Source organism: Filomicrobium sp., assembly GCF_025698805.1.
In the GTDB taxonomy this organism is placed as follows: Bacteria; Pseudomonadota; Alphaproteobacteria; order Rhizobiales; family Hyphomicrobiaceae; genus Filomicrobium; species Filomicrobium insigne.
The window spans coordinates 112,549-170,219 of record NZ_JAILWT010000008.1; the positions used below are offsets into that span (position 1 = coordinate 112,549).

A 57,671-nucleotide genomic window follows, 5' to 3' on the forward strand; every position below is an offset into this window, starting at 1 on the left:
TGCTCACCGGCATGCGTGCCAGCGACGGCAATGGAATTAATCTTGGGTCTGAGTTACGCTCATGCGGTCCAACTAAGGAGCTTTTGCTAATGTCTCGAAAGGGTCAGCACGTCATACCCTCCGCGGGAAAATGGAGTGTGAAAAAAGCGGGATCTTCGAGAGCCACCAGCATTCACGCGACCCAGGCTGAAGCGATCAGAGCAGCTACGGAAATTGCTCGAAACCAGAAAACCGAAGTCTATATCCACGGTGCAGACGGACGAATTCGCGAACGCAATTCTTATGCTGAAGCCCCTTATCCCAAGGGCTGACATTGACTTCACCATTCGACCGATCGGTATTCATCAACTGCCCTTTTGACGACGACTTCGCACCCTTGCTTCAAGCAATGGCGTTTTGCGTCGGTTACCTAGGCTTCTTCCCGCGCCTCGCTCCGGAGAATGCTGACAACTCAGCCGCGCGCCTCGATAGAATTATCGAACTGATCCGAGGGTCCAAGTACGGCATTCACGACCTGAGTCGCTGTAAGTTTTCTGACACTGATCAGTACGCTCGAATGAACATGCCCTTCGAGCTCGGTTTGGATCATGCATGCCGAAAGTTTGGCACCGGCGGCCTGGCCGACAAGGTAATCTTGGTCCTTGAGCACGCGAAGTATGATTACCAAAAGACTTTGTCCGACATCTCTGGCTGGGATATCAAAGTTCACAACGGAAGCTTTGAGAAATCCATGCTCCACGTGAGGACATGGCTCGTCGCACACGGGGCAGAGAAGATCGGACAGTCACGGATACAGGGAAAGTACGCCGACTTTCAGGGGTGGTATTGGAAGCGGGAACTCGCTGCCGGTTCCTCAGAAAATGACATAAGGGAATACCCAACCACCGAATTCATCGTTGCGATGCACGAATGGATGGACGCAGGCCAACCTTTGTAGATGTTCTGCCCTCAATCCCCGTCCAACGCATTGAAGCCGGAACTCAAGCCCGCTTCCGCTTTCAAGGTTTCGTCAGCGATCTCGCGAGCGTTCTCAACCGGCAGACGAACCGATTTCCACATCGCCACAGGTATGGTCTTGAAGTCACCCCGCGCTTCTGATTGAGCGATAAGCCCCAACGCTCGTCGGGCAAAACGTAGCTCGGTCAGCACGACGTTGAGACGTTGCTGCACGTCCTCTGTATCTTCCGCGCTGCCGCTTGCGGATTGATCGAGAAAGCCGCCTTCCTTGAGTAACGCTTCCAAGCCATCCAGGCTCGCGCTCAGAAAATCGATCGCAACACCACTGGGGCCAAAGATCGGCATCGTCCCATTGCCATTGCTCGCTTCACCATCCGCGGATGGAATATCAAACGCAAGCATGCGATTAAGCCGATCTGCGAAGCTTTGGACCAGCGCCTGCGTTGTCTCGGAGGGTTTCAGGTAACGCGAATTGTCCGCACCTGGATGAAGCCACAGCTGCTGAAACCTATCGCTCGAGGTCCAGTCCTCGAAGATAACCGCAGCGGTATGATGAAGGTCTTCTGATAGCGCAAGCGCCAACCCGCACCGATAGTGTGTCTTGTCCTTATCCGCGCTCGCGAAATCGTCTGACCCTGGCCCGAAGAAAACGATCTCCAATGCGCGCAGGCCAACAGTGGCCACGCTGGCCGTCGCAACATTCTCCGGCTTTAGCGCGGCTTCAGGCTTCGTCCGCAACAGCCGCCCAACTTGCTTCATCGTCACATGCCGAGGATCCGGCCAGAACAGGATCCGGTCGTAACGGTTGTCCGTCACCGCAGGCCCAAAGCGGATATGGCCGATCCGCCCCCACGCAATGACTGCGCCCTTGAACGCCGAACGGGCCTTCGCTAATCCAGCCTCTGATCGCGCGTCGCAGAAAGAGCGCGTGGCATCCGCCAAGGACTGAGTCCGGCTCGCAAAGTCTTGGTACGAAGGAATGATGTGCTCTTCGAGCAACCGTCGGGCCACATCAGCATGGTCAAAGGCGGCCGCCGGACCGGCGGCCCATAAAACCGCCGCCGCGGCCAGCGCCACGTGCCATGCCGACCGAACAAACCGTACCGCTGCCATCGTGCGCTCCGCCTGAAATTTCAATCCGGCAGTCCTATCCGAATTGCGTCGCAAGCTAAGCAGATAAGTTGAGTGTTACAATCAATAATACGAGAGGGCGACGATGCGCCCGACCCAATCTTTCTTAGCCCTTTTTCAAGACAAGTGTCAGTCCGCGCAGCGTATTTCCGCTAAACTTGATCTCGATGACCTGCATTCCATCCTTCACGATGATCTCCATCTCAGCCCCGACATCGCCGCCGGTGACCGACACGCGGTACCCGCGTTCTGTTATGGCGCCGCTGAGATCACCGACAAGGTTGTAAATGCGTTCGGTCCACGTGCCAGAGAGCTCGCCGTCGTCGTTCGTGACATGACTTACGATTTCGACCTTCCCGCTCGACGTCGCACAGCGAATGTTCTGCTCGAGCTTGGTGGGGACGTCCCCCAACACGTACGTTGCCCGGCATGTGACATTTTCGGTCTGTCCTTCTTGGAAGCCAAGGCGCCCCTGCCCCTTCCACCACCCCAGCAATGGCGCAAAAGCAGAGTCATCTTGACTATGCGCGCTATGAGAATCCAAACCGCTCAGCCCGACCATCAGCGCAGCGACGAGCGCCACGGCAGCACCTTGAAATTTCATCGCATCCACCCTCACCTACGATGCCGCCAAAAGGCGCAACCTCGCTAGCCAAAGCGCTTATCCGTTTCCCCCCACCCCCGAAGGCAAGCTTCTGAGCGCGAACGCATCAGCGAGGAAAGTCGAACGCCGGCAATCGCCACAACCTCAATCTTGAGCAAGATAATAGAGTTTGCAGACCAGGGGCGTTTCCGTCCCGCAACACTGAGACGCAGAAGCGTGGCTACTCTGCACAGGAGCATCACCTCTTACAGCGACGTCCGACTCTCAGATTGCCCCAAACACAAAAAAGGCCCGGAAAGCCGTTGGCTCCGGGCCCTTCCAAAAAAGCTGCGATCTTCGATCAATCGACGCTAAGCTTCGGCGCGTCCTCACCCTCTTTCGGCGTCACATCCAAAATCCGCGCGCGTCCAGTGATGTCGACGTTGGACTTGCAGTTGGTCATGCACGGCTCTTTCGCCGAGACCAATGGCGTATCCGGCCGCGGATCCTCGGTAAAATGCTCGGCGTTCGGCATCTGGATGGAGAGAAAGTTCTCTTTCGACAGCTCAAAATCTTCATCCGTCACGATGTCGTTCAGATAAAGGATGTAGGCAGTCAGCGCATAGACTTCGTTGTTCGACAACGATTGCGCATAACCAAACGGCATCGCGCGATGAACATAGTCGAAAACCGTCGAGAGATAGGGCCAATAGGACCCGACTGTTTTGACCGGGTTATCGCTCTTCAAAGTGTCCCGACCACCGGACAGCACCGGCCAACGTCCGGCACCTTCTCCGAAAACGCCATGACACATCGCGCATTGTTCCGCGAACTTCTCTTCACCCTGCGCGACCGTTCCGCGGCCCGCAGGCAACCCCACGCCGTCCGGGCGTACATCGATGTCCCAAGCCGCAACCTCTTCGGGTAGCGCTTCACGTCCAAGTCCCAGCTTTGCCGCCAATACCGGAGAGACGCTCAACAGCAGCACGCCGGCAACCGCAAACGCCTTAAGAGATTTCGACATTCTCAACCTCACCGTTCGCCTTCACGTGCCACGTCTGGATCGCGTTGTTGTGGTAGATGGAGTTATAGCCACGCACCTGGCGCAGTTCGTCCTTGGTCGGCTGCACGTAGCTGGTTGAATCGATAGCCCGCGACTGCAAGAGCAGCGGCTCACCGTTCCAATCGAACTCGTAGTAGAAGCGGTGCATGGACTTATCGAAGCTCGGCCCGTCAAGCCGCGCCGTGTGCCAGTTCTTGCCGCCATCAATCGTGACATCCACGCGTGAAACCTTGCCCCGCCCGGACCAAGCAACACCCGACAGCACCGTAAATCCCTTCTTGTGCTTTATCGGTGCCTGAGGCGAAGGATTGGTGATGACCGACTTCGCGTCCATCTCCCAGGTGAAACGTCGGGCATTGCCGTTCTCCATAAGGTCCGTGTACTTCGAGGTTTCTTCACGTGCGTGCCAGGGCGTGTCACCGACTTCGATACGCCGGATCCACTTGACCCACATATTGCCTTCCCAGCCGGGAACAACGAGCCGCAGCGGATAGCCCTGCTCGGGGCGCAGCGCCTCACCGTTCATGGCGTATGCCAACATGCAATCGTCCAGCGCCTTGAACAGCGGGATGGAACGGTTCATCGCGGCGGAATCGCCACCCTCAGGCATGACCCATTTGGCGTTTGTCTTGAGACCGGCTTCCTCCAGCACGCGCTTCAGTGACACGCCCGTATACATGACGTTGTGAATCATGCCGTGCGTGAACTGGCAGCCATTGAGCTGAGCGCCGCGCCACTCCATGCCCGAATTCGCTGCGCATTCGAGGAAGAAGATCCGGTTCTCTCTGGGAAAACGCTTCAGGTCGTCGATGGTGAACACCATCGGCTTTTCAACGAGACCGTTGATCATGAAGCGGAACTTCGCCGGATTGATTTCCGCAACCCCGCCATGGTGCCGCTCGAAACAAAGACCGTTCGGGGTGATGATACCCTCCAGATCGTGCAGTGGCGTGAAATTGACGGAGGACTGCGGCGACGCCGTCAGCCACTCGACGTTGCGCCGCACGACACCGGCCTCGTATTTCGACGGAACGCCATAAGGCTTGGCATCGACGCCATCGCCAAGAGCCTGCGACCAATCCTGCAATTCCGTAATGGCCTTATCGGGAGTAGTCGGCGCATCACCCGCGGGATTGGCGTAGACGCGCGTCGCGGCGAAGGCCATTCCAGCAGCACTCGCCCCCAAGACGTGACGGCGCGAAACGCCGCCGCTATGGCCACGTATGTTGTCCGGCTTGCTCATCTCTCTTCTCCCGATGCCCCATCCAAACTGGACAAGCCTTTTTGTGTAAGAAGCCGGACCGGCTCCCTACGCCTTCACAAGAACGGACTGGTTGGGCTTACCCTGAACCGTTCCGACACGTTTGATGTATGAAGTCACGACATCCCAGATCGGAGGCCCTTCGGTAGCCTCCGCCACGGAAGCCCAGCCAGCCACGATGTAAGTCTTCTGCGGATCGATAGGCTCGCCGCTCTTCAGGAGCGTCATGTCAGAAATGCGATTGCCAATCGTTTGCGAAACGTCGATCGCGTAACCCATTCCTCCGACACGAACCATGTCGCCCCCTTGCTGATAGTAGGGGTCTGGGTTGAACAGATTGTCTGCGACGTCTTCCAGGATCTCCTTCAGCCGCGCCCCAGTCATTTCCGAGCGATATGCAGCTGGGTACGTCATACCGGTCGCGTTGTAGATATCCTCGACGGTGATGTCCTGGCCGGGCAGCACACTCGTTCCCCAACGGAACCCAGGAGATAGGGCAATGTCCGCCTCGCGCTCCGACAGCAGCGCATCACAGATCAGATCATCAAACGTGCCGTTGAAGTTGCCGCGCCGATAAAGCAGCGTATCCGCCTTTCCGACTACGGTCTTGAGCTCGGCTTCATAGGGCGCACGAACTTTGTCGACAAGCTCAGTCATCGATTTGTCGGGGGTGATGACGTCCGAGAAAATCGGAATGAGCTTGTATTTGTAGCCCTTGACCTGACCGTCACGCACATCGAGATCCAGCCGCGACAGGAACTTTCCGTGCGAGCCGCTTGCGACCAGCAAGGTTTTATCGACGATGACAGGCTCGGGAATGGCATCATGCGTATGGCCGGTCAGGATGACGTCGATACCCGTCACACGGCTTGCCAACTTGCGATCGACATCGAAGCCGTTGTGAGACAGCAGGACAACGACGTCAGCACCTGCTGCACGCGCCGCATCGACGTTCTGCTGTACGTTCTGCTCGCGGATGCCAAATGACAGCTTGGGGAACATCCAACGTGGATTTGCGATCGGCAAATAAGGGAAGGCCTGACCGATGACGGCGATCTTAGAGCCCCCACGTTCGAACATTTTGTAGGCTTCGAAGGCAGGCTCGTCCCACTCATTGTCAAAAATGTTTTGGCCCAGGAAGGCAAACGGCAGATTGTCGACGATCTCCCGAACTCGGTCGATACCAAAAGTAAATTCCCAGTGCGCCGTCATGGCATCCGGTTCGAGGTGATTCATCACCTCCACCATGTCGGCACCTTGAGTTTTCAGCGATGTGTAGCTGCCCTGCCAGGTATCACCGCCGTCGAGAAATAACACCCGGCCTTCACGATCTGCGCGGATCGACTTCAAGACCGTCGCGATGCGGTCGATCCCGCCCATGCGTCCGTAGGTTTTCGCGAGCGCCGCGAAATCCTCGTAGGTCAGGGCAAAGGCTTCCGGACTACCGGGCTCGATTTTGTAAAGCTCGAGAAACTCCTTGCCGGTCACATGAGGTGGTTTCCCCGCAGCTTCGCCAACGCCAATATTTATTGACGGCTCACGGAAAAAGATCGGCTTGAGTTGCGCATGAATATCGGTGAGATGCACCAACGTCACGTTTCCGAATTCCGGAAACGCCAACAGTTCCGCCTCGCTCATCAAGCCTTGCCGTGCGGCAAGGGCCGTCCACGCACCGCTGCCGGCCGTCCCGAGCAAAGCGCCTGTGGCTACGGAAACTTGAAGAAATTCGCGTCGTGATATCATTAGCTTTCGCCCAGTTCGTTTGCTCTTGGATCAAACCGCTGCTTCTCGGAAATGAGGGCGAGCAGCAGCGCGCGCAGACTAGGCATATTTTGCAAGCCTGAGCCAAGTCGCAAGTCGTGCGAGAGCAACCGTGGTGCGGAATAAACCGCACCGTCACCGGTTACCCGGTGACTTCGATACCTTTTTCAGTCTTGTAGGTCGTTCCGGCATCGTCGACCCAAACGAACTCAAATTTGCCGCTCTCCTCCACCTTCATCGTGAATTCGAGATACGGGTTGGCCGAAACGGCAGGTTCGATATTGGCGCCGAACACCTGTTGGCCGTTGAACGTCGCAGTGAACTTATTGATGATCATCCGCGGGATTTTCTCACCCGTCTTCCGATCCTTGCGCTGACCCGACTCCATAGGGTGGCTCACCAGAGTTTTGATAGTAATCACTTCACCCTTCGTCGCTTTGTCAGGCAGTTTCACGCGGGGCTTCGCAGTCGCCATCTCTCAATCCTCTTCAGAGAAATTTCGTTTGAACGCAAAGGGTTGCAGACATCAGCCGCCGCAACCGCCAATCGTAACTTTCACGTTCTTCTTTTCCATGAAGACCGAACCATTGCTCATCTTCGCAACGGCAATGACATTTTGCGTCGTCGCAAGCCTAATGCGTGTTGTTGCGGTCGCCTCGCCACTCATCGGCGAAAAGAGGAACGTAATGACGCCAGGCATGGGGTTGCCGTCCGCCAGCACCATAACCTCGGAAACGTAATCGTCCTTCGTCATAGGGCTTTCGACCTTGACCTCAATCGGAACGGTATTTCCGTTTTCAGCGATCTCGGGAGCCGTAAGGGAAATCCGCCCTTCCCGAAGCTCTGCATCTCCGGCGAAGGCCTTAATGCGCTCATCGGTAGCACTCGCCAAAGCCGGAGTCGAAACGGCTGATACGCCAAGAGCGAAGCAGGCTATCGACCCACCGCTCAGAGCCAGAATTTCGCGTCTATTCAGCTCCATAGACATCCCCTCCGCTGCGCTTCGCTACTCTCGGAAGCGAGAATTGATTTTTCAGACTCTTACGGTGACAGCAATTTTGTCCTCTCAACTGCCACGCACGCAGACTAAACAGCTACTCAAAACCAAATCAAGAGATAAATTCAAATATGCGCATATATTGCAACGCACCATCCCTGCTTGAAAATGTGCGCGGCCCAACTCAACTTACGAACTATCTTCGAACTCCCGAACTATGCGAGGTTGAATTGAAGCTTTTGGCTGCCGCCTTGGCGCTGATGCTATCGTTTGCTGCCCTTGGACCGGCTAAAGCCGCTGAACTCGTGATGTTCGAGGAAGACGGTTGCGGCTGGTGCGCGCGCTGGAATAACGAAATCGGCGTCATATATCCGAATACGGAGGAGGGTCGCATCGCGCCTTTGCGCCGCGTGGACATCCATGATCAACGCCCTGACGATCTCGCCAAAATTACCGCGGTAACGTTTTCTCCCACGTTCATCGTGTTTCAAGACGGCAAGGAATATGGAAGGATTGTTGGGTATCCAGGTCAGGATTTCTTCTGGCCGATGCTTCAGGATATCCTGTCGTCCCTTCCCTCCACTGAGGACGCCGCCGCTGCGAACTTGAGGATGAAAGAATAATGTCGTCTCCTGATCCAGACGTTCTTCCAGACAAGCAGCTTGACGAGATGGCGGAAAGCGCCAAACAGGCAACCGCTCTGCTGAAGGCGCTTGCCCATGAAGGCAGGCTCATGATCCTCTGCCACATCTCCAGTGGCGAAAAGACCGTTACGGAACTGGAAGAGTTATTAGGGCAGAACCAGCCGGCTGTGTCCCAGCAGTTGGCACGCCTGCGTGAGGAAGGGATCATTGAAGCCCGCCGCGTTGGCCGCACGATCTACTATTCGCTCGCCGATGGCCGCGCGCGCGCTGTTCTCGAACTGGTCTATGATCTCTTCTGCGCGAAGGCAGATCGATCATCCTGAAAACTGATCTGGTATCGGCTCACTGAACACCGATCAGCCGGTCAACGGGCGCGAAATCATCCCGCAGCACAATGGGCGAAAGCATCCTAGACATCTGCGATGTCTCAAGCCGTTCAAAATTCACACCTTCCGAATGCCGGGCTGGCAAATCACCGGCCGGAGTTGCCTTCGCTAGCCCCGCGACCACAAACGTGGCGCGCTCACCAGCCTCATCGGAGCGCCAAAGCTCGACGATCGGAAAGTGCTCCGCAAGGCTAGCGACAACGGACAGCGCCATACGGGGATGTTCCCGATGATCGACGACGTTCATCAGATAGATGCCTCCATCGCGCAAACGCGACCGAACTTGTCCGAAGAATTCCGATGTCACCAGATGCTGCGGGACGGTGATGTCATGAAAAGCATCGCCAACCACAACGTCGAACTGATCAGCCGGCATACTTACGAGCACGCTCCGCGCATCACCGTGCCGAATTGTCAATCTCGGATCAGGCTTGAGCCAAAGATGCGTTATCGCAACTTCGGTAACGGCAGGATCGACTTCCGCTACTGTTATCGCCACGTCCCTCCGGGCAGCCAGCCACGCCCGCGGTATTGTGTAGGCGCCCCCGCCGATAAAGAACGCGCGAAACGGTGACCTCTCACCGACATGAATACGCATGAGCGTATCCTGCAGATCCGCATAGGGCGAAACGAGTCCGCCCGGAAAATCCCTCAGGTTTATACCGTGCGCCAAATGGTCGAGAACAAGCACCTTTGCTGGCACACCAATTTCGCCAGAAACATTCTCAACGCGGATGCAGTAATAATCGCTTTCGACGATGCACACGCGCGCAAACACTCCCGTCCATTGACCAGCAAACGCAACGGCACCCCAACCCAAAAGTATGACGAACGAAACTAGACGTTCCTTGGCCGATCCCCCTCGCCTACTGATGAAGAGAGACGCCGCCATAACGCAGTACAGGGCCGAAACGAGAAGTAGCGTCCAAACTGTCCCAAGCCACGAAATGAAAATGAACCCTGCGGCCAGTGTTCCGAGAATGCTGCCCGCCGCACCCACGGCGTAAAAACCTCCCAGGATCGCGCCGGCCTTGGTCGGCTCATCGTCGATCGCGAGCTTCGTCAGAACCGGAGATGCGATCCCGACAAAAAGGCTTGGAAGGAAAAAAAGCGCGAACGTAATAATCAGAATTGTCGCGACAGGCGGGAGGCTCAGGTTGATCACCGGGCCTGTAATAATCCGGATCAAAAAAATGCTTACAAGCGCACTGCCACCCGCGAGCAAGAGACTCCAGGCGACATCGGATTGCGCCCGTCCCCCCGCGCGCTGAGCAATCTGCCCTCCAATCCAGTGGCCGATTGAAAAGCCTGCCAGCACGACCGCGATAATCGCCGTCCAGGTGTAAAGAGACATTCCAAGATAAGGAGCGATCATGCGCCCCGCGACGATCTCCACAACGAGACCGCATGCTGCACTTAACCCCACAAGAATGAGGTAGAAGAACCTCCGCGCGCGTATACTCAAGGCAGCTCGCCCATATAAGCGACGAAGACTGACAAAGCATTGAGCATCACGCGAATCCACCCCAACTCTGCTGCAAACATACGATTGGCATTCGCCCTCGTGACCCATTAAATGGCAAACGCGGTTCAGGTGAACATTGCGTCAACCGTAAGTGTCACCGAATATCCAGCAGCATGTCGCCGTTTGCAATATGAGGGAGCCCAACGATGTCCCGAGATCGTAATAAGCCTGAAAATGCCGGGGAAACGCTTGCATGCAACCGTCGGAAGTTTGTCATCGGAGCCGGCGCCGTCACCACACTCGCAGCCACAGGGTTTCCCTTCCCAACCGCAGCCGCGGAAACAATCAAGTTCGGCGAGTTCGAGATCCTGCCACTGAGCGACGGCCACCTGATGCTACCCGCACGCCTTTTCGCCCCGAATGCTGAGGAAAGCGCACGCGCCGCAGCCTTCGCCGCTGCGGGCCACAAAGGGGATCAAATCCGCCGCCCACTAAACGTAACTCTTATTCGCAACGGCGATGAGCAGATCCTGGTCGACGTTGGCTCGGGACCACGCTTCATGGCCACAGCCGGCAAGCTTATCGACGATGTCGATGCGAACGGCATCGACCGCGAAGCCATAACAACCGTTGTCTTCACGCACGCGCATCCCGACCACATTTGGGGAACCACGGATGACTTTGACGAACTCGTCTTTCCAAACGCGCGCTATCTGATTTCCGAGGAAGAGTACAATTACTGGATGGCCGACGACATCCTGTCCAAATTGCCCGAAGATCGTCAAGGGTTTGCAACCGGCGCGCAACGCAACATCGATGCGGTCAAGGACAAGCTGGAAACCTTTAAACCGGGGGCAGATGTCGTCACCGGTGTAACCACTCTGGAAACCGGCGGCCACACGCCCGGCCACATCTCACTTGAAATCAGCCAAGGCAACGAGTCCTTCATCGTGCTCGGCGATGCGCTCACCCACCATATCGTCTCGTTCCAACATCCAGACTGGATTTCAGGAAACGATCACGAGCCGGAACGGGCAATCAAAACTCGTCAGAAGCTATTGGACAAAATGGCCAACGAAAAAACGCGTCTTATCGGATACCACTTGCCCGATCCCGGCGTCGGTCGCGTGGAACGCGACGGAACCGCGTACAAATATGTAAGCGAAAGCTGAGCAACAACCGTGCGGTGCAAAGAGGTTGTGCTGCTAGAACACACAACCTCGCGCCGTAACTGGCCAGATCTCTTGAACTGTGCCATCGCCCTCGGCCATCCCACGCACACCGATAAAAAAGTCGTGCTGGTTGGCCGTTGGATCGACATGACTGGGCACGATCAGAATTTTCTCACCTAGGTCAGGAAGGGCCGAGTCCAGTTCCGCAACCAGGCAACCGTGCTCGTCTGAAGGCCGCTCATAGCGAACACCCGGACGATCAAACGGGACCGGCATACCCGAGTCGATAGGCAGCACTTTATGCCCGGCATCCACCACAGCCTGACCAACGCTGGTACGGCTCATGACGATCGCCCAAACAAACATGGCGTGCTCAAATTTGGGAACATCGCCACCCGCCGGGGTATTGCGAGCATAGTCGGCATCCATAAAAGCGTAGGACCCCGGTTGCAGCTCATTCCACACGCCGCTCATACCGTCGAATGCGAAGGAACCCGTTCCGGCGCCCCCGACAGTTTCGCACTCAAGCCCAATATCGCGAAGCGCCGCAATGGTCTGCGCGGTAACATCACCCGCACGCGCCGCACGCGCCTTGCGTTCATCCGGATCGCGGACATGCTGCGTAATTCCGTCATAAGACTGTAAGCCCGCAAAACGCAGGCCATCCGCCTGCGCAACAGCTGCACCCAGCCGAACTGCAGGGTCGCCCGGCTCAACACCGCAACGGTTCCCGCCGATATTGATTTCAACAAGCACATCTATTGTTGCGCCAGCAGCATGCATCGCCTCAGACAAATCTCTGATTTGCCGGATATCGTCGACACACACACCCATACGCGCTCGTAGCGCCAATTGCGCCAGCGCCTCTAGTTTCGTGCGCCCGACGACCTCGTTGCTGATCAGCACATTAGTTATGCCAGCATCCACCATCACCTCGGCTTCCGAGACCTTCTGGCAGCAGACACCGACGGCTCCGAGCGCCATTTGTCGATGCGCGATCGCGGGGCATTTGTGAGATTTTGCATGTGGGCGCAATCGCACGTTCTTGCTTTTGGCCCAATCCGCCATCGTCTGGAGATTGCGCTCAAACGCATCGAGATCGAGGATCAAAGCAGGGGTATCGACGTCTGCAAGCGGAATACCAAGCCGTGCTGGTGCGCGCATTTTCCAACGCTCTCTCTATGCTCGGCAATAGACAGCGGGCCGAGTCAACGTGTGACAGGACTAACTTTTCGAAAATCAGTAAATGCGTGCGACGAAACCTGCCGCTTCTATGCCGGCCACAGCACAGGTCTCATCATTGTCGGATGTATCACCTGTAATGCCGACTGCACCAATGATTTCACCGTCACTTGTCGTGATAAGCACACCACCAGGCACAGGAACCAGAGAGCCCCCAGCAAGTGCATTGACCGACTGAACGAAGAAAGGTTGTTTCTCCGCGCGCTCGAAGATCGCCCGCGAACCGATACCCAGATGAATAGCACCACGGGCTTTTCCTTGCGCCATCTCGGGTCGGAGCGTGCTCGTTCCATCTTGACGCGCCAGCGCCTTTAGGTGACCTCCTGCATCGAGCACCGCAACGGTGAGCGGCTTGAGCCCCAACTCCGCCGCCTTCTCCAATGCAACCGTGATGATACGATTGGACCTTTCAAGCGTCAGCGCCAAACTCATGCGAGACTTTCCTCCTGGCGTGCCGCTCCGGCTCTAATCATGTCTTCGACTTCCGCTTGTGAATAGCCCGCTTCTAGCAAAACTTCACGCGTGTGCTGACCAAGGACGGGGGCAGCACGCTGCACACCGCCCGGCGTCTCCGAAAACTTTACCGGCAATCCGAGTGTGCGCACGGCACCAACTACCGGATGCGCAACCTCCGGCACCATATCTCGCGCCAGGGTTTGCGGATCGTTGTGCATTTCATCGATGCTCAGAACGGGCCCAGCAGGAATACCGGATGTTTCGAGAGCCTCGAGCCACTCAGCTGTCGAACGCGTCCTGAGAATGACGCTCAAGACGTCTTCTAGAGCCTCCCGGTTGACGATGCGCTCAGCATTGGAAGCAAAACGCGGATCATCATTAAGCTCCGGCGCACCAAGAACATGCACCAGCCGTTCCCAGTTCGTCTGATTGGCTGCCCCAATATTGATCCAACCATCCGCGGTTTCGAAAGCCTGATAGGGCGCATTCATCGGGTGAGCTGAGCCCATCGGCCCCGGTGAGGAGCCCGTCGCGAACGTTATGGCCGACTGCCAGTAGGTCTGCGTAATGGCCGCCTCGAACAGCGATGTATCAACCTTCTGCCCTTCTCCCGTCTTAAGTTTGTGCGAATAAGCAGCAGCGATGCCCATCGCGAGCAGAATGCCCGCCGTGATGTCCGACACGGGCGCTCCGACCTTCACCGGCGGCCGCCCCGCGCCCTCGCCGGTAATCGACATCAAGCCACTCATGCCTTGGGCAATGAGATCAAAGCCTCCGCGATGGGCGTAGGGGCCGGTGCGTCCAAAGCCCGAGATTTCAGCGTAGATGAGACCCGGATTGAGCTTACGCAGCTCCTCGTATCCCAGCCCAAGTTTCTCCATCGTTCCCAATCGATAGTTTTCGATGACAACGTCGGCATCACGCAAAAGTCGCCGCAGGACCTCAAGACCCTGTGCAGATTTGAGATCGAGAACGATGCCCCGCTTGTTGCGATTCATCATCATGAAAGCGGCGCTCTCGCCATTGATTGTCGGAGGCACAAAGCGACGGGTATCGTCACCCTGAGCCTTCTCGACCTTGACGACGTCCGCTCCCATGTCGGCCAGCATCAATCCGGCAACAGGCCCCGCCATAATGTGAGCCAACTCGATAACTCGACACCCCTGCAGCGGTCCTGACATGTCTCACTCGCCTCCTGTGGTTATTGTCTTTGCGAGCACGTTGCAGTGTTAGCGGTAGAGATATTCAACCAAGAACATCGGAACAGCTGGCACATAGGTGCATAGAAGAAGAACCGCCAACAGCACGGCCACGAACGGGAGGTTGACCTTCGAGACTTCCCATATATTAGCCCGAGCCACGGCACACGCAGTTATGAGCACGCTTGCTACCGGTGGCGTTTGCTGTCCGATTGCCAAATTGAGCGTCACAACCAGCCCAAAGTGCACAGGATCGATACCTGCTGCGTGTATGAGCGGAATCACGATCGGGATGACCAGAATGATCGCTGCGGCCGAGTGAAGGAAGAAGCCGATAATCAGGAAGAAAACGTTCATGATCAGCAGGATCAGATACTGGTTGGTCGTCATGTCCAGTATCGCGGCCGCAATCTCCTGAGGGACCCGAGCCCGGGTCAGGAAGCCACCCATCAAAACCGAAGCTGCAACCAGCAGCATAACGATCGCCGTCTGCATACCGCCATCAAGCATCGCACGCTTCAGATGCTTGAAATCCATCTCGCGATACCAAAGCCCCACGAGGAGCGCAGCGATCACGGCAAGTCCGGCCGCCTCAGTAGCTGTGACGAAGCCGCCGAAGATGCCACCCAGAATGATAACGGGCAACGAAAAGGCAGGAAGCGCGTCGATAAAGGTTTTGCGCAATCGCGGCATATTAAACGCTTCTTCGACCGGCAAATTGTACCGAAGCGCGAACATGTAGGCGACGAACATCAACCCCGCAGCGCCAAGCAGCCCCGGCACGAAACCCGCAACGAATAGCTGTTCAACAGATGTGTTGGCGGACGTCGCGTAAAGGATCATCGGAATCGACGGCGGAATGATAATGGCCAGCGAAGCCGAAGACGATGTAACCGCCGCCGCAAGCGGAGCTGAATAACCTCGCTTCTTCATTTGCGGAATGAGAACGGAACCGAGCGCGGCCACGTCCGCAACGGCCGATCCCGAAATTTCCGCAAAGAACAGGGACACGCCGATGTTGACCATCGCCAAGCCACCGCGCACGAAACCAATCAACGCAGTCACGAAGTTAATGAGACGGTCAGTAACACCGCCCGCGTTCATAATGGCACCAGCCAGAACAAACATCGGAATGGCAATCAGCGAAAACTTCGTTGAGCCGTCGTACATATCGAGAGCGACGGTGGGAAGACTGCTGACGCCTTCGGTCGCCAAAAGACCGATAATGCCCCCGACAGCGAGTGCGACCGCAATCGGCACGTTGATGAAGATCAACGCAACAAGCGCGATGAAAATTGCAAGAATAAGCATGCCTATCGCGCCTTCGCTTTCTCGAGCTCAGATTTGACGTCTTCTTCGATCTCTTCGTGCTCCAGCGACTTACCTGCCGCGGTCAAGCCCCAGTATTCAGGCAGGCTAAGAAGCTCGCAGATGATGAACAGCACTGCACCAACGGGAATGATCGACTGCGTGAATTGAACAGGCATCCAAGTCAGGGAGATAAGGGTTTCACCCTCCAAAACCTGAAGAACCTGCATGCCTGTGAGAGCAAGGATTGCAAAGAAGCCAACGACCGTGACTTCTGCCACCAACAAAGCCACCATCCGCAACGGCATGGGGATCAAAAGCAACACGGTATCGAAACCGATATGCCTCCGTTTCAGCGCAGCGAGGGCCGCACCGTAATAGGTAATCCATGCGAGTAGGATTGCTGCGATCTCGTCGTACCAGGACAATGAGTCGCCAACGATACGGAATGAAACGCCGACGATAACGACGACGGTCAAGGACACCATCAAAAGGATGGTCGCCCATTCCAAGACGAGTTCAAGGCCTCGTCGTACAGCACTGATCATAGTGGAATGCTCTTCTCGCGATAATCGTGGAAGATGTGCCGTACGTACCGTTGAGCGTCCGGCGAACGAGACAAAGGCGCTCCTGGAAGGAACAGTTTCGGATTGGGCACGCGGCAGCGTGCCCAATCTCAGAAACTTCGCGCGAGTTTACGAACCGTCCGCCAAAGACTGCACGGTCTCAACCAGCTTCCTCGCACCATCGAAGCTTTCGGCGTATTCGTCATAGATCGGCTTAGAAGCCTCTACGAATGCGGCGTTGTCCGCTTCGTTCACTTCCACTCCAGCGTCCTTAATGACCTTCAGAAGCTCAACTTCAAGCTCTGCCGCCTTCTTGTAGACGAAGTCCTGGGTTTCAGCACCGCACTTTACGAGTGCGTCCTGAACATCTTGCGGCAACTTGCCGAAGTGATTGTCGGACACCAGAACATACCCTGGTGTGTAAACGTGGTTGGTGATCGTCAGGTACTTCTGAACTTCCTGGAATTTCGCGGACGCGATCTGCGCATAGGGATTTTCCTGTCCGTCAATGACGTTCGTCTGCAAGGCCGTAAAGACCTCTGAGAATGCCATCGGCGTCGGGTTTGCGCCGTAGAGCTTGAACATCTTCAACCGCCAAACACCCTTAGGCGTACGCAGCTTGATACCGGACAGATCTGCCGGCACCTTGATCGGACGGACGTTGTTCGTGATGTGGCGGAAGCCATTTTCGAACAAGCCGATGATACGATAGCCCTTCGCCTTAACCGCAGGTTGGAAGGTGCTCTCCATCAATGCCTTCTGCACCCGCCGCATGTGATCGCGGCTTTTAATGATGTAGGGCATCTCGAACACGCCAAACTCATTGGCAACGGACGACATGACCGACGAAGGTAGAGCGAAAGTTACTTGGCCAAGCTTCAACTTCTGAAGCAGCTCACTGTCCTTGCCGAGCTGAGAAGATCCGAAGGTCTGAACTTCAGCCTTATCACCAAGAGCTTTGTTCGAGCATGCAGCAAAGGCATTGGCACTCGCCTCAAACAACGAACCGGGTTCACCGACGTGACCGAATTTGAGCACAAGCTTGTCCGCCATTGCTGGAGTGGCGAACAGGACAGCGGCCGCGGACGCAGCCAACAGCGTCATTCGTTTCATTTGGGGTCCTCCTCCCGAAGGTTTTTATCAGTTGCTTTTAATTATTGATTCTTATTGGGCCGCGGCGATCGCCTCGGTCGGTCGTTCTGAGTTGGTAAGATAGTCCATTGCCGCTTGCGCGCCACCCCGATTGTGAGGAACGCTCGCAAGTTTCAGTCCCATCTCGACACCAGACAGCGTTGCCATCAGCATCAAGTCGTTAAAATGGCCAAGATGGCCTATACGAAAGACACGGTCGGCAACCTTTGATAATCCACTCCCGAGTGACATGTCGAAATTGTCGAGCGTTGTCTTACGGAACGCGTCAGCGCTGCTCCCTGTGGGCATCACGACTGTCGTCAGCACGTTGGAGTAATGTCTTGGGTCGCTGCAGAGGATGTCGAGCCCCCAGGTCCGCACCGCCTGCCGCGTAGCCTCGCCGTGCCGGGCATGTCGCGCAAATACGGCGTCCAAACCTTCCTCATGCAGCATATCGATCGCAACATTGAGGCCATAGAGAAGGTTCGTTGCCGGCGTATATGGAAAATACCCCTTCTCGTTCGGGCCTTTCATTTCATCCCAAGCCCAATAAGACTTCGGCAGCGTTGCCTTGGCACTTGCCGCGCGCGCCTTCGCGCTGATCGCATTGAACGAAAGGCCCGGCGGAAGCATCAAGCCCTTCTGGGATCCGGAAACCGCAACGTCGACGCCCCACGCATCAAACTGAAAATCAATCGACGCGAGTCCCGAGATGCTGTCGACCATCAGCAAAGCCGGATGCCCCGCAGAATCTATGGCATCTCTGACCTCTTTGACCTGCGTAACCGAACCGGTCGATGTCTCGTTGTGGACGACACAGACAGCCTTGATTTCGTGGTTCTTGTCTGCCCGCAGATACGCTTCGATTTTCTCCGGATCAGCACCGCTGCGCCAATCGCTGGGAATGAATTCCGGCTGGAGTCCAAGCCGCTTTGCGAGCGCCTGCCACAGGGTCGCGAAGTGTCCGGTCTCATACATCAGCACGCGATCACCAGCTGACAAAGTATTAACCAGAGCGGCTTCCCACGCCCCCGTCCCGGAGGACGGGAAAATCACGACATCCTGCTCGGTCTTGAAGATGGACTTCATTCCCTCAAGAGCCTTTTTGCCGATGTCGGCAAAATCCGGCCCGCGGTGGTCCATTGTCGGGAAATCCATCGCGCGAAGGACACGATCAGGTACATTCGAAGGTCCAGGAATTTGGAGGAAATGCCGGCCCGATTTGTACATTTGTATATCCTCCGCTCCCGTCACCTCTGCACCTGAAGGAAATTCTTACCCCCAGATCACTTGGCGAATTTTTTATTTCGCATTTTGAATACAAAAATTGAACGGTGAGCCATTGTCAACTATGCAATGTCTTCGCCCCCACAAACAGCAGCAAAGCCGGTGGCCATGTCGAGAACGCATCAACCCGATACTGAAGGCCTTGAACGGCAGCTGAGCCGGGCGATAGAGGGCGAGATCCTATTCGACAAGTTTAGCCGCGGCCGATACGCGACCGACGCATCGATCTACCAGATGATGCCGCTTGGGGTCGTCATCCCCCGTACGATTGCCGACGTTGAAGCGACATTGGCGATTGCACGAGAAGCCGGTGTACCGGTCCTTCCCCGTGGCGGCGGCACCTCCCAAAGCGGTCAGACGGTCAATGAAGCAATCGTCATCGATCTTTCGAAACACCTGAACAAGTTGATCGAAGTCGATCCCGAAGCACGCACAGCCGTCGTCGAACCCGGGCTCGTTCTCGATACACTCAACGATCACCTGAAGCCGCATGGCCTCTGGTATCCCGTCGATGTCTCGACATCCTCACGCTGCACACTCGGCGGCATGACCGCAAATAATTCATGTGGCGCGCGATCCATCCGTTACGGAACGTCACGCGACAACGTTTTGGCAATTGATGCCATCCTGGCGAACGGCCGTCGAGCCCGCTTCGCTCAGGTCGAAACAAACCTGCAAGGTCTCAACGAAGCCGACCCCAACCGCGAGCTTTTCCGCGATTTGTTGGCCCTTGGCTCGCGCGAAGCCGAAGAAATTCGTCTCCGCTTTCCTGACATTATTCGCCGCGTCGGTGGCTATAACGTCGATGCTCTCCTTCCCAACGCGAAGGGCAATAACCTCGCGCACCTGCTCGTCGGGTCGGAAGGCACGCTCGCCCTTAGCGAACGTATTACGTTGAAATTGTCGCCCATCCTGAGCTCGAAGGTTCTGGGTGTCTGCCATTTCCCGACGTTTTACGAGGCAATGGACGCAACCCAGCACCTCGTCAAACTCGATCCGACCGCCGTCGAGTTGGTGGACAGCAATATGATCGAGCTTGGCCGCAAGATCGCGATGTTCAAGCCAATCGTTGATGCCTTCGTGCGCGGAGAGCCCGCCGCGCTGCTCATCGTGGAGTTTGCGGAGCCGGATCAGAACGAGAACCTCAAACGCCTGGACGCCTTGGAAGATCTGATGGCGGATCTTGGCTTCCGTTGGGGCGATCCCGGCAAGAAGGACGGCGGTGTTGTCCGAGCTATCGACCCCGAGTTCCAAAAGCAAATTATTGAGGTCCGCAAGCAGGGCCTCAACATCATGATGTCGATGAAGAGCGAAGGAAAACCCGTCTCCTTCGTCGAAGACTGCGCTGTCGAACTCAAAGACCTAGCCGAGTATACCGACCGCCTCACCGGCATCTTCCGCAAACACGACACGGACGGAACCTGGTATGCCCACGCGTCCGTGGGCACCCTTCACGTCCGCCCGGTCCTGAACCTCAAGTTGGACACCGGCGTCAAACAAATGCGCGCCATCGCCGAGGAAGCATTCGAGCTTGTCCGCAGCTATCGCGGCTCCCACTCCGGCGAGCACGGTGACGGGATCGTTCGCTCTGAGTTTCACCGCACCATGTTCGGCGAACGCATGGTTGAGAACTTCAATTGGGTAAAGGATCGGATGGACCCTGACGGGCTTCTCAACCCCGGAAAAATCGTCCGTCCACCGCGCATGGATGATCGCAATCTTCTACGCTACGCTCCCGAATACAACGTCCCGGAGATACAATCCGCATTCACTTGGTCCGGCCACTACGGATCGGGTCGCGGTTTTCAGGGCGCGGTGGAGATGTGCAATAACAATGGCGCCTGTCGCAAACTCAAAGACGGTGTCATGTGTCCGTCCTATCGCGTAACGCGCAACGAACGCGATCTCGTGCGCGGACGCGCCAATTCCCTCCGCTTGGCCATATCCGGCCAACTTGGTCCGAACGCACTCACCAGCGACGCCATGGCAGAAACCATGAAGCTGTGCGTCTCCTGCAAGGCCTGCCGCCGTGAATGCCCAACGGGCGTTGACATGGCCAAGATGAAAATCGACGTGTCCGCTGCAAGAGCAAAGCGGCATGGCCTTTCCCTCCGCGACCGCATGGTCGCGTATCTGCCGCACTATGCGCAGAAAGCATCTCGCGCAGCAGGCCTGTTGAACTTGCGCGATCGTATCCCTGGTGCCGCCTGGATCTCTGAGCGAGTTGTGGGCATGAGCGCCGCCCGACCCTTACCGCAATGGCGCACGGACGTATTTGAGCCGGACGAATATGAAACCTCGCCGGCCGACGCGGATGTTCTGCTCTTCGCGGACACCTTCAACCGATACTTCGAGCCCGACAATCTTCGCGCCGCCGAAGCCGTCCTGAAACGTGCCGGGTTTCAAGTTGCGCACGCGACCCCGCTCACAGGCTCACGCCCGCTGTGCTGCGGGCGGACGTTCCTATCGGCAGGCCTCACGGACCAAGCAGCAGAGGAAATGCGACGTACGATCGAAGTCATCAAACCCATCCTTGAACGGGGAGGCTACGTCGTAGGCCTCGAACCGTCTTGCCTACTCACATTCCGCGACGAAGCCCCAGCACTTTTGGGCGCAGAGTGGAATGAGGAACTAGGAGCACGGGTCTTGCTGTTTGAGGAATTCATCGCGCGCAAGCACGCCGAGGGGTCTTTCGAACTGAAACTCTCCTCCTTGCCGGTGTCGCGTGCCCTTCTCCATGGCCACTGCCACCAAAAAGCATTCAACGTGGTATCACCGGTTCAGCAAACGCTTAAGCTTATCCCCGATCTCGAAGTTGAACTAATTCAAACGTCCTGCTGCGGCATGGCTGGGGCCTTCGGATATCAAGCCGAAACCTACGAGATTTCGCGCGCAATGGGCGAATTGAGTTTGATGCCGCGCATTCGCGAAGCACCAACAGACGCCATAGTCGTGGCAGATGGCACCTCATGTCGTCATCAGATTGTCGATATGACGGGCCGTGAAGCTGTCCACGTCGCGCAAGTCCTATATTCTGCCTCCAATAACGTTTGAAGGAAGAAGGTTCATGAGTACGGTTCTCGGTGCTCCCATTGAACGGCGCCCGCTTCACGAGGAGCTGGCTGACCAGCTGCGCCGTCTGATCATCGAAGGGGATCTGCGACCGGGAGAGAAGATCTCCGAAAAGCTTCTCTGCGACCAGTTCGCCGTATCGCGCACGCCGCTGCGCGAAGCGTTGAAAATTCTTATGACCGAAGGCCTGGTTCTCCTGACTCCCAATCGGGGAGCCTCAGTCACCGAACTCACCATCGACGACCTCGAAGAACTATTTCCCATTATTGGCGCATTGGAAGCTCTTTCCGGCGAGCTGGCCTGCCAGAGCATCACAGACGAGGAAATTGAATCTGCTCGCGACCTGCAAGCAGAAATGGTTGAATGCTACAAGAGGGGCGATCTACATCGCTATTTCGAAGTCAATGAAGCGGTTCACAGTCTCATTGTGCGTGCGTCTCGAAATACAACGTTGGCTCAGATGATGCGGAATGCATCTGGACGCATACGTCGCGCACGCTACATGGCAAATCTGTCGAAGGACCGTTGGACCGCAGCCGTCGCAGAGCATGAAGCAATTCTCTCCGCTCTAAGCAAACGTGACGCCTCACGCCTCGGCCCCCTGCTCAAGACTCACATCGCAAATAAGTTTGCCGCATTACGCGAAGCGCTGCTCCGGGATCAACAGTAGCCCACTTAGACGCCGGCATCCTTACGAAAAGACTGAACGAGGACTTACTTGTTATCTTTCAGGGAACTGAAATAAACAGCCAACGCCTCGATCTGTTGATTATCTAGCGTTGACGCAACCGAAACCATGATTGGGTTGGCGCGGAGCCCGGTCCGGTACAGTTGCAGGGCTTTGACAAATTCCTCCCTGGACAAATCAACGATCGCAGGAACACCCACGTCTTTTCCGTCCAGCCGATGGCAGGTCAAACACTCCTGAGAAAGCTGATGCCCGTACCGTTTGAGATCCGCCTCACTCAAGCCATCGACGGCGAGGACGCCGAACGGCAGAAAAGCCGCGAACGCGACCAAACCAACTATGAAGCAAGAGCGGATCATTGATCACCCATTTCCGCAGTCTAACACCGATTAATACAGCCAGATCTCAACACGCCGATTAAGCTCCGCCCCGCCCGGGTTTACTTCGCATGCGATCGGAAACATAGGCCCTAAAGCCAATATCTTCTCTGCCTTAATACCATGTTGCGACAAGAGAGACTGGATGCTCCGGGCTCGCGCGCTTGAAACCGCGATATTCTGATCGAGAGTTCCAATCGCATCCGAAAATCCAACCACAGCAATCCGGCGTTTTTCCCCATCCCGGTCATCGAGAAAAGTCTTCAACCCATCGACCTTCTTCTCGGAACCGTCCATCGGCGTGACGCTACCGCTTGCAAAACCGAAGACCGTTGAGACACGCTCAATAGCATCTTGCTTGTTCGCCGCGTTTGTTGCGCTGGTCCCGGCACCAACCTCAGTATTAATGCTCAAACCGGGACTGCGTACCGCAACGACGCGGTCGTTAGGCAGCCCACGGCTCTTGAGAAAGCTTTGCGTCAGGTCGGCTTTTAAAAAATTCCGAAACTCTTTCGTCTGCGAGTTTGCATCGGGCAGGCTATAAACAGCATACGTGTCCGACAACGGATAAGAGTGAAGCTTCAAGGTGAACTCATCGGGCGCGCGCGCCGTCCCGCACTGATCGACGATCTTTAGCGCCTTGGTATTACCCACGCTCGCAGCTTCCGTAAGACCTATCGCCGTTGGATCGGTGCTGACGATTTCCGCCAATTCCGACAGCGTATCCACCTGATACGCAGACAGCATCAAGTCGCCGCCCTTCAAAACGGTGCGTTTGGCTATGCTCTTGAGCCCGGAATGCTGAGCCAATGAGTGCACGCGAATACGCCGATGTGGACCTCCCAGTTGTGACCAGTCGGTAATCTTCCCGCTGAAAATTCCAGAGACCTGATCGTAAGAGAGCTTTTCAATGGGATTATCGGCATTGACGATTACGACTGCGCCTGACGGTCCCAAACGCGTCAACTCTATCGCAATTTTTGCGGGGGCCGCTTCCTGCGAACCAACAGCAGCAGGCCGTGAACGGATCACGCCCTCAGGAACCTTTGCAGCGACCGCGGCCAGCTCTTCTGTCGTTAGCTCCGCTGAAAGAATCGCAATATCGGAATTGCCAGCCAACACAGCTGCCACGGCTGAAATCGGATCATCGGCCTGTAGCTCGATACGCAGACCTTCTCGTTCCCCCGAGAATCCGACGTTATAAATACGCGAGCCATCCGCTTGACGTGGAGACCACTTCCCAGTCTGACCGCTCGCCTTAGCGTAAAACTGCAAGATCTCCGGCACGACGCGCTCCACTCCCTCCGCAGTCGCCCGAATTCGCAGTGTCCCGCTGAGTTTCGCAACGCTTGGCTCGGCAATCTTGGGTTCGGAAGCTTCCTGCCAGGCTAACGCGATCTTCGTAACTTCGCTGACGGGAACCTGAACGGTCCCTGTCGCCGTGGCCACGGTGTAATATCCGTCTTGGAATTGAACGATCTGTCCCGCTACCGGCTGACCGGAACTCTTCTCCAAAGTAAATGCCGGAACGACATTATCCCCACTCGGACGATCGCCAGTTCTTGCTGCGGTGAGTTCGACGAGACTAAGCCCAGAGACGTCCTCAACTTTGATCCGCTTTAAGGTCTCGCCGACCTGAAAGTCGTAATATCCATCGTGGAAATCGACGATATCGCCGACCACTTCCACGCCTGATGTCAGCGTGGCACGGAACGATCCTGCATGGGCGGACAGCGCGGACAAGCTGAGCAAAAGGCACGCAGCGATACTTGCAGGTATCCGGAAAGGCATCATGACAAACCCTTGCAAAAGCCTCGTGCGATCAGCTCGCCGCGAACATGTCGATCGTGATGGCCGAATACCAGCCCTCGGACTCCTTGAAGTTCCGCGCCCGGACGCTGGCCGGTTCCGCCGGTTCTGATACGAACGGCCCCGCAGCCACCAAGCCGGGAGCGCCGGCGAGCTCACCAACAGAATAACTCGCTCCAACCTTGACGCTGTCGTTTTGTGCCAACAGAGACCAGCAGGTATTGCGCAGGCGCGAAGGCAGAGGTTTCAACCCGTTGAGTTCCGCCACCAGTGTGTTGGCGACGTACTTTGCTTGGCTATTGGCGGAAAATGCTGACTTCGGCATCTGTGCGGCGTTTGAAGAATCGCCGATCACATAGACGTCCTTGACCTTGGTGGATGCAAAGCTTTCTGGAGACACAGGGCACCACCGCCCCTCGACACAACCGGCACGCCAGGCAATTCCGCCCGCGCGTTGCGGCGGGATAACATTGCCGACGTCGGCCTTGAACTGCTGTCCGGACTTCACTGTCATGGTCTTGGTCCGAGGATCGACCTTCACGACCTCAAAACTGTCGATCTGATCGGTCAGATTGACCTCGATCATGCCCTTGTAGTGGGTCTCAAAAGCCTCTTGGAAAACGGGTTGCTTTGCAAAACTCGTCTTCGCGTCCAACAGCACGATTTTAGAGCGAGGTTTGTTGGTCTTGAGGTAATGCGCAATCATGCAGATGCGCTCATAGGGCCCCGGCGGACACCGATAAGGATTGGCTGGCGCTGCGATCACAACAACCCCGCCATCCTCCATCGCTTCGAGCTGTGATTTCAGCAGCCTTGTTTGATCCCCACCACGCCACGCATGCGGCATCACCTGCGTCGCCTCAGCGTCGTACCCTTCGATTGCTTCCAGATCGATATCTATGCCTGGAGAAAGAACCAACTTGTCATAAGAGACGCGTGTGCCGCCCATCATCGTCACGACGCGTGCGCTGGTATCCACGTCCACGGCAACATCCTGGATAAGATTGATACCGATGCTGCGGAGTTGGTCGTAGGAATGCGTAAGGGACTCGAGCGTGCGGAAACCGCCATAATAAAGATTGGAATAAAAGCAGCTCGTATAGGTCGGACTGCGCTCAACGAGAGTCACGTTAGCATTGGGAGCACCAACCTTAACGTACTTCGCGAGAGTTGCCCCACCCGCGCCACCGCCAACGACAACGATCCGTGCAGCACCCTGAGCGTAAGCCGGACTGGGAAACGAGCTGAAAGCGGGTGACACCGCGAGAGCACCAAGCCCCTGCACCAGCCTTCTTCGGCTCAATTGCGTCATATCCGGCATCCTCTCAAAGCTTGCATTCTGTCACCGTCGGCTGATGTCGCAGATATCGCTGCATCCGTACAGCCATCCTCACGGTTCTGAGATCTCACCCAAAACCGTCTGCCAAAAGTTGTCTCATTGTGAAGCTTCACAGAAAGAAGCCCCGCGCAGATACGCGATCTGGAGAGCTGACTGTGGGTTGGCTGCACACCAGAAAGCCAGAGCTTTTGTCCAAGCGGCAAGGCCCCCCGCTTCCTAAAGGCATTGCGGGCAAGATCGCACACTGCCGGGCAAAGCCGCCGGAGAATCCACCCACGACATTCCGGAAAAGAAGCCTCGGAAGCCCCCAACACAGTCACCGACCCCCAAACACCTGGGACGCAAAAGCACAAGGCAGCTCTCACGGGAACCTGCTTGGCCTCGCGAATGAGCTGCTCAGATTGAGCTAAGCACTGAAACCTTTTTAAGGCGGAATTGCAGATTGTCGAGGGGAGCGCGTTATAGCTTTTGCCTGTCCCTCTACCTTCCTCGGAGGCGCATCCATCCAAAAAATCTGACCCGGACCGTTTCGTAGCACGGCATAGACGAGTTCACCTGGGTCTACGAGCGCCTCATCAGGAAGCTTGAAGCCGCCGCGCAAGAGGATCTCCCCAGCGAACTCCGAGCAATAGTAGACGCCATCACGACGCGGAGGCAGGAAGAAGATACGCCGCCAAACGGACATCCAGTCGTACCCGGTGGTCCCGAGTTGGGGCCAGACGAACCGATTGACGTCGGCGTTCCAATTAATGCGTGTCGGGATGTACCAGCATGCACCGGCACTCGACATAAGCCGCATCCCGACCCCGTGCCCACTGCGGGCCTCTAATAGAAAGAGCCGCGGCCGGGCCCCTCCTGCACTGAGCCACATTGCTATACCCACGTGGGCATAGCGGCTGCTGCTCCAGACACGAACCATCCGTCCGGAGAAAGTGTGACTCTCAAAGGCAATCAGGTCACCTGACCGGACGTGAGGACGAAGATCTTTGTAGCACAGAGAAGGAGTCGACATTCCGATCGTCCAAGGAATCACTGGGCCAAATCGGAACGAGCCTACGCAAAAGCCACACGTCCACCAAGCAACATGCGCATCTGTCCCCCACAATTCGACGCGCCCTGAAAATTCCTTTGCAGGGTGTCACCTAGAGGACAGCCGAAATGCAAAACTATTGGGACGGCGGCCCAGCCTTCCGCGAAAGAGCCTTCCCTTCTGCTCCCATATAGACCGCCAGGATGCGGACATCGCTATCGCCGCCATTGCGCCCATCATGCGCGATATCGATGGCCTCCATGAACCCGATGCCCGAACGATAGGTCCGCACGCCGTTCTCACCGTAGTCCACGGTCAACTCCCCCTCCAGTATATACGCGAACAAAGGCACCCCATGGCTGTGCCAGCCTGTCGATGCGCCAACGGGCACCGTAATGACGGCAGCCGTAACCTTCGCTGTTCCGGTGGGATACGAGATCGGCTCGCCCAGGATCGTTTCGGAAGTTGAAATCAATGTATCGACGCTCGGCTGCAGAGACTTTCGGGCATCGGCAATTCCAGCGCCCATAAACGCTCCGACTAACAACGTCAGCCCGATCCCGGCAGCGACACCCGCTACGAAATGTGCGCTGCGGCGAAGGCGGCAACCTCTATTTCTTGAAGTCACAGACATTTCCACCCTCCATATTTGCAGCGTCACAGAAAGGCTTGGCCCATCGAATCCATGGGTCTGCCCGGCACCGGACATAACGGAACACGCATCGAATTTTAGGTTTGCTTTGATAGGATGTCGTTAAGCGCGTTTTTTCTTTACGGGCCGTCACCTGACATTATGACGGCAAAACTCCCGTTCATGGGTTGTACGCAATTTGCTTTGAACCTTTTCCGCCGCCGATGCGACTACTAATCCGACACGCATCGGGAGATTTTTAGGATGCCAGATGGAGCAGGCAGCTGCAGACCGCGAGTTGGTCGAGCGAATTACGTCCGGCGATCAGACCGCATTGGCGGCCCTGTTCGCGCGCCATCAGGTGCGTGTTTTCCGTTTCATCTCACGAATTACGGGAAGCGACGCCGTGGCTGAAGAACTGGTCAACGAAGTCTTTATGGACGTCTGGAAGCAAGCGAGCCGCTTCGAAGCGCGCTCTGCTGTGTCGACATGGCTCCTATCGATCGCACGGAATAAAGCCTTCAGCGTCATGCGCCGACGCCGCGAGGTCGCGATGGACGACGATGCGGCAACCACTTTGGCAGATGACGCAGATACGCCCGACATAACCGCTCAAAAGAGCAATAAAGCAGATGTCATCCGCGCCTGCATGAACCATCTCAGTGCGGAACACCGCGAAATCATTGACCTCGTATACTACCACGAGATGCCGATAGCCGAGGTCAGCACAATCGTAGGCATTCCCGAGAATACCGTCAAAACGCGCATGTTTCACGCTCGCAAGCGGCTCTCGGTTCTATTGGCGGAGGCCGGTGTCGACCGGGGTTGGCCATGACCGAACATGACGAAAAGATGAGCGAACGCGAAGAAGTCGAGATGCTGTTACCCTGGTACGTCAGCGGCAAACTCGCGCCGAAGGATCAGCGCCGCGTCGAGGACTATCTCAACGCGCATCCCGATATGGCTCATCAGCTCAAACTGATCGAAGATGAAGCGGAAGCCAGCATCACCAGCAACGAAGAAATTTCCGGTGCACCTGCCGGCTCTCTCGATCGTTTACTGGCAGAGGTTGCCGCTTACGAAAAGAAACGCGTCGTAGCAAACATCCCGCGGCGCCTGTTGGCATGGACGGAAAGCCTTGCCAATGACCTGACGGCTCCCAAACTAAGATGGGCGGCTGCAGCAGTCGCCACCGTCGTAGCGATCCAGGCTGTCACGATTGGAGTCTTGCTTGTTGGCGACGGCACCCAGCCACAGTTCAAGACAGCTTCTGGCGACAAGGCGCAACCAGCTGCCACAGGCGTTATCGCGCTGGTGCGTTTCACACCCGAAGCGTCAATAAACGAGATCGGATCTTTGCTGGAAACTTTCGGCGCCAGTATCGTTGCAGGCCCCATGCCCGGCGGCATTTACCGTATTAGGCTATCGGCTGAAAACCTGAGCGATAAAGATGCCATAGCCCTTATAGAGCGCTTTAAGTCGAGCAACAAAATGATTAGCTTTGCGGCAAAGGCGCCAGGAGCGAAAAAGCCATGACGCGCACGCCCACGATACAATCCACACGTTCAAAGGCATGGGAATATATTCCCATGATCGCCGGTGCTTTTTTCACAGCGCTTGGCTCGATCAGCTTGTCCGATCCGGCATTGTCGCAATCCTTTAATAGCAACAAACGCTTTCCGAACATCTCAAACCAAATTCAAAAACACATTCCGGGCCCCAACATAAATAGGCAACGTCTGACCACACCTCAGCGCTTGAATCGCCCAAACCGGGCACGCCGCTTGGACCTTGAACGTAGGCGTCGCGGAGCAACACCAAAGCTTATCGTTCCTGGCGCAAACACAAATCGCCTCGATCCGGCCGAAACCATGCGCCGACGTCTGAACGGCCGGGATGGTCGCGATACCCGTCCTGGCAATCGCGACAGAGGTAGAGGCAGTGGCAGCGGATCCGATGCTGGAAGATCCATCATCTGCCGCAGGGGCGTGATACGCTACGGCCACTGTTACTGCCTCGCGGGCACCATCCGCCGTCGAGTCTCAGGCAACGTGTATACGTGCGTGACCCGGCCGCTTATCCAGCCCCAGGTGCTCGTAACCCCCGATGTCGATCGTGACCGCCCAAGTGGAAGCGATCGCATCGATGTCCATCGCCCGAAGGTGAGCGGCGGCTCTGGATCAGGCAATGGCGGCAATATCCAAAAGGTCGCGCTACCTCCTCTGCCCGCGCCAAATCCGGGTCCCGGTCCCGAATTTCCAGCGGAGCTATTCGATGCGCCGCACGTGCCGGATGAAGTCATCGTATTTTTGTCTCGCGACCTCACCGACAACGACGTCAACTCTCTCGCATCCGACTACGGCCTTAATCCCGTAGAAAGCACGATGATTGAGCTGACCGGCCAACGTCTCCAACGGATGACGATCACTAACGGCCGCGACGTTGCGGAAGTAACGGGCGACATCGCCTCTGACCCGCGCGTCATCTCTGCGCAACCCAACCTGCTCTACAGGATGCGCAATCCAAAGCCGATTGACGGATCACCTGGTCAGAACGATCAAAACGAAAATGCCCCTGATCCCGGTGACGGCTCAAAGGAAGATCCGACGTTGCCCGATAAGACGCCAGGCAACAAAGCGGAAGCTCCCCCGCTCCCCCAACGGCCAAACGCGATTGAACCGGAACCGGCTATAGCCGAAAGCCACTCAAACCCCGCCGCTTCAGACAAAACAGACACCAAGTACAACGTCGCCAGCGGTGCGCCACCATCCAATGGGGCAGCCACGACCGACGAATTACAGTACGCGTTGTCGAAAATTAGTGCCCCAGCCGCCAACCATCTCGCCAGCGGTCGCGATACTCTGGTCGCGGTCATCGACACCGGCATCGAAGAGACTCATCCCGAGCTAGAGGGTGCTGTCGCTGACCGCTTCGACGCCATTGGGGATCGCAAAGGTGCAAAACCCGACCACGGAACCGCTATTGCCGGCATTGTGTCGGCTCATAAGACTGTGCGAGGCGTTGCCCCAGATGCACGCCTGCTAGATGTGCGCGCCTTTTACGTCGACGAAAAGAGCAAGGAGGTCGAGGCCAGCAGCTTCATCCTCGCCAAGAGCGTTGATTGGGCTTTTACGCAAGGTGCCCGTATCTTCAACATGAGCTTCACAGGCCCACATGACCCAACGCTGGAAGAACTCACGACGGAAGGATACAAAAAGGGTGCGATTTTCATCGCCGCTGCTGGTAACGATGGTCCCAAGGCGGCGCCGGCCTACCCTGCCGCCTATCGCAGTGTAATAGCCATCACCGCCACCGACCAGGCAGACCGCATCTATGCGGATGCCAACCGCGGGTCCTACATCACCGCCGCCGCGCCAGGAGTCGACATCCTGGTACTGGCGCCGGAACAGTCGATGAATTTCCTGTCGGGCACATCGATGGCTGCCGCCCACGCCAGTGGCTTGGCCGCGCTCCTCTATCAGCGCAATCCGGCAATATCTCCCGATCGCATCCGCTCTATTCTGAGCAGGACTGCACACGATCTCGGACCTGAAGGTTACGACGAGGAATATGGCGCCGGCCGTATCGACGCTGCCGCCGCGCTTCAGGAAGCCACGCGCAGCAGCAGAAGCGACTAATTATAAAAAAGGGTGTGAACCTTTTCACCCGTTCCATCGACCAAGCACTATCGGCAAAAAATCGCCTGCCGATAGTGCTAACGAGAACGGAGTGTTGAGTTATGCATCCATCAGTGCGGCACAGCCGTAGCTCTCAATCGAAACGGCCACCACGAATTTACATGAGGGCCGGCCGCCGCTCGGAAGAAACCCCACTTTGTCGAGAAAAGGATCGCACCCTATCCCACATCCTCGCCAGTCTGCTGTTGCTCGTGCTCCTGTTTATCGGCCTTCGCGCAACAGCAACGGCAGAACCATCACCATCTGCGAGCAATATAGCCCCAGCGCTTCACATCTCGCGTGCCCAAGCATCGCTATAAAGCGGCAACAGACTTTCAATCGGCACGATTATGTCCCGCTCCAAATCGTAGACTGGGAGATCTTTGATCAGATCGATCTTCGCCGGACCACGCGCAAACGTAAGCGCTCCACTCACGTCGCGTGAATCGCGATGCCGGGCAGGCCATGCCTTGATAGTCTCGATCGAAGAAAGGACGGGTCCAGCAAGATCGCTGCGCACAAAGAACGCATTCACACCCGTCGAGTTGGTGCCGACGAACGCATAGCCACGCTCCTCTGCAAGCGAGATCATAGCTTTGATGGAAGCTCCAAAATATTGGCCCGAATGATGCGCGGAGAGACGTCGGAACGAGGGATCGTACGGAACAGTGATTGAATGATGATCACCCAACACACCGTTGATCTCCGCGATCAGAATCGCCGGATTGACGGAGGCGATCGCCTTCAAAACCCAATAGTCATTTCCATCAATATCGACACTCAAAATACCAAGCTCGCCTGCGAACCCGTTACGAGTGATCAGGTCGTTGATATTTTCAGCCGTGATAAAAGCGCTCTCAGCAACAAGATCATGCTTCCAATGGATCGCTTCTGAACGCACATAATCCATGTGGGCCGAATTGCCATCGAGGACGAGCCCGCGCCAGCCACGGTTCTGCAACAGGAACCTCGTATTGGCCTCTCCAAAATTCTCGACACCAAATTCAACGAACGAACGGTCGATATTGGGCAGTTTGTGGCACAGCCATTCAATAATGCCGTCCTCACCCCACTGAGACGTCACGCGGAATTCAACATCAGCAAGCGTCTTGATCTGCTCGCGCTGGCGAACCTGCATCGCAGCGATCTGCCCATTCAAGAAAAGAGACCTCTCAAGCAGCTCTTTGCTCATAGCAAACGTATGACCATGAGAGGCAAGGATATGGTCAAGCCGCCCCGTCAGGCCGTGAAAAATCTTTCTGAACATGTCCCCCGTATGCTCCCCCACACTCTCTAAATTCACTTACACACTAGTTGGCAAAATGGACGAATACCCCTCTTATCGTGTGTCGTCATAAGGTCGGAAGACCACGGCAAAGGCTCTCAACACAACGACGCACCACATGCATCACCCGCTCGGGTAACATCAACAAGGATCACCAGGTAACTCATCATGGTTCAACGCATTTCCAGTGGCTCTCCTTTTGAACAGACGTTTGGCTATTCTCGCGCCGTCAAGGACAGAGACATGATCTATGTCTCCGGCACAACCGGATACGATTACGCGTCGATGACGATGCCTGATTGCCCTGGGGAGCAGGCCAGAAATGCACTGGAGACAATAGCGAAAGCGCTTGCCGACGCAGGAGCGTCTCTCGCGGATGTCGTGCGCGTGGTCTACTACGTAACCGACGTCGCGCATGTCGATGCCGTTGTTGCAGCGGTTGGGCCCAAGTTTTCCGAAATTAGACCCGCAGCATCAATGGTCATCTGCGGTCTCATCAAGCCTGAGATGAAAGTCGAGATCGAAGTCACGGCCCGGATCGGCGCCGCGCAATCCTAAGTGACTGAAAGGGCTCCGCAACTGTTAGCAGCCAATTCCTGGCCTAACGCACAGAGGGATTTCATGACGGCCAACGTGATTCTGATCCCCGTCGCTCCGGGTGAGTTGATCGACAAGATCACGATCCTGAAGATCAAATCGGAGCGCATAAGCGATTCCGACAAGCTCACGAACGTACGCCGCGAGCTGGAGATATTAAGAGCCGAGCAACACCGGCATATCCCAAACTTACCACAAGTTATGGAGATGCAGACGCGGCTCGAAAACGTAAACGGTCGCATTTGGAATCTGGAAGACACCATCCGGGATTGCGAACGTAACAAGGATTTCGGCGAGCTGTTCCTGGAAACGGCTCGCGCGATCTACCGCACCAACGACGAGCGCGCCGCCATAAAAAAGGAAATAAATCTCCACCTTGGCTCACAGATCGTGGAAGAAAAATCGTACGCGAACTACTGACGCCCCCGACAGCGAGCACATCGGCGCCATCACCATCCCGTGAAACGTGGCGGGATCTTTCACGCGTTATCATTAACGCGACAGCGACATATATGGTGCATCGCAGTTATGATATTGAACCAGCGCCGAGGGATCGGTCGGACTGGGGTAAGGTCGTTGACAAAACTATACAAATTAGCCGGAAAGCGAATTTACGTTGCTGGCCATCGCGGAATGGTCGGCGCGGCCCTGGTGCGCCAATTGCGTAAACTCGGAATGGAGCCTCTGACCACAAGCCGAGACGAGGTCGATCTCCGTAACCAGGCCGACGTCCGCCATTGGTTTGAAGTTCATAAGCCTGACGTCGTGTTTCTAGCGGCTGCAACTGTGGGCGGAATTCTCGCCAATGCCACGCGGCCAGCAGAATTCATTTACGACAATCTTGTCATTGAAACGAACGTGATCGATGCGGCCCACCGCAACGATACCGAACGAGTGATCTTCCTCGGATCGAGTTGCATCTATCCTAAACACGCTCCCCAACCGATCAGCGAAGACAGTCTTCTCACCGGTCCTCTAGAACCAACAAACCAATGGTATGCGATCGCGAAGATTGCCGGCGTAAAGCTGGCCCAGGCGTACCGCGAACAATACGGACGGCACTACATTTCAGTGATGCCGACCAACCTTTACGGCCGCGGTGACAATTTCAATCTGGAAGGCGCGCACGTTATTCCGGCACTCATGCGTAAAGCGCATGAAGCGAAACTCGCTGGTTCAGACAAACTTTCCGTATGGGGCACAGGACAAGTCCGCCGCGAATTCCTGCTTGTTGACGATCTGGCCGACGCGCTCGTGTTTCTTGCCGAGCATTATGACGCCCCCGAACCAATCAACGTCGGCGTAGGCAGTGACATAACGATCAAGGACCTGGCGACACTCATCTGCGACGTCGTCGGCTTCAAAGGCGAACTCGCAACAGACCCCACGAAACCCGACGGCACACCGCGCAAGCTGATGGACGTTAGCCGCATCAACAGCCTCGGCTGGCATGCCCAAACATCATTGGATGTTGGCCTGCGCGATACCTACGACTGGTATTTGCAGAATCTGGGCAAAGTGCGGTCATAAAATATGTGGAACACGCCCTATCTATCTTGAGCCCAGCACAACAACTTGGCAGGGTCATTCTCCTCAGATCATTCAGACGGCTGATTTATACGACGTCAGCATCTGACGCGGTCCCTTGCTCTTCGCGTCCCTTTCAAGCGGACGGGGGAGCATCGACCCACCATGATGGGGGGCACGGCCGAGATGCGTCGTCACAACGGATTGCAGTACTTTGAAGTCAAAGGTTGGCACAAAGACGCGGGCACCCAGATCGCAGTGACGTCCGCCGCAGATATCGTGACGGCGCGGCGTATCATTTCCTCCCAGGTCTCCGCCCTGACCGAACGGTGTCAACAGCTTGATCGCAACTTAAAAAAATCCGGAACATTCGACGCCGAAATTGAAAAGTCGAAGACGCGCCCATCGTTCGATCTGACCATCACGAAAGGAAAAGCGCCCTCCCCCGCCACCTGGCGACCACTCCAAGAAAATAGCCCCCCGCGTCAGGAAAAGGCGCCCCGCGATCAAAGCGTGGTTGATTGGCTCACAACAAACTCGATCGCAGGATCGACTTATCTAACCTGTGGCACGGCAAGCCAGACTCCTTTGTGCGCACAGCTGAAACAACGCGACTTTAAAATAGTTGGCGTTCTATCCGGAGAAGGAAAACGTCAACCAGTTGAATCGGGCCACCCCGACCGCAGCCGCCCGCAAGCCGGTTCTTTAGCTCAATGGTTTGCTGATACGCCAACAACCGCACGAGCTGATATCGCAGGCTATATTCTCGACGCCACCGCCACCACAACAGATCTCAACCTTATTCGACACCGCGTGCTTCCTGGGCAATATGTCTGCACCGAACGCTATTCCAAAGTGGCCGAGGGCTTCGCATCGGACTGGGACGGCCGCATTATCGAATGGCCTCAACACGTCATGTTCCTGGATCCCGGGCCCCGTTATCTCGATCCGCTCTTCATACCCAACGATCGTCTGCACGAAACCAATTGGCCCAAAATTTCGGTCGTAACAGTCAGTTACAATCAGGCTCCCTACCTTGAAGATTGCCTTCGGTCTGTTCTCGACCAAGGCTATCCCAACCTTGAATACATCGTCATCGACGCCGCTTCGTCCGATGGCAGCCAGGAAATCCTGCAGCGCTACGCGCCCCAACTTTCACGCCTCATCATTGAGCCGGACGAAGGCCAATCGCATGGCCTCAACAAGGGGCTTGATCTGGCAACGGGCGATATCCTGACGTGGATCAACAGCGACGACATGCTGGCCCCCGGCGCCCTACGCCGCGCAGCGCTCGCTTTCCTAGACAATCAGCGCGACCTGATCGTCGGTGGATGCGAGCGGATTACCGAAAACAGCGCCGAAGTTACCTCGCTCCATCACCCAGCCTTACCTTATGGACGCGCAGTCCCCCTCGGCTTCTTCGAGCACTTCATGTGGACCAACTCATGGGAGCGCGGCGACTATTTCTACCAGCCGGAAGTTCTGTTCACCGCCGACATCTGGCACAGGTCTGGCGGCTACCTGAAACAGCACCTGTACTGGGCGATGGACTGGGAGCTCTGGATAAGAATGGGGCTCGCTGGCGCGATCATCACTCACATCCCAGACACCATTGGGCGGAGCCGCGAACATGAGGCCCAAAAGACAACCTCGGAACAACGGTATCTCCATCAGCTCAAGAACATCTTGCTTGAACACGACGACGCACTCTCCCAGCTTCAACAAAGTTCAGGGGACTTACCGAAGGGCGAAATTCCAGACTGGATCAATTTCGACCCCATTCACGGCCCAGCACACGTTCCACTTAGCTTGTATCAACGCATTTGGATGTTGCGCGATCCACAAAGACTGCACATCGCAATTCAACATCGCTTACCCGAGCCGGTAAAAACTCAGATCAAGCGATTGTGGCGCCTCCGCCATCCGGAAAATCTGCGCGCCGCAATCAACCATCGCATCCCGCCACGGCTCAGGGATTATCTGCGTGAAAAACGGAAGTCCCTCCGATACGACCTCGGCGGCGTGAGCTTCATCAATCGCGTCCGTCTGAAAGAGTGGACCCGAAGCCGAGAGCTACTGGTCAAAGCGGAACACGATGCGCAAGAGGCTCGGGCGATACGCGCCAAATTGGAAACCGAGATCGCACAACTGCGCTTGCGCTGTACCGAATTGTCGGAGCAGTGCCTGGAATTGAATGACCGGATCGCAAAGTCACTCGACGAAGGGCAGTCCACCGCTGAGGTAATCTCAGAAAGCATAGCCAATTTTGCCACGAAGCTACTGTTCGACCGGACAGCCGATTTGCAATCGCGCCAAACCATTGCGGCATATCTCGCGCACGGGAACACCGTTGAAGATGCTCTGCGAACCGTAGCCATCCAGTGCTATTCTGAACAATCAAAGGCCACCTTCGCCGCGAACCGCCAACTACTTGCACGGCCGGTAGCGATGCCAGAATTGTCCGCCACCGAGCATCAACGAGGCGAGTTCACAATTATTGATGTCGGGGCCGAGCCGCTCACTTTCGAGGCCCACGTGTATGCGGCGCTCCCCAAGTACCGACCATCCCTGATTATCGGTTTCGATCCAACCGACCGAGATGCTCCCAAGGTAGAGACAAGCGAAGACGACAAAGCTCTCCGATGCGAAATTCGCACGTTGCCATACTTCATCGGGGACAGTCATCCGGCAACATTCAATCTTGCACGCATGCAACCAACATCCTCGCTCCTTGAACCAAACCTTACGCTTGCCCGTCGGTTTTCCTTACTCGCCGAGGCATTAGAAATCGTGGAAAGCCGAGCCGTTGAAACACGCCGGCTTGATGATGTCATTGCAGAACAAAATATCGCTGATCGCTGGATTGATTTCGTGAAGATCGACGTCCAAGGCGCAACGCTACCCGTCTTAAAAGGCGCGCGAGAAACTCTGTCGCGAACGTTGATCTGCCACTTGGAGGCTGAGTTCACAGAGATCTATTTGGGAGAAGCGCTTTTCAGCGACATCGACAGATATATGCGCGAGCTGGATTTCGTTCTGATGGACATCGCGACCCTTGGCCGACAGCGCTACAACGCCTTTGATGTCACGGAGGACCGCTTTTTCCACGCCGGCCGTTTGTTGTGGGCAGATTGTGTATATGTCCGCCACCTGGATGATCCGGAAAAACTAACCGACGCCGAGCTTCTCAAGCTCGCCGAAATCGCCCACGTTGTATACGGAAAATACGACGTGGCCGCATTTGCACTCCAAACCGTTTCAAATCGTGCCGAGTCCACCGTCTACGACGACTACACCGCGATATGGAACTGATCCTGAGCGGCAATCGAGCAAGGCATCAGTTGGTATGAACCTTGCTCGATACTCGATTGATGACCTAAGCGAGGGATCGAAAAGTCGTGTCGCAACCTCGGCGACAACCAAAAGAGGGGCTAGGCTTAATGTCTGAACGTCGTGTTGCGTTAATCACCGGTATCACCGGCCAGGATGGCGCATATCTCGCCGAGTTTCTGCTCGACAAAGGCTACGAAGTACACGGCGTGAAACGTCGCTCTTCGCTGATTAACACCTCACGCGTTGACCATCTTTACCAGGATCCACACGTATCTGACGGGCGGTTCCGGCTGCACTACGGCGACCTCACCGACAGTTCCAATTTGATACGATTGATCCAGGAAACCCAACCAACCGAGATTTACAACCTCGCTGCGCAAAGCCATGTCGCAGTGAGTTTCGAAACTCCGGAATACACGGCCAACTCTGACGCGATTGGCACACTGAGGCTGCTCGAGGCTATTCGGATTCTCAAACTGGAAAACGAATGCCGCTTCTATCAGGCCTCCACCTCCGAGCTCTACGGCAAGGTGCTTGAAACCCCCCAACGCGAAACCACCCCCTTCTATCCCCGCTCGCCTTATGCCGCAGCGAAGCTCTACGCTTATTGGGTGACCGTGAACTATCGGGAAGCCTACGGAATGTTCGCAAGCAACGGCATTCTGTTCAATCACGAAGGGCCGACACGCGGTGAAACGTTCGTAACCCGCAAAATCACGCGCGCCGTCGCAGCGATCACCAATGGCAGGCAGGATCGCCTTTACCTTGGCAATCTCGACGCCAAACGCGACTGGGGCTTTGCCCGCGATTACGTAGAAGGCATGTGGATGATCCTGCAGCACGAAAAGCCGGACGATTTCGTCCTGGCTACAGGCGAAACACGTTCCGTGCGCGAATTCGTGGAAGCGGCGTTCGCCGTTGTCGGAACCCAAATTGAGTGGCGCGGCAAAGGCGTCGACGAGACGGGCGTGAATAGCAAGACGGGCGAAACACTCATCTCTATCGACCCGCGCTACTACCGCCCGACGGAAGTCGACTTGCTTTTGGGCGACGCGACGAAGGCCCGGGAAGTCCTGGGATGGGAACCGCAGACCTCATTTGAGGAACTGGTGGAGATGATGGTCAAGTCGGATCTGGTCGCCGACAACTACACACCATCAATGGTTCAGGGACAGCATTGAGACACGAATTGGAGCCCGCTCAAGACGGGCGCCAACTTCCCCGGCATATCGGTCCTCCAGCGCTTCGAAGGATCAATAACCCGCGAGCTTGCCGCGCCACTGCAACCAGCGCGCGAGCGCCATAGGCAAGCGGGCACAATCCTCCAGGGACAATGTATGCTTGTCTCGTTGACCGGCATTACCGCTTCGCGTCCCAGAACGAAGTTGCTTTGCGCGTAATAGAGACAACGCCTGCGCCACAGTCCGGCGTTGTTGCGCGCTGAGAACCGGCGTCTTCAAGATAGTCCCCAACACCTCGATATCCGACCGCCATATCCGATCACGCGCATCGCGATCCCCCGCGAGCGTGAGTGACCCGGCATGTGTGCGATAGTGATAGGTGGGCACTCTCACACCCATCCCCCTCACCCCCTTTAGAAGGACGCGAACAAGAAATTCGCGATCCGCACCAACGCCAAGATCCGTGCGGAACGGACCAACCATGTGGAAGACGGAGGCCCGAAACAAACGCGCGTTGATCGCCGGAATTCCAAACGCTAGTCCCGGAAGCGACAACTTCGTTTGTGAGTAGATGACGCCGGAATCGTCGAACACGGGGCCACACGATACGCCCCCCATGATCATGTCAGCACTTTTGTGAAGGTCGAGTGCATTAAACAACTTCGACAAACCGAAGCCATGCAGAACATCATCCGAATTTAAAAGCGCAACATATTCAGCCTTGGCTTCGCCAATCGCACGGTTGAGACCGTCATAAAGTCCTCGATCGGTCCCATCTAAGATACGTACAAATGGATAATCCGCCGCAATTGAACGCGTCGCGTCGTCAGAACCGCCGTCCGCGATCACCACTTCAAAGTTCACATTGACCAGTGCTCTCGGCACGCTATCCAGCGCCTTTGCAATAAAGCGCTCCGCATTTAGCGTCGGCATAACGAGACTGATCTGAGGTCGCATGCGTGTCTCTCGTCCGCGGGAACAGCTTGCGTAAGGTTGGGCTAAGCCATTATGTCTACAGACACTATCTTTTCGTCTCTCAATCCAAACGCCCAAGGATAGGTCCACCTCGGGCCACCAACTTCAAAGAACAGCTGATCATGTCTGAAAGCTTTGTCGGGCTTGCCGAAGCTCTCTTGCCATCTGTACTCGCAGCCGGCGCAAAAACAATGCACTACTTCCGCACCGGCGTCGAAACCGAGACCAAGGCTGATGGCTCGCCCGTCACACTGGCCGATCAGGCGGCAGAAGAAATACTGCTTGAAGGACTAAGTCGAGCTGCACCCGGCGTTCCTGTCGTGGCAGAGGAATCGATGTCTGCGGGGAAGGTGCCAAACCTCGAAGATACATTCTTTCTGGTTGACCCTCTTGATGGCACACGCGAGTTCATCAACCGGCGTAACGAATTCACGATCAACATAGGACTGATCAGAGACAAACGTCCCATATTCGGCATCATCTTTGCCCCAGCCCTATCGCAACTCTATCTGACCCTGGCTGATGATCATGCCATATCCGCCCCGCTCGATCCTGATGCCGAAACATGCTCCCTGCAGGGTCTTAACGCCGATCGCATGCGGACCAGCGCGCTCAACGCTGAGAGCGGAATGACAATCGTCGCCAGTCGCTCGCATGGGTCTGAAGCTCTGGAAAATTGGCTGGCCGATGTTGACGTCGCGGGCCGCGCCAATATCGGGTCCTCACTCAAATTCTGCTTGGTCGCAGCAGGCAAGGCCGACGTCTATCCGCGCTTCGGACCAACGATGGAATGGGACACCGCAGCAGGCCACGCTATCGCGACAGCCGCCGGCGGCGTGGTAACGCAAACAGACGGATCACCATTTCTGTACGGCAAGCTCGAAAAAGGCTTTTTGAATCCCAGCTTCATCGTCTGGAACAGCGAAGGCAATCCTCTGCTCTCGCGCGTTCGAGACGGTAAGAGATAGCACCAGCGCATCGCAATCGCGGCAAGACCCAACCCAAACTCCTTTACTTGAAAGGTGACTCACTACGAAATATACTGCATACTGAGAAAGGCGGTCGCGACGACTGCCGGACGTGCATAGGTCGGGGGAACAATGCACATCAGACACAAGAAGACCTGTCGCGTCTGTAAATCCCCCTCGCTCAAACCTGTAATCGATCTACAGCCGCAATATTTACAAGGCTCATTCGTCAAGGCTGGGACACTATCGCCGCCCTTGCGAAAAATCCCTACGTCTCTTGTTCGCTGCGACGTATCTGCGGAAGAAGGCGCTTGCGGACTTTTGCAGCTCCAGCATTCAATCCCCCCAGAAATACTGTATGCGAACTACTGGTACCGGTCCGGCACGAACCGGACGATGCGCGATCATCTCCAGGGTATCGTTCACGCGGCGATGGCAATCGTCGCGCCGAACGACAAACGCGTTCTAGATATCGGCTGTAACGACGGTACGCTGCTTGCCACCTATCCAAAGGACTTCGAACTGTGGGGGTTCGATCCATCCGATATTGCTCAGGAAATTACGGATTGGGTCCAAGTCGTTGGCACCACCTTTCCAAGCTCCCAGGGACGCGCCCGAATCGCAGGCCGTAAGTTCGACGTCATTACGTCGATCGCCATGTTCTACGACCTTGAAGACCCGATCGATTTTGCTTCCAACATAAAGCAATCACTGGCGGACGACGGCATCTGGATTCTGGAAATGTCGTACATGCCGCTCATGCTCAAGATGAACTCATTCGACACGATTTGTCATGAGCACTTGGAGTATTACAGCCTCGAGGTTCTGCACTACATTGCGCGCGCCGCGGGTCTGCGTATCTTCCGCGCCGAGCTCAACGCGATCAACGGCGGCAGTATCCGCTGCTACGTCTGCCATGAAAGCTGCATCAAATACGACACGCGAGAAGCCGATAGCTACATTCGCCGCCTACAGCTCATGGAATTTGAAATGCAGCTCGACACCGACGAGCCCTATCGCGCGTTTCAGGGGCGCATCGAACGGTTGCGCGAAGACATGAATAAGCTCATGGGATGCATCCGGGCGAACGGCGAAACAGTTCACGTCTACGGCGCGTCAACCAAAGGCAACGTGCTGTTGCAATGGTATAATATCGATACCTTCAAGATCGAATATGCCGCTGACCGCAACCCGCAAAAAAATGGCGCGCAAACCCTCGGAACGAATATCAAAATCATATCAGAGGAAAAATCACGCGCGATGAAGCCGGACTATTATCTCGTACTCCCTTGGCATTTCCGCCGTGAATTCATCGAACGAGAAGCCGAAACGATCCGCAACGGCACCAAGATGCTATTCCCGTTGCCAACGATTGAAGTTGTCGACGCGACCAACTTGGAGGCGAGCCTGGAGGGCGCCGAGCTGACGCCAAATCGGCTTGAAGAAATTCTTGGCATCTGAGACACCTCCCCCTCCAACCGGATTGCGTTCACTCGTTATCGGAGCCAACGGGCAGGACGGCTCGTATCTTGCCGAACATCTTTTACGCTGTGGCTGCCGGGTCGTGGGCCTTGGCCGTCAGGCGCAATCGCGTTTCATTCCGGGCACCACACCGGGCTATACGTACGTCCCTGTTGATCTCAGCCGTGACCGCGAAACACTCCCCGATCTTCTTGTTAGAAGCCGTCCCGATCGCATCTATCATTTTGCAGCAGTACATGGCGCATCCGGCTTCGCTTATGAAGAACGCGGGCAGGACGCGTTGCAGGTCAATATCGGCAGTGTGCATCAGGTGTTGGAATACATCCGAACCACAAACCCCAAAGCGTGCCTTCTCTATGCCAGTTCAGTGAAAGCCTTTAACGCAAAGCCTGCCGGCCGAGTTCACGAAGAGCTCCCACGTCACTCGACATGTCTTTATTCCATCACCAAAAATGCTGCCACGGATCTGATCGGCTACTACCGGCATCACCACAATGTTCGAGCCACCACGCTCTTTCTGGCCAACCACGAAAGCCCCAGACGTCCCAGCCATTATGTACTGCCGCGCATAACGCAAATGTTGGCGGCTGCACTAAGCGGCGAGCAACCGAGCGATCCGCTTCGTTCGCTAAACTTCTCTTGCGACTGGGGGAGCAGCGCGGAGTTCGTCGAACTTGGTGCACGTTTGCTCGAAGTGCCTCCGAACCAGGACTACGTGATGGCAACAGGAAGGACATGGACCGGTTTGGAACTCGTTCGAGAGCTTTTCTCTCTCGCGGAACGAGACTGGCAAAATCATCTCCCCGTTTTAGAACCCATCGATACGTCTTATGCCGCCACGTTCGGCGCCGATATCTCTCGCATGGTTAGTGTCCTCGGATATGGCCCACAAAAGAATGCGTTGGATGTCGCGCTCTGGATCCTCGCAGAAAATCACGGCCTACACCTCCGCCGTCATCCAGCCCGACGGGTCTCCACAAAGTGACCGACATCCTCCTAGGACAGCTTGGCTCGAATGGTGATTGCCTCTACGCAACGACAATCGCCCGTCAGATCAAACACGATTTCCCGGAGTGCCGACTGACGTGGGCAATCTCTTCGCTATGTAGACGCGTGATTGAGAACAACCCGCACGTTGACGAGATATGGGAAATTCCCGTTGCGTCCTGGGGCGACCTGAACGCAGCGTGGAATGCACTGGAGACAGAGGCAGCCCGCGAGCTTGCCCGTGGGCGATACCAACACACCTTCCTCACGCAGATCTGCCCCAACCACTTCGGCAACTACGACGGTACGATCCGTCCATCGATTTTCCGGAACTACCCGCGGCCGATCACTGTCCCTGTCGAAACGATCATTGAACTAACCGATACCGAAAAAGAGACAGTCGCCCAGTGGGTCCGGAATAAGGCGCTGTCAGACTTTGAAAAGGTCGTCCTTTTCGAATGCTCTTCGAAATCGGGGCAATCATTTGTAACGCCCGCATTGGCCGTCGAAATCGCGCGCGCCGCACTCACCAAAAACCCGCGCATCGCCTTTATCCTGTCAACGCACGAAACGATCGCATCGGATCGACCGCAGATCATCCACGGTGGCGATCTCTCAATGCGCGAAACAGCGGCCCTGACGCATCACGCCGATCTCTTTGTCGGCTGTGGCAGCGGGTTGACTGTCGTCGCCACCAGCGCTGCAGCGAAACCAAATCTCCCGAACATCCAAATCCTCAAGCGTGCGACCTCGGTCTATGCCTCGTTCAAACACGATTTTGAGTACTTTGAGAAACCGAACAGTCACTTCTTGGAAACAACACACGCGAATACTGATCGATTGGCCCGCACAATCCTCGCAGCTCTCCAACACGGGATCGCAGAAGCCAACAAAGAGTTCGGCGAAGAGATATCGCTCGATTTCCGCTGGTACTGCGAACTCATAGATCAAATGCTGCTGCAAAACCGCCAGTTCATCGAAGCAGCGAACTCTTTAACCGTCACGATAGAGCGCTATGGACCTCGCTCAAACCTAGTCCGCTTCGGCAAGGCGCTCGTGCTACCGTTTCTCGAGTTGGATCCCTCCGCACAGTTTCCACGCGGCCGCGAGATTATCGATCGCATCCACGCCGCCATTGCGACCGCGTAACAAGCACGCCGACAGCTTTATCCCCTATCCTCGCGCGCCGTCTATTCTGGTTCCGAACGACATCACGACGGAGCGTGGGATGGAGCACACCCCTAACCTCGGCCTGCCCTACATCATGGCGGCTCAAGCTCAAAAGCATGTAACGCACAACGAAGCGATACGTGCGCTCGACGCGATTCTGTATCTCGCCATTCAGGACCGAACCCTCACGACATCACCAGAAGATCCTGAAGAGGGTGCACGCTACATCGTTGCCGCCCCGGCCACGGCCAATTGGGCCGGCCATGAAAATGAAATCGCCGCCTTTCAGGATGGAGCCTGGATGTTCTATCCGCCACGCGAAGGCTGGATCGCGTGGCTCACCAACGAAGAGCAAACACTCCTATGGAATGGAGTAGCTTGGACAGCTTTTGGTGGCGGAGGTACCCCCACAGAGTTCGGGATTAATGCAACAGCCGACGCAACAAACCGCTTGAGCGTATCATCGCAGGCCAGCCTTTTCTCTCACGAAGGCAGCAGCCACCAGATTAAGATCAACAAGGCCGCACCGACTGATACGGCCAGCACGCTTTATCAAACAACCTTTTCAGCCCGCGCCGAGATGGGGTTGATGGGTGATGACGATTTTCACTTCAAGGTATCCCCCGATGGGGCCGCATGGCATGAAGCTATTGTCATCGATAAGGACACTGGCTCCGTCACGCTGCCGAATACAGCCCTCCCCTCGGGCGGAGGAAGGGAATTGCTCGCGGCACCGCGAACATATTATGTCGACGGAGGCGCGGGTTCGGACACGAATACAGGCCTCTCTGCGCCCGATGCGTTTGCCACCATTCAGAAAGCCATCGACATCGTCGCAAGCCTGGACTTGGGCATCTACGACGTCACAATCCAGATTACATCTGGTACGTACACAGCCACGAACATATTGAAGCCGCTCGTCGGATCCGGACGTTGCTATATCGTCGGCGATGAGGGAACACCGGCCAATGTCACCATCGACGTAGCCTCAAACGCTTGCTTCACCGCTGACAACACCTACGCAATCTACCATCTGCGGGGGATGAAATTGGCAACCACAGGCACGCCTGGGTACGCGATCAAGGCTATGGGCCCCAGCAAAATTTATTATGGAAATTTAGATTTCGGCACTTGCACAAACAGCCATATGTATGCCGAGAACGGCGCGAATATCGAAGCGGACGGGAACTATACGATTTCCGGAAACAGCGCCTATCATTGGCTCGTTTCGGCGGCCAACGTCCAGGTCGTCGGTCGAACAATCTCGCTGACAGGCGTACCCGCCTTCGGAACCATCGGAACACAAGCCTTTGCCGCCGGACTACGAACGGGCGCACTTGTTGTCATCGGTAACACCTACGTGGGAACAGCGACCGGCAGGCGATATTTCGCGTCGAGCAATGGTCTTGTCGACACCAACGGCGCAGGCACATCGCATCTTCCTGGAGCTTCAGCTGGAGCAGTCGCAACCGGTGGCGAGTACATTTAGGCAACCATCACGCGACCATGTTGTTGGCGTCCTACCGACCTCCGCCTTGAGCGAGCACGTCGGCTTTATAGCCAAAGAACGCCATTTCCTCTTTGAAATAGTCATCCAACCATCGGATCGTCTCTGGGCGGAGTTTTTTTATATAATTGCCAGGATGAACTTGGCGGATATGGCGTGTATCCACTTCGTCGGATGGAATCACATCGTGTTGCGCAGCAATAGCGTCCGCTACGTCGCGTGAGATGTCCCAACCAAAATGCGCAGCAAGACCGGCAACCCAATCGGGCTTTTGGTAGATAACGTCTTCATACCGATACATCCGTGTCTCACAAACACCGCACAGCAAAATCCTGTAATTCATAAGGAACGCACGGAATGTTTCCGCTGCGCGCTTGACGTAGTCGTCAATCTCAAGAGCGCGGGCGAGGTCGCGCATCGACATATTGGCGTTGACGCTTTTCAAGACCTTTCCGGGTTCAGGATGGCTGTCACGCATCGAGAAGTAGTGCGAAACGAGCATATCTCGTGGGTCGCGCACCAGAAGAACAGGACGTGACTGCTTGAGGATCGGAATATCGAAACGACGGGGAAAATAGCGGAAGCCGCCATAACAATAGCCCCGAGGCAGAAAAATCGCCGATGTATCCGCCGGCATATTCTTATCCGGCAAACCGATCGCGAAATACTCCTGCATGATCGAGACATAGGTCACACCAGCGCTGGCGGAAAGCTTGCGCATAATGCCATCGAGCAGAACCGATCCTGACTTGGGCATCGCAAAAACCAAAGCGCTCGGCAGATCAGAACGGTCCGTTGGTGGCAGCGTGAAGAGCACGCGCCTTTCACCACCATCATCAAATTCCACGGAAGGGAGCGCAGCCCCCCCATCATGGGCCCTGCCTCCGAAAAAGAACCGCTTGCGCATCGTGGCTCCCCTTAGGTCGAAAATCAGGGCGGGGATGAAATAATCTCCGTCCCGATGCAAGTCCACAGCCGCAACGATTGAAGCGCTCAAAATACGGCCAAACGTCCGGACCAACGATTGCATGCGGCTCTGAGCAACGGAACTATCCACAGACAACGGATCATTTCGGAGGCGACCCGGCTTCCTAAACGCACACAAAGCGTATCATGATGCAACGTAGTCTGACCGTTTTAAATTGTACCATTCATTCCGTACGCTTTTGCAGCAACACCGTCCTTTTTTGCTCAGCTGTCCGCATACAGCTCAATTGAATGACATACACCCACACGCGACACGCTCGTCACCAGAAATGGTGAATGTCTAGCCACAACAGCCGCGAAGGGACCATGAAGATAAGCGTCGTCATTCCCGTCTCTCAACGCCAGAAATCTGCCGAACGTGCGCTGCGCTCGGCCTTGTTGCAGGACGGCCCTGTTCACGAAGTTCTTGTCGTTGACGACGCCTCCTCTCCTCCATTTAGGTTGCCCGACGAGCTCAAGAACGACAATCGCATTCGCATCATACGCAACGAAGTCAACGTAGGCGCAGGGGCAAGTCGCGAGGCTGGATGCCATCACGCAAAGGGAGATTGGATTGCCTTTCTTGACTCCGACGACTACTGGCTGCCTGGAAAACTCGCTGCGCAAGCAATCCTTGCGCAACGAGACTTCACCGAAAACCCAGGTGCGCTCGTTTGTTACTCTTCGGGCTACCAAACCATTAGGCGTAGAACCGGAAAGCAACGCGGCTTAGTGCCAGCCGAAAGTTCTCACGCAGAGGACTTCGCGAGCGCTTGCTGGTTTATGCCGGGCTCAACCGTGCTCATAAGCAAACGCGCGCTCAAGAAAACAGGACCATTTGATTTGAGCCTGCGGCGGCTCGAGGATCTCGATTGGTATATGCGATTCGGGCTTGCCGGCGGTCGCCTGCGCGTTGCTGCAATCAAAGGAGCCGTAATCGAAATCGGCGAGCGGCCAACTCCCCTTCAGATACACGAAGCTTGCGGTCTAATTGAGCAAAAGTGGCTAAATCCAAACGCCGACATCCCGCTTCCCGCAAAGATGCGTACGGCCCTACGCGCGTACTTGGATATTGAGCGGGCAGCAGCCCATCATCACGCAGGCCGCGTCATGGGTACGATTTGGTTTCTCGGACGTTCTTTTCTGCGTCGTCCGCGGAGATGCGTTCACCTTAAAAAATGGTGGCACCCACTTGACGAGAAACTTGAGCCGCCATAGTCGGCCCAAAAAATCTAACCTCCTACCGTCCTCGTTATGTTGATGGTTAGCCAGTGGTTTATCCTTGCTCAAGCACAGGTAATCATTGATGTTTTGGGATGCCATCGCGAACCTTACCGGTAATCATGAATGGCATAACAACAAAATCAATAAAACTACGTGGGTCAGAAAATTTAAAAGCAATTACAATTACATGCGCCACCGGCCAATCTCCGCAAAACACCCAAAAGAAGATCAGCTACAAAACAGAATGAATTTGCACACAATTCTCAGCAAATTATCGCTGCCGAATTGGCATGGTCACAGGAAGTCTTTGCCATTCTCCACCCGACGACCAAGAAACGGGTGTAAAAATGAACGGGGCAGGTTGGATAGCAAAAGCCGCTTCTCTTGCGGTTTGCGCAACTTTGGTGAGTGGATGTGCTTCAGGCGGAAGCACAATCAGTCAGGGATTTACGCCATCAAAATTCGGTACTCCGGCAAGCGCGCGGGTACACTACGGCGAAGGCACCACACCAGTACGCCGCGGTGTCTACAAGATCGGCAACCCCTACTATGTCGGGGGACAGCGCTACGTGCCACGCCACGAGCCAAACTACGACAAAGTTGGCATAGCGTCTTGGTATGGCAGTGATTTCCACGGACGCCTAACAGCCAACGGCGAAATTTACGATCAGAATCGCCTCACCGCAGCACATCCTACGTTGCCGCTACCATCGAACGTTCGCGTAACGAACATGACGAATGGGCGCTCCATTGTCGTGCGCGTGAATGACCGCGGCCCCTTCCTTCATGATCGAGTAATAGACTTATCTCGATCTGCAGCACATCATCTGGGTTTCGCAAATAAAGGGCTTGCAAAAGTACGAGTCACGTATCTTGGCCCCGCCCCTCTATAAGACATCCTACAAACGTTGGACAAAACAACTTCAGCCATTCGGTAAAAATACCGCCGCGCGACAAGGTTCGCGCCGGGATTTGGCTTCATCAATGATACAGTGAATGAGTCGCATAGTGCCTACTATGCATAAACTCGTTGTACAAAGGAGCTGGCCTTTTAGTGATAGATGTAAAAACCATCAGCGCTAATCTCTGGCTGAAAACAAAACAAAAAGCGCCTACGACCGCGTCTTGTCGCAAAAATGGCGCATCCAAGGATCCCTGACAAATGCCCGGGCAAATAAGCGTTCTGGTCGTTGACGACTCAGGCGTCATGCGGCGGGCTCTGACGAGACGCATCCAGACGGATAGCCGCTTTCGCGTGATTGATACCGCTTCCGATGGCCGTGAAGGCGTCGAGAAAACGCTGAAGCTGCGCCCGGATGTCGTCACCCTCGACGTCGAAATGCCCGTAATGAACGGGCTAGAGGCCTTGCGGGTAATCGTCTCGCAAACGCGCACTCCCGTCGTGATGGTAAGCTCGGTCACAAAAGCCGGGGCTAACATCACCATGGAAGCGCTTGAGATCGGCGCAGTGGATTTTATCGCCAAATCGAACAGTGGCGACATGATCCACGAGAAGCTGCTTGCAGCCGCCCGGGCCAAACTTCAGCGTCCCGCACCAATCGCGCCCCGTACACGCGTCGCAACACCGAAACTGGCGGCAACAAATCGAACGCATAGCCTGCGCACGTCTCCACCAAAATTATGCCTCATTGGAAGTTCAACCGGCGGCCCACAGGCACTACAGCAGGTCTTCGGACAACTCCCAGCCAGCCTGAAGGTACCAATCGTTGTCGCGCAGCATATGCCCGCGCAGTTCACCGACGCTCTGGCCAAACGCCTGAACCAGATTTGCAGACCCAATGTCGTTGAGGCGAAGGACGGAGATTTCCTGAGCCCTGGAGCGATCTATATCGCGCCAGGAGGCATGCAAACACGCATCGTGGAAAATCAGATCCGCGTGTCAGCGGATAAGGGTGAAAGCCTCTATAAGCCAAGCATCGACGTGCTCGGCGATAGTATTTTCCAAGCCTATGGCGGCCGCGTTCTGGGCGTGATGCTTACGGGAATGGGAGCAGACGGCACTAAGGCTTTCTTGAAAATGCACAACGCCGGCGCATTTAACATCGCTCAGAGCGAAGATACCTGCGCTGTCTACGGAATGCCCCGCGCCCTCGTTGAAGCCAACGCTGCGGACGAACAACTTGATCCCGAGCAGATCGGCGCGCGCATTGCCAACCTAATAGGGAAATAAAGCGCGAAGCGAGCTCGACGCTTAGCGATGCATCATACATCTGCGTGCGGCACACTATAATAACGTGGGTCACGCCAAAACAACGCCCTTACGACGCTGCCTGGCAGCGTCGTACAGCGCAATCCAGTTACCCAGCGAGAATAGCAGCCCGTAGCGCCGCCGGTGTTGCCGGCGCTGCAACAGCTGGTCTACGAGCCGCACCTAAATTCGCGTCCGCAGGCGAGAGGACCATACGGTGCATAGGATCGGCAACGAACTCAGTCGAAGTGCCTAATACGCTCTCGGAAGCGCCGAGCATGAGAAAACCGTCATTCGCCAGATTACGGCGCATCTTCGCCAAGACCTCGCGCTTACCAGCGTTATCGAAATAGATCAGAACGTTGCGGCAGAAAATAACGTCGACGTTGCCGATCGCATTGTAGTCACCCAACAAGTTGAGTCGACGGAACTGCACCTGTGAGCGAAGGCTCTCCTTGATCTGCCACTTGTCGCCCTTCTGGTCGAAATACCGCAACAGGAACGGCGTTGGCAGGCCTCTCTGGACTTCGAACTGCGAATAGAGACCTTCGCGTGCCTTGGCCAGAATGGCTTCCGACAGATCCGTTGCAATAATCTCGACCCTGCGCCCTCCAAGCTGAGCTTTCATCTGGTCAAGGATCATGGCCAGAGAATAAGGCTCCTGACCACTCGAACACGCAGCACTCCAGATTCGGATGGTCTTGTAGGCCGGCCGCGTTTCGATCAGCTTCGGTAGAACCACCTGCGAGAACTTGTCGAATGGCACCTTGTCGCGGAAGAAGTATGTCTCGTTGATGGTCATCGTTTCGACGACCTCTTTCGCAAGCGGAGCCGACTTGTTGTTGATCAGAATATCAACCAGACCATGGAACCCGTTTAGGCCCTCGCGCCGAATAATCGGCTGCATTTTGCTCTCAACGAGATACCGCTTTTGGGCATCGATTATGAGACCCGATTCCTTCTTGAGGAACGCGCAAAGCACCTCATAAGGGTCGCCGGATACCTTGGCGGTATTTGGGGTCATAGTCAGCTTCTCCGAACAGATGCCGCTGGCGGGCAGAATGCTTTTGTTGAGGAATTAATCTGGAGAGGAGCGCCGTAACGTAGGCGCGGAAGGAAATTACCCAATCGCAGCCAACGCCGAGGTCTCCACAGAATGCGGAAGAATACCTACCTGATCGAGTTTCGTTTCCAGGATGGCGCGATCAAAGGGCTTCATGATGTATTCATCAGCGCCGCTCTCGATCGCCTTCATAATGTGCTTGATGTCGTTTTCGGTCGTACAGAAAACGACTTTCGGTTCATGGCCATTCGGCATAGCCCGAAGCGCCTCGACAAATTCGAGGCCATTCATTTCTGGCATGTTCCAGTCAACAATGATGACTTCCGGCATGGACTTTTCACATGCCGCCTTGGCCAGCACGCCGTTTTCAGCCTGCTGAACCACGAACCCTATTGATTCTAGGATTTTGCTGATGAAGCCTCGGACGACTCGCGAGTCATCGACGACGAGAGCAGTGGTCATGTTGAAGGCCCCTGATACGCTGGAGGAACATTTGTCCGTGAACTGTGCACACTATTGATTACTACTTTGTGAAATCAAAAACGGCACCCACATCCAAAACGGGAATTAGGAAATCGTTAACCCGATACAGCCCGCTCATAAGGCTCGCCCGTATCGGATCGAAGTGCGGCGGTGTCGGAATACGCATGGATCCATCCAGAGATAGAACATCTCCGACCTGATCGACCATAAGTGCAAAATTCTCGCCCTTATGTTCCATTCCGATCGCCAAAGCGTTGTCAAAACTCTCGACGTCATCGAGTCGCAAACGCCGGCGAAGACTAACGGCAGTAACGATTTTACCGCGAATATTGACAAGCCCGACGATATCCTTCGGTGCGTGCGGAATAGGTGTAACCTTCTGCACGCGAAAGATCGTTTGGGTATCTTGTACGGAAATACCGAATATCTCTTCGCCAATAAAAATCGTGAAATAGCTCTGCGCACTTGTGCGAATGCGCTCATCCCCATCGCCGAGTACGGCTAAAGCCTGATCTTGAGCCTGCATGAATTGCCCCCCGCTTTGAGCTCAGCTCGCAAGCGCCATAGATGCCTGCTGACGTTCCGCTACAATCCCACTACTAAGCATGGAAAGAAGCGCGTTACGGTCAAACTTGGCAATCCGCCCTGCCAATACCTGTGCCGGGAAACTCATCCGGTGCCCGCTCGCCTCTCCATCCAAACCGATTATCGGTATGTTGCCCCGCCCAATCGCCTGACAAGCCTCCTGGATGGCTTTGAGATTGAGGCCCGGCTCCTCAAGGTCGATTAATACCGTATCGAACTCGCCGCCGCTTTCCTGCAGCAGGGCCTTAGCACCGTGCGAATCTGCACGCACGTTGACGCTAAACCCAGCCGCAGCCAAGGTCGGACACAAAACATCTGTCGCGTACGTATCCCGCGAGACAACAAGAAGTCGTGTACCATTTGTCTGCGATTTAAGGTCCGGCTCGGGGAAAGCGCCCCGCAGGTGATAGGCAATATCGACCAATTCCACGGCGTGCTTCTTGACCACCGTCGTGCCGATGATATCGGAACCTGGATTATCCATCTGAATGTCGAGCTTGCCTTCGAAGATATCGATAATCTCATCGACAAGCAGTCCCATCGTCCGGGAGCCGATAGAAATTATGAGCGCGGGACTTACGGGTCGTGCATAGACATCAACCGCTGGAGACGCCGGAACGATCGGCATCAAGCGACCCTGATGTTGCACAACATACTGACCGTTGGCTTCTTCGATCCGATCAGCTTCCACAGACTCGATACGCCCGACCAGAGATAGTGGAAGGATCTTAGGTGCACCGCCGCCAGCACGGAACAGAACGTAGCGCGAGCTTTCCGATCTCGCCGCAACTTCACGTACGGATTCGGACTTACGTTCCGCAGATTTTTCGATACCCAGAGCGACCGCTACGCCTGCCGGATCGATAATGAGAACGACGGAGCCATCACCGAGGATCGTATGGCCAGTGAAGATGCTGAGGTGCGCGATAGTCGCACTAAGCGGCTTCACAACGATTTCCTGGACATCCGCGACGTCATCGACAATCACACCGATCGTCTGCGAACCGACGCGCATAATGACAACCAACGTATCACGATCATTGTCATTGTCGGTCATGCCAAGCACCGACCGCAACGCGACGACGGGAATGACCTGCTCACGCAGTTTGAGCACCAGCGAGTTTTGAAGTCGCTCGATCTTATGCGGCGATTGCCCCCCGATGCCGACCGCCTCGACAACGGCGTGCTGAGGAAGTGCGAAGCGTTGATCGCCCACTTCGACAATGAGGGCCGGGGCGATAGCAAGAGTCAGCGGAATACGCAGCGAGAAGCGGGAACCCGCTCCGGGCGCGCTCGACAAGGAGACCGACCCGCCAATGGATTCAATGTTCGACTTCACAACGTCCATGCCGACACCGCGGCCGGAAACGTTCGTGATGTTGCTTGCGGTCGAAAAACCAGGCTCGAAGATCTGCTGATAGATCTCCTGCTGCGTCATCGCAGCCAAGCCAGCTTCCGTGGCAATACCGCTCGATAGGATCTTAGACTTGATCTTATCGATATTCAGCCCACGCCCATCATCCACGATATCGATCGTGATCTGGCCGGCCTCGTGCGAAGCAGATACCCGAATAGTACCCATTTCCGGCTTACCAGCCGCCGCCCGCTCGTCCGGACGTTCGATGCCGTGATCCGCACAGTTGCGGATCAAGTGTGTCATCGGATCGCGAATGACATCTATGAGCTGACGGTCAAGCTCAGTATCGGCGCCTTCCGTAACCAGATTGATCTTCTTGCCAAGTTCGGATGAGAGCTCACGGATAAGACGAGGCAAGCTTGAATAAAGACGACCAACCGGCTGCATACGCGCCCGCATCACAGCGTCCTGCAGATCGCTCGTCACTGTCGACAAACGCTGTAACGGCGCTTTGACGGTATCTTCCTCGCGATTGCGTGTCAGTTCGAGCAGCTGGTTTCGCGTCAGCACCAGCTCGGAAACAAGTTGCATAATCCGCTCGATGGTATCGACCGTGACGCGGATCGTTTCTTGGCTATGGGCACCCTCTGATTTCTTAGAGTTGCCATTCGACGCCGGATTAGCCTTGTTGGTGCTCTCATCGGTTTTTGCTTCTGCAAGCGGTGCGGACGCGACTTCTGTCGCGGACATCACAGCCTCGTCTTCTTCCGCCCCGGTTTGCGCAGAAGATACCTCGGTGGTCTCAACCTGTGCAGACGCTTCCGTTTCTTTGAGAGCATTGGCAGCGTGATCCGCCAGCATACTCACAAGATCGGAATCATCACCTTCCGGTTCGCCGCCGTGCTCCTCGATTTCCTCGATTAGCCCTTTAATGCGATCGATTGCCGCCAGGATCAACGTAACCGTGTGTTCTGTAGGTGGCGCACCGTCGCGCAGCTCGCTGATGAGCGTCTCCGCACCGTGCGCAACATCCTGAAGTCGGTTCAGGCCAAGGAAGCTGGAGGTGCCTTTAATCGTATGAACGAGACGAAAAATACTGGCGATGAGCGATGCATCTGACGGATCCCGTTCGAACTGAACAAGTTGGTTTTCCGCGCCCTCGATATGCTCCGTCGTCTCTACCAGAAAATCTCTAAGTAGCTCATCCATAGATCCCGTGCCCCCCGGCCCCCAAAGCTCAATTCGCAGGTATCATTCGGTCCGCCATCGATTGCGGAGCTTCGACAGGCGCTGCGTATCCGTTGTTGACGAGATCCGCCAAATCAGAAAGCGCCGAACGTAGTTTCAACGAAATCTGCTCGCAATACTCTTCGACATCCTCGGCTTCGATTTCACCCTTTCCGTCACGGCGGCTTTTGATGACATCAATGCTTTCGAGACACATCAAATTGACTGCATCGACACGCGCTTCAAATTCGGTCCGCAATTCATCGCAGATCGAATCATAGATTTCTAAAGTCAGTTTGCTGCCCGGCAATTCCGAATGCGTAAAGTACTCACGGTACGTCCGAGGCGCCCAACCCAGTAGCTCATCGACCATTTCCGGTAGATTTTCAATCAGAAGAAGCACCTCGTTGAAATGATTCAGAAAATCATTTGCAATTCCCGAGGCAGGATTGACGAGCGCGGCCGCCCGTTCTTCAAGATCCGATGGTACCGCTTCAACATTTGAATCTTCGCGCATCACTGGCTCCCCGTTGCAGTGGCCCGTGTTTTCACGGATTTAGGCCGAGCATCATATCCTCGTATAGTTTCCAGTACTTAACAAACGACTACGAAAATATTTGTTAGGCTCGAAACAGCCAAAAACACTTGAAATTGCGGGATTTTCACCAGATCACGCGTCTACTGAAGCTCTAAGCCACCTTTGTCGGCACCAAACTCCATTTTTACGCTCGTTTGGATTTTAGAATCATTTCGCCAAGAAACTGCTCGCTCGGGTCGAGCGCTTGTTCCAATCGCAGAGAAATCTGCCCCCGGGATTGCCCCAGTTTGCATTCGAACAGGGGGGTGCCGTCGCACTCCAAAATGACTCCGCCAAAGTCACCGGAATTGGCTTCGAGCACCTGCCCGACTTTCAGATTTGCAATCTGATCAATCGTCATTGTCGGCCCCTCTAGGTGGGCTTCAAGACGCGCCACTGTGCGCGCAACTCCATCACCCATGCGCTGCGTCCATACGGGGTCGGCCACCGTAGTCGCCTCGCCGGTCCCGCGCTGCAGTTTGGCGCGCATCTGGTGCAGAGCCGTCTGCGGTATCATGATGAACATACGCCCACCATGATCGAGCACTTGAGACAGCACCTGGCACACTGAAACCGGGAAGTCGCTCTGCCCCATCATCGTGAATTCGATAGTCGGCTCAAAACGCTCAAGTTCGAATTCCGTTGGCGAGATACGTCCAAACTCTCGGCGCATTGCGTCAACCGAGATCCTCGAGATCTCTTTAGCTATACGCACTTCAAGATTGGAAAGGGGTCGTTGATCGTCGAAAGGGGCAGTTGATCCGTCGCCGCCAAAAATCGCCTCGAGCAAAAAATAAACAAGGCGCTTATCGACCCCCACGACAATCCGCGCGTCCCACGCGGTTGCATAATAGATGAAGGCAACGCAATCCTCGTAGCTTTCGAGGACATCCCAGGCATTTGAAAGCTCGATGCCATTCACAAGCAACGACAAAGGCGTCGTCACCCATTCGCGCAACTGCTCTGTGCATGTCCCGGCGACTGACTCAAAAACAGCCGCAAGCCCAGGTAATTGTTCAAGCGAAAGCTTCGGCGGTTGAAACAGCCGCTCTACGGTATCCTTGCCACCCAGTGAAGCGGCCTTGCCATTGCTCATGTCGCTTCCCTACAGCGCACTTGGCTTCAAGCGAAGATTAATAAAGTATTAGCCCTTCGCGAAACTGAAGCCGTCTTCACCCAACTGAAACGCTTGTGAGCTTAGTACTCGTCTTCGCCACCGATCTCGATCAGGCCGCGATTGGCCATGTCGAGGGCAAGATCAGCGATAGACCTGCGAGCCTGCATAATGTCCTTCCGGACACCAGCCGCGCCGCTGGCAAGCTCTTGCTCGATGATGCGCCGCGCACGGGTCGATACAGATTCGAGAACTGCTTCGGTAACCGGCCGGTCTGCACCCTTCAAAGCCAACATAACCGTTTCAGGCGGCACTTCATCGAACAGGCGCGTACGAACTTCGATGCTGAGCTTGACGATATCGTCGAAGGTAAACAACAGGCCACGCACGATCTTAGCCTCTTTCGGCCGATATTCCTCAAGCCCGTTAAGGACTTCGTCCATCTGCTCGCGGTCAAGCTTGTTGATGATATCAGCCAGGCGCGCATGAATATCCGGACCGTTGGACCGGGCAACCCTGGTAATGAGGTGCTGCGCCAGAACGTCTTCCAGTATACGCACAGGGGCATCCAACACTGGCTTGATCGTCAGCATGCGCCGCGTCAGTTCTTTGCGCAATTCCA

The 57,671-nt window shown here is 55.7% G+C and carries 53 protein-coding genes and 1 pseudogene (1 of these 54 running past the window's edge); 24 read left to right on the top strand and 30 right to left on the bottom strand.

Going from position 1 to position 57,671, the window contains the following annotated elements; genetic code table 11:
- The first annotated feature begins 89 nt into the window (after nt 1-89).
- Nucleotides 90-311, top strand: coding sequence for a DUF2188 domain-containing protein (locus K5845_RS18070; RefSeq protein WP_046479369.1), 222 nt, complete (start codon nt 90-92; stop codon nt 309-311).
- 2 nt (nt 312-313) lie between these two features.
- Nucleotides 314-937, top strand: a complete 624-nt coding sequence (locus K5845_RS18075; protein WP_287959621.1) for a hypothetical protein — start codon at nt 314-316, stop codon at nt 935-937.
- A gap of 11 nt (nt 938-948) precedes the next feature.
- Here K5845_RS18075 and K5845_RS18080 read toward each other — a convergent pair whose 3' ends face one another.
- From K5845_RS18080 to soxY, 7 genes are all read right to left on the bottom strand, one after another.
- Nucleotides 949-2,070 (bottom strand): imelysin family protein, encoded by a 1,122-nt coding sequence (locus tag K5845_RS18080; RefSeq protein WP_287959622.1) that lies wholly within the window; start codon nt 2,068-2,070, stop codon nt 949-951.
- A 124-nt stretch (nt 2,071-2,194) separates the two neighbouring features.
- Complete coding sequence (locus K5845_RS18085; RefSeq protein WP_052744043.1) at nt 2,195-2,692, bottom strand: hypothetical protein; 498 nt, start codon at nt 2,690-2,692, stop codon at nt 2,195-2,197.
- Nucleotides 2,693-3,032: 340 nt separating this feature from the next.
- Nucleotides 3,033-3,695, bottom strand: a complete 663-nt coding sequence (locus K5845_RS18090; protein ID WP_090228325.1) for a c-type cytochrome — start codon at nt 3,693-3,695, stop codon at nt 3,033-3,035.
- Nucleotides 3,679-4,977, bottom strand: a complete 1,299-nt coding sequence (gene soxC / locus K5845_RS18095) for a sulfite dehydrogenase (RefSeq protein ID WP_502814147.1) — start codon at nt 4,975-4,977, stop codon at nt 3,679-3,681. The genes K5845_RS18090 and soxC overlap by 17 nt, the downstream gene beginning before the upstream one ends.
- A gap of 66 nt (nt 4,978-5,043) precedes the next feature.
- The gene (gene soxB / locus K5845_RS18100; RefSeq protein ID WP_046479364.1) at nt 5,044-6,738 is read right to left on the bottom strand and encodes a thiosulfohydrolase SoxB; all 1,695 of its coding nucleotides are present in this window, start codon (nt 6,736-6,738) and stop codon (nt 5,044-5,046) included.
- A gap of 160 nt (nt 6,739-6,898) precedes the next feature.
- Nucleotides 6,899-7,231, bottom strand: coding sequence for a thiosulfate oxidation carrier complex protein SoxZ (gene soxZ, locus K5845_RS18105; RefSeq protein ID WP_046479363.1), 333 nt, complete (start codon nt 7,229-7,231; stop codon nt 6,899-6,901).
- Nucleotides 7,232-7,282: 51 nt separating this feature from the next.
- Nucleotides 7,283-7,738, bottom strand: coding sequence for a thiosulfate oxidation carrier protein SoxY (gene soxY / locus K5845_RS18110; RefSeq protein WP_046479362.1), 456 nt, complete (start codon nt 7,736-7,738; stop codon nt 7,283-7,285).
- Between the two features lie 146 nt (nt 7,739-7,884).
- On the opposite strand from soxY, the gene K5845_RS18115 reads away from it, so the two are divergent.
- The gene (locus tag K5845_RS18115; protein ID WP_342027538.1) at nt 7,885-8,376 is read left to right on the top strand and encodes a thioredoxin fold domain-containing protein; all 492 of its coding nucleotides are present in this window, start codon (nt 7,885-7,887) and stop codon (nt 8,374-8,376) included.
- On the top strand, nt 8,376-8,720 hold the full coding sequence (locus K5845_RS18120) for an ArsR/SmtB family transcription factor (RefSeq protein ID WP_046479361.1): 345 nt from the start codon (nt 8,376-8,378) through the stop codon (nt 8,718-8,720). Before K5845_RS18115 ends, K5845_RS18120 begins: the two co-directional genes overlap by 1 nt.
- Nucleotides 8,721-8,739: 19 nt before the next feature.
- On the opposite strand, the gene K5845_RS18125 is transcribed toward K5845_RS18120, so the two are convergent.
- Nucleotides 8,740-10,248 (bottom strand): fused MFS/spermidine synthase, encoded by a 1,509-nt coding sequence (locus tag K5845_RS18125; protein ID WP_287959623.1) that lies wholly within the window; start codon nt 10,246-10,248, stop codon nt 8,740-8,742.
- A gap of 206 nt (nt 10,249-10,454) precedes the next feature.
- On the opposite strand from K5845_RS18125, the gene K5845_RS18130 reads away from it, so the two are divergent.
- Complete coding sequence (locus K5845_RS18130) at nt 10,455-11,420, top strand: MBL fold metallo-hydrolase (RefSeq protein WP_090228333.1); 966 nt, start codon at nt 10,455-10,457, stop codon at nt 11,418-11,420.
- A 33-nt stretch (nt 11,421-11,453) separates the two neighbouring features.
- Here the strand turns inward: K5845_RS18130 and K5845_RS18135 are convergent, their stop codons facing one another.
- The 7 genes from K5845_RS18135 to K5845_RS18165 form a co-directional block, all read right to left on the bottom strand.
- Entirely contained in the window at nt 11,454-12,584 is a 1,131-nt protein-coding gene (locus tag K5845_RS18135) for a DSD1 family PLP-dependent enzyme (protein WP_046479359.1), read from the bottom strand.
- Between the two features lie 75 nt (nt 12,585-12,659).
- Nucleotides 12,660-13,094, bottom strand: a complete 435-nt coding sequence (locus K5845_RS18140; protein ID WP_046479358.1) for a GlcG/HbpS family heme-binding protein — start codon at nt 13,092-13,094, stop codon at nt 12,660-12,662.
- Entirely contained in the window at nt 13,091-14,299 is a 1,209-nt protein-coding gene (locus K5845_RS18145) for a CaiB/BaiF CoA transferase family protein (RefSeq protein WP_046479357.1), read from the bottom strand. The genes K5845_RS18140 and K5845_RS18145 overlap by 4 nt, the downstream gene beginning before the upstream one ends.
- A 48-nt stretch (nt 14,300-14,347) precedes the next feature.
- Nucleotides 14,348-15,628 (bottom strand): TRAP transporter large permease, encoded by a 1,281-nt coding sequence (locus K5845_RS18150; RefSeq protein ID WP_046479356.1) that lies wholly within the window; start codon nt 15,626-15,628, stop codon nt 14,348-14,350.
- A 2-nt stretch (nt 15,629-15,630) separates the two neighbouring features.
- The gene (locus K5845_RS18155) at nt 15,631-16,173 is read right to left on the bottom strand and encodes a TRAP transporter small permease (protein WP_046479355.1); all 543 of its coding nucleotides are present in this window, start codon (nt 16,171-16,173) and stop codon (nt 15,631-15,633) included.
- Between the two features lie 147 nt (nt 16,174-16,320).
- Entirely contained in the window at nt 16,321-17,304 is a 984-nt protein-coding gene (locus K5845_RS18160; protein WP_046479354.1) for a TRAP transporter substrate-binding protein, read from the bottom strand.
- 51 nt (nt 17,305-17,355) lie between these two features.
- Nucleotides 17,356-18,552: a pyridoxal-phosphate-dependent aminotransferase family protein gene (locus K5845_RS18165; RefSeq protein ID WP_046479353.1), complete on the bottom strand. Its 1,197-nt coding sequence runs from the start codon at nt 18,550-18,552 to the stop codon at nt 17,356-17,358.
- A gap of 165 nt (nt 18,553-18,717) precedes the next feature.
- On the opposite strand from K5845_RS18165, the gene K5845_RS18170 reads away from it, so the two are divergent.
- Both K5845_RS18170 and K5845_RS18175 read left to right on the top strand, forming a co-directional pair.
- The gene (locus K5845_RS18170) at nt 18,718-21,663 is read left to right on the top strand and encodes an FAD-binding and (Fe-S)-binding domain-containing protein (protein WP_287959624.1); all 2,946 of its coding nucleotides are present in this window, start codon (nt 18,718-18,720) and stop codon (nt 21,661-21,663) included.
- Nucleotides 21,664-21,676: 13 nt separating this feature from the next.
- Nucleotides 21,677-22,351, top strand: a complete 675-nt coding sequence (locus tag K5845_RS18175) for a GntR family transcriptional regulator (RefSeq protein ID WP_046479351.1) — start codon at nt 21,677-21,679, stop codon at nt 22,349-22,351.
- Between the two features lie 44 nt (nt 22,352-22,395).
- On the opposite strand, the gene K5845_RS18180 is transcribed toward K5845_RS18175, so the two are convergent.
- The 5 genes from K5845_RS18180 to K5845_RS18200 form a co-directional block, all read right to left on the bottom strand.
- Nucleotides 22,396-22,728 carry a c-type cytochrome gene (locus tag K5845_RS18180; protein WP_052744041.1) on the bottom strand — a complete coding sequence of 111 codons (333 nt, stop codon included), beginning with the start codon at nt 22,726-22,728 and terminating at the stop codon, nt 22,396-22,398.
- Nucleotides 22,729-22,758: 30 nt separating this feature from the next.
- Entirely contained in the window at nt 22,759-24,540 is a 1,782-nt protein-coding gene (locus K5845_RS18185) for a phosphate ABC transporter substrate-binding/OmpA family protein (RefSeq protein WP_287959625.1), read from the bottom strand.
- Nucleotides 24,541-24,568: 28 nt separating this feature from the next.
- Entirely contained in the window at nt 24,569-25,867 is a 1,299-nt protein-coding gene (locus K5845_RS18190; protein WP_046479349.1) for an NAD(P)/FAD-dependent oxidoreductase, read from the bottom strand.
- Nucleotides 25,868-26,318: 451 nt separating this feature from the next.
- Nucleotides 26,319-26,684 (bottom strand): hypothetical protein, encoded by a 366-nt coding sequence (locus K5845_RS18195; protein WP_139165323.1) that lies wholly within the window; start codon nt 26,682-26,684, stop codon nt 26,319-26,321.
- Between the two features lie 376 nt (nt 26,685-27,060).
- Nucleotides 27,061-27,558, bottom strand: a complete 498-nt coding sequence (locus K5845_RS18200; RefSeq protein WP_287959626.1) for a cupin domain-containing protein — start codon at nt 27,556-27,558, stop codon at nt 27,061-27,063.
- A gap of 268 nt (nt 27,559-27,826) precedes the next feature.
- On the opposite strand from K5845_RS18200, the gene K5845_RS18205 reads away from it, so the two are divergent.
- From K5845_RS18205 to K5845_RS18215, 3 genes are all read left to right on the top strand, one after another.
- Entirely contained in the window at nt 27,827-28,390 is a 564-nt protein-coding gene (locus K5845_RS18205) for a sigma-70 family RNA polymerase sigma factor (protein ID WP_046479347.1), read from the top strand.
- Nucleotides 28,387-29,091: an anti-sigma factor gene (locus K5845_RS18210; RefSeq protein WP_287959627.1), complete on the top strand. Its 705-nt coding sequence runs from the start codon at nt 28,387-28,389 to the stop codon at nt 29,089-29,091. The genes K5845_RS18205 and K5845_RS18210 overlap by 4 nt, the downstream gene beginning before the upstream one ends.
- Before the next feature lie 527 nt (nt 29,092-29,618).
- Nucleotides 29,619-31,193, top strand: a complete 1,575-nt coding sequence (locus K5845_RS18215) for a S8 family serine peptidase (protein ID WP_287959628.1) — start codon at nt 29,619-29,621, stop codon at nt 31,191-31,193.
- A 328-nt stretch (nt 31,194-31,521) separates the two neighbouring features.
- Here K5845_RS18215 and K5845_RS18220 read toward each other — a convergent pair whose 3' ends face one another.
- Nucleotides 31,522-32,499: a hypothetical protein gene (locus K5845_RS18220; protein ID WP_287959629.1), complete on the bottom strand. Its 978-nt coding sequence runs from the start codon at nt 32,497-32,499 to the stop codon at nt 31,522-31,524.
- Nucleotides 32,500-32,685: 186 nt separating this feature from the next.
- Between K5845_RS18220 and K5845_RS18225 the strand changes: the two genes are divergently transcribed.
- From K5845_RS18225 to gmd, 5 genes are all read left to right on the top strand, one after another.
- A complete protein-coding gene (locus K5845_RS18225) occupies nt 32,686-33,075 on the top strand; it encodes a RidA family protein (protein WP_046479345.1) in 390 nt (129 codons plus the stop codon).
- Between the two features lie 63 nt (nt 33,076-33,138).
- Complete coding sequence (locus tag K5845_RS18230) at nt 33,139-33,534, top strand: DUF6165 family protein (RefSeq protein ID WP_046479344.1); 396 nt, start codon at nt 33,139-33,141, stop codon at nt 33,532-33,534.
- A 156-nt stretch (nt 33,535-33,690) separates the two neighbouring features.
- Nucleotides 33,691-34,644, top strand: coding sequence for a GDP-L-fucose synthase family protein (locus tag K5845_RS18235; protein WP_287959630.1), 954 nt, complete (start codon nt 33,691-33,693; stop codon nt 34,642-34,644).
- A 162-nt stretch (nt 34,645-34,806) separates the two neighbouring features.
- Nucleotides 34,807-37,953 carry an FkbM family methyltransferase gene (locus tag K5845_RS18240; RefSeq protein ID WP_287959631.1) on the top strand — a complete coding sequence of 1,049 codons (3,147 nt, stop codon included), beginning with the start codon at nt 34,807-34,809 and terminating at the stop codon, nt 37,951-37,953.
- 128 nt (nt 37,954-38,081) lie between these two features.
- Complete coding sequence (gene gmd, locus K5845_RS18245) at nt 38,082-39,155, top strand: GDP-mannose 4,6-dehydratase (protein ID WP_090228353.1); 1,074 nt, start codon at nt 38,082-38,084, stop codon at nt 39,153-39,155.
- Nucleotides 39,156-39,227: 72 nt separating this feature from the next.
- On the opposite strand, the gene K5845_RS18250 is transcribed toward gmd, so the two are convergent.
- Complete coding sequence (locus K5845_RS18250) at nt 39,228-40,112, bottom strand: glycosyltransferase (protein ID WP_287959632.1); 885 nt, start codon at nt 40,110-40,112, stop codon at nt 39,228-39,230.
- A 140-nt stretch (nt 40,113-40,252) separates the two neighbouring features.
- Here K5845_RS18250 and cysQ point away from each other — a divergent pair, with 140 nt between their 5' ends.
- The 6 genes and pseudogenes from cysQ (at nt 40,253) to K5845_RS18275 (ending at nt 46,226) form a co-directional block, all read left to right on the top strand.
- On the top strand, nt 40,253-41,098 hold the full coding sequence (gene cysQ / locus K5845_RS18255; protein WP_046479340.1) for a 3'(2'),5'-bisphosphate nucleotidase CysQ: 846 nt from the start codon (nt 40,253-40,255) through the stop codon (nt 41,096-41,098).
- A 132-nt stretch (nt 41,099-41,230) separates the two neighbouring features.
- Nucleotides 41,231-41,446 (top strand): annotated as a pseudogene (locus K5845_RS21240) (class I SAM-dependent methyltransferase); the annotation flags it as partial.
- A gap of 48 nt (nt 41,447-41,494) precedes the next feature.
- Nucleotides 41,495-42,559: a class I SAM-dependent methyltransferase gene (locus tag K5845_RS18260; protein ID WP_244464953.1), complete on the top strand. Its 1,065-nt coding sequence runs from the start codon at nt 41,495-41,497 to the stop codon at nt 42,557-42,559.
- Nucleotides 42,549-43,565, top strand: coding sequence for a GDP-mannose 4,6-dehydratase (locus K5845_RS18265; RefSeq protein WP_287959633.1), 1,017 nt, complete (start codon nt 42,549-42,551; stop codon nt 43,563-43,565). The genes K5845_RS18260 and K5845_RS18265 overlap by 11 nt, the downstream gene beginning before the upstream one ends.
- Nucleotides 43,562-44,716 carry a glycosyltransferase family 9 protein gene (locus K5845_RS18270; protein ID WP_287959634.1) on the top strand — a complete coding sequence of 385 codons (1,155 nt, stop codon included), beginning with the start codon at nt 43,562-43,564 and terminating at the stop codon, nt 44,714-44,716. Before K5845_RS18265 ends, K5845_RS18270 begins: the two co-directional genes overlap by 4 nt.
- Nucleotides 44,717-44,795: 79 nt before the next feature.
- Nucleotides 44,796-46,226 carry a DUF2793 domain-containing protein gene (locus tag K5845_RS18275; RefSeq protein WP_287959635.1) on the top strand — a complete coding sequence of 477 codons (1,431 nt, stop codon included), beginning with the start codon at nt 44,796-44,798 and terminating at the stop codon, nt 46,224-46,226.
- A gap of 31 nt (nt 46,227-46,257) precedes the next feature.
- Here K5845_RS18275 and K5845_RS18280 read toward each other — a convergent pair whose 3' ends face one another.
- Complete coding sequence (locus tag K5845_RS18280; RefSeq protein ID WP_287959636.1) at nt 46,258-47,274, bottom strand: hypothetical protein; 1,017 nt, start codon at nt 47,272-47,274, stop codon at nt 46,258-46,260.
- 263 nt (nt 47,275-47,537) lie between these two features.
- Between K5845_RS18280 and K5845_RS18285 the strand changes: the two genes are divergently transcribed.
- The 3 genes from K5845_RS18285 (at nt 47,538) to K5845_RS18295 (ending at nt 50,625) form a co-directional block, all read left to right on the top strand.
- Nucleotides 47,538-48,428: a glycosyltransferase family 2 protein gene (locus K5845_RS18285; RefSeq protein WP_287959637.1), complete on the top strand. Its 891-nt coding sequence runs from the start codon at nt 47,538-47,540 to the stop codon at nt 48,426-48,428.
- A gap of 353 nt (nt 48,429-48,781) precedes the next feature.
- Nucleotides 48,782-49,327 carry a septal ring lytic transglycosylase RlpA family protein gene (locus K5845_RS18290; protein WP_046479337.1) on the top strand — a complete coding sequence of 182 codons (546 nt, stop codon included), beginning with the start codon at nt 48,782-48,784 and terminating at the stop codon, nt 49,325-49,327.
- Between the two features lie 269 nt (nt 49,328-49,596).
- On the top strand, nt 49,597-50,625 hold the full coding sequence (locus tag K5845_RS18295; protein WP_046479336.1) for a protein-glutamate methylesterase/protein-glutamine glutaminase: 1,029 nt from the start codon (nt 49,597-49,599) through the stop codon (nt 50,623-50,625).
- A 127-nt stretch (nt 50,626-50,752) separates the two neighbouring features.
- Here the strand turns inward: K5845_RS18295 and K5845_RS18300 are convergent, their stop codons facing one another.
- The 7 genes from K5845_RS18300 to K5845_RS18330 form a co-directional block, all read right to left on the bottom strand.
- On the bottom strand, nt 50,753-51,667 hold the full coding sequence (locus K5845_RS18300) for a CheR family methyltransferase (protein WP_046479335.1): 915 nt from the start codon (nt 51,665-51,667) through the stop codon (nt 50,753-50,755).
- Nucleotides 51,668-51,763: 96 nt separating this feature from the next.
- Entirely contained in the window at nt 51,764-52,168 is a 405-nt protein-coding gene (locus K5845_RS18305) for a response regulator (RefSeq protein WP_046479334.1), read from the bottom strand.
- Nucleotides 52,169-52,229: 61 nt separating this feature from the next.
- Entirely contained in the window at nt 52,230-52,715 is a 486-nt protein-coding gene (locus K5845_RS18310; RefSeq protein WP_082101186.1) for a chemotaxis protein CheW, read from the bottom strand.
- A gap of 21 nt (nt 52,716-52,736) precedes the next feature.
- Nucleotides 52,737-55,340 (bottom strand): hybrid sensor histidine kinase/response regulator, encoded by a 2,604-nt coding sequence (locus K5845_RS18315; RefSeq protein WP_287959638.1) that lies wholly within the window; start codon nt 55,338-55,340, stop codon nt 52,737-52,739.
- 28 nt (nt 55,341-55,368) lie between these two features.
- The gene (locus tag K5845_RS18320; protein ID WP_287959639.1) at nt 55,369-55,875 is read right to left on the bottom strand and encodes a hypothetical protein; all 507 of its coding nucleotides are present in this window, start codon (nt 55,873-55,875) and stop codon (nt 55,369-55,371) included.
- A gap of 205 nt (nt 55,876-56,080) precedes the next feature.
- Entirely contained in the window at nt 56,081-57,031 is a 951-nt protein-coding gene (locus tag K5845_RS18325; RefSeq protein WP_046479331.1) for a FliM/FliN family flagellar motor switch protein, read from the bottom strand.
- Between the two features lie 101 nt (nt 57,032-57,132).
- Nucleotides 57,133-57,671 carry the 3' portion of a flagellar motor switch protein FliG gene (locus K5845_RS18330; protein WP_052744034.1) on the bottom strand. It continues 454 nt past the right edge of the window, so 539 of the gene's 993 nt are visible here — the last part of the coding sequence; its start codon lies beyond the right edge, outside the window; the stop codon is at nt 57,133-57,135.

Bases quoted from the DNA above. Each gene is read 5' to 3' on its own strand.
- K5845_RS18135 (WP_046479359.1), bottom strand. From the start codon at position 12,584: ATGCGCGCACCAGCACGGCTTGGTATTCCGCTTGCAGACGTCGATACC.
- K5845_RS18220 (WP_287959629.1), bottom strand. From the start codon at position 32,499: ATGTTCAGAAAGATTTTTCACGGCCTGACGGGGCGGCTTGACCATATC.
- K5845_RS18300 (WP_046479335.1), bottom strand. From the start codon at position 51,667: ATGACCCCAAATACCGCCAAGGTATCCGGCGACCCTTATGAGGTGCTT.
- cysQ (WP_046479340.1), top strand. From the start codon at position 40,253: ATGTCTGAAAGCTTTGTCGGGCTTGCCGAAGCTCTCTTGCCATCTGTA.
- K5845_RS18260 (WP_244464953.1), top strand. From the start codon at position 41,495: ATGCGCGATCATCTCCAGGGTATCGTTCACGCGGCGATGGCAATCGTC.
- soxZ (WP_046479363.1), bottom strand. From the start codon at position 7,231: ATGGCGACTGCGAAGCCCCGCGTGAAACTGCCTGACAAAGCGACGAAG.
- K5845_RS18185 (WP_287959625.1), bottom strand. From the start codon at position 24,540: ATGATGCCTTTCCGGATACCTGCAAGTATCGCTGCGTGCCTTTTGCTC.
- soxC (WP_502814147.1), bottom strand. From the start codon at position 4,977: ATGAGCAAGCCGGACAACATACGTGGCCATAGCGGCGGCGTTTCGCGC.
- K5845_RS18225 (WP_046479345.1), top strand. From the start codon at position 32,686: ATGGTTCAACGCATTTCCAGTGGCTCTCCTTTTGAACAGACGTTTGGC.
- K5845_RS18080 (WP_287959622.1), bottom strand. From the start codon at position 2,070: ATGGCAGCGGTACGGTTTGTTCGGTCGGCATGGCACGTGGCGCTGGCC.
- K5845_RS18070 (WP_046479369.1), top strand. From the start codon at position 90: ATGTCTCGAAAGGGTCAGCACGTCATACCCTCCGCGGGAAAATGGAGT.
- K5845_RS18325 (WP_046479331.1), bottom strand. From the start codon at position 57,031: ATGAGCAATGGCAAGGCCGCTTCACTGGGTGGCAAGGATACCGTAGAG.
- K5845_RS18200 (WP_287959626.1), bottom strand. From the start codon at position 27,558: ATGTCTGTGACTTCAAGAAATAGAGGTTGCCGCCTTCGCCGCAGCGCA.
- K5845_RS18160 (WP_046479354.1), bottom strand. From the start codon at position 17,304: ATGAAACGAATGACGCTGTTGGCTGCGTCCGCGGCCGCTGTCCTGTTC.
- K5845_RS18315 (WP_287959638.1), bottom strand. From the start codon at position 55,340: ATGGATGAGCTACTTAGAGATTTTCTGGTAGAGACGACGGAGCATATC.
- K5845_RS18305 (WP_046479334.1), bottom strand. From the start codon at position 52,168: ATGACCACTGCTCTCGTCGTCGATGACTCGCGAGTCGTCCGAGGCTTC.
- K5845_RS18205 (WP_046479347.1), top strand. From the start codon at position 27,827: ATGGAGCAGGCAGCTGCAGACCGCGAGTTGGTCGAGCGAATTACGTCC.
- K5845_RS18150 (WP_046479356.1), bottom strand. From the start codon at position 15,628: ATGCTTATTCTTGCAATTTTCATCGCGCTTGTTGCGTTGATCTTCATC.
- K5845_RS18115 (WP_342027538.1), top strand. From the start codon at position 7,885: ATGCGCATATATTGCAACGCACCATCCCTGCTTGAAAATGTGCGCGGC.
- K5845_RS18320 (WP_287959639.1), bottom strand. From the start codon at position 55,875: ATGCGCGAAGATTCAAATGTTGAAGCGGTACCATCGGATCTTGAAGAA.
- soxB (WP_046479364.1), bottom strand. From the start codon at position 6,738: ATGATATCACGACGCGAATTTCTTCAAGTTTCCGTAGCCACAGGCGCT.
- K5845_RS18230 (WP_046479344.1), top strand. From the start codon at position 33,139: ATGACGGCCAACGTGATTCTGATCCCCGTCGCTCCGGGTGAGTTGATC.
- K5845_RS18310 (WP_082101186.1), bottom strand. From the start codon at position 52,715: ATGCAGGCTCAAGATCAGGCTTTAGCCGTACTCGGCGATGGGGATGAG.
- K5845_RS18275 (WP_287959635.1), top strand. From the start codon at position 44,796: ATGGAGCACACCCCTAACCTCGGCCTGCCCTACATCATGGCGGCTCAA.
- K5845_RS18165 (WP_046479353.1), bottom strand. From the start codon at position 18,552: ATGTACAAATCGGGCCGGCATTTCCTCCAAATTCCTGGACCTTCGAAT.
- K5845_RS18170 (WP_287959624.1), top strand. From the start codon at position 18,718: ATGTCGAGAACGCATCAACCCGATACTGAAGGCCTTGAACGGCAGCTG.
- K5845_RS18240 (WP_287959631.1), top strand. From the start codon at position 34,807: ATGATGGGGGGCACGGCCGAGATGCGTCGTCACAACGGATTGCAGTAC.
- K5845_RS18130 (WP_090228333.1), top strand. From the start codon at position 10,455: ATGTCCCGAGATCGTAATAAGCCTGAAAATGCCGGGGAAACGCTTGCA.
- K5845_RS18195 (WP_139165323.1), bottom strand. From the start codon at position 26,684: ATGTCGAGTGCCGGTGCATGCTGGTACATCCCGACACGCATTAATTGG.
- K5845_RS18290 (WP_046479337.1), top strand. From the start codon at position 48,782: ATGAACGGGGCAGGTTGGATAGCAAAAGCCGCTTCTCTTGCGGTTTGC.
- soxY (WP_046479362.1), bottom strand. From the start codon at position 7,738: ATGGAGCTGAATAGACGCGAAATTCTGGCTCTGAGCGGTGGGTCGATA.
- K5845_RS18090 (WP_090228325.1), bottom strand. From the start codon at position 3,695: ATGTCGAAATCTCTTAAGGCGTTTGCGGTTGCCGGCGTGCTGCTGTTG.
- K5845_RS18190 (WP_046479349.1), bottom strand. From the start codon at position 25,867: ATGACGCAATTGAGCCGAAGAAGGCTGGTGCAGGGGCTTGGTGCTCTC.
- K5845_RS18250 (WP_287959632.1), bottom strand. From the start codon at position 40,112: ATGCGACCTCAGATCAGTCTCGTTATGCCGACGCTAAATGCGGAGCGC.
- gmd (WP_090228353.1), top strand. From the start codon at position 38,082: ATGTCTGAACGTCGTGTTGCGTTAATCACCGGTATCACCGGCCAGGAT.
- K5845_RS18120 (WP_046479361.1), top strand. From the start codon at position 8,376: ATGTCGTCTCCTGATCCAGACGTTCTTCCAGACAAGCAGCTTGACGAG.
- K5845_RS18085 (WP_052744043.1), bottom strand. From the start codon at position 2,692: ATGAAATTTCAAGGTGCTGCCGTGGCGCTCGTCGCTGCGCTGATGGTC.
- K5845_RS18210 (WP_287959627.1), top strand. From the start codon at position 28,387: ATGACCGAACATGACGAAAAGATGAGCGAACGCGAAGAAGTCGAGATG.
- K5845_RS18280 (WP_287959636.1), bottom strand. From the start codon at position 47,274: ATGCAATCGTTGGTCCGGACGTTTGGCCGTATTTTGAGCGCTTCAATC.
- K5845_RS18295 (WP_046479336.1), top strand. From the start codon at position 49,597: ATGCCCGGGCAAATAAGCGTTCTGGTCGTTGACGACTCAGGCGTCATG.
- K5845_RS18145 (WP_046479357.1), bottom strand. From the start codon at position 14,299: ATGTCAGGACCGCTGCAGGGGTGTCGAGTTATCGAGTTGGCTCACATT.
- K5845_RS18175 (WP_046479351.1), top strand. From the start codon at position 21,677: ATGAGTACGGTTCTCGGTGCTCCCATTGAACGGCGCCCGCTTCACGAG.
- K5845_RS18285 (WP_287959637.1), top strand. From the start codon at position 47,538: ATGAAGATAAGCGTCGTCATTCCCGTCTCTCAACGCCAGAAATCTGCC.
- K5845_RS18180 (WP_052744041.1), bottom strand. From the start codon at position 22,728: ATGATCCGCTCTTGCTTCATAGTTGGTTTGGTCGCGTTCGCGGCTTTT.
- K5845_RS18155 (WP_046479355.1), bottom strand. From the start codon at position 16,173: ATGATCAGTGCTGTACGACGAGGCCTTGAACTCGTCTTGGAATGGGCG.
- K5845_RS18140 (WP_046479358.1), bottom strand. From the start codon at position 13,094: ATGAGTTTGGCGCTGACGCTTGAAAGGTCCAATCGTATCATCACGGTT.